Here is a 56,475-nt window from a genome sequence, read left to right as displayed (position 1 = left end):
CGGGGCAGCTCGTGTTCGCGTTCGGCGGCAGCGCGATCGGGCGTTTCGTGAAGTCGCCGGCGTGGCTTGCGGCAAGCCATGTGGTCGCCGCGCTGGTCGTGCTCGCTTATGGTGTCGCGGGGCTCGTGCGCGTGTAACGGCGAGAGGCGGCCGACGTCGCACATGGCGGCCAATCCGATAGCATTCCTGATATTTTGTGTGCGGCGGCGACCGTACGGTTTCCATCACGCAACACGCATCGCTTCGCACGAAACACCGCCCGCCGTTTCGTAGTCGGGTTCCGCATCACGCAGGCGCGTTCTATACTCCCTCGCGCAGTCTCCGACAGCCGTTCTCACCCAACATCCCGAAACAAGGAACGCCGATGCTGACTCGCTCCATCCTTTCCGCCGCCGCCTTCTCGCTCGCGGCCTGTGCGACCGCGCCGTCGATCGCGCAGGACAACCAGGGCAACAGCGCGGGCAACGCTGCATTCGCCGAGACCGGTGCACAGGGCCGCCCGGTCAAGGTCATGATCATCACGATGTTCGGGCCGGAGGGCCAGGCGTGGCTCGATCGTATCGGCCCGTGGCGCGACATCGCCGTGCCGGGCCTGTCGCCTGACTACCCGAACGTCCACTGCAACAAGCAGGACGTGTGCGTGGTCACGACCGGCATGGGCTATGCGAACGCGTCGGCGACGATCATGGCGCTCACGTTCTCGCAGCGCTTCGACCTGCGCCGCACGTATTTCCTGATCTCGGGCATCGCGGGCGTCGACCCCGCGCAAGGCACGGTCGGTTCCGCCGCATGGTCGAAATACCTGGTGGATTTCAGCCTGCAGTGGGAGCTCGATGCGCGCGAGATTCCGGCCGGCTGGAATACGGGGTTTCTCGGCATCAACACGAAGAGTCCGAACGACAAGCCGCCGCTCGACTACCGCACCGAAGTGTTCCAGCTCAACCCGCAGCTGACCGATGCCGCGTATGCGCTGTCGCGCAACGTCGTGCTCGCCGACAGCGCGCAGGCCCAGGCCGCGCGCGCGAAGTTCACGTATGCGCCGGCGAACCGGCCGCCGACGGTGATCCAGTGCGATACGTCATCGGGCAACACGTGGTTCTCGGGCACGCTGATCGGCGAGCGCGCGCGCCAGTGGACGAAGATCCTGACCGACGGCAAGGGCACCTACTGCATGACCGCGCAGGAAGACAACGCGACGTATGAAGCGCTCAAGCGCGCGGCGAGCGTGAAGCGGGTCGACCTGTCGCGCGTCGCGGTGCTGCGCACGGGGTCCGACTTCGACCGGCCGTATGCGGGGCAGACGAGCGCGGACAACCTGCTGAACTACGCGGACCAGGGCGGCTTCGGCCCGGCGACCGAGAACCTGTACCGTGCGGGCAATCCGCTCGTCCAGGATATCGTCACGCACTGGGGCGAGTGGCGTGACGGCGTGCCGCGCCGTTGACGGCGGTACGACGGCATCAGTGAGACGTCGACGTGGCGGTCAGTGCGACGACTGCGGCGCCGAACGGAACGGCGTCCAGACCGGCGTGGTGTCGTCCCAATGATCGAGCGGCGAAGGAAGTTGATCGTTCATCACAGGCTCCTGCAACTAACTAACTGACTGACTCATCGCGTGTTCGACAGCGATGTCACGACGCCGCGCACCGGACCATCCGCTGCGCGGCGTTGCACGTTTACCGGCCCCCACCTGCGAGCTGGTTGCTTTCCGGCATCGAGCGATACGGGCCTTGCGCGAGTTCGAGCCCTTGCGGATACGAATTCGCCTTGCGCAGCCAGGCCAGCGTGCCGTCGCGGCGTGCCTGCGCGACTTCCGCGCTGACTTCGGCGCGGGTGCGCGGACCGTTGTTGTGTTGCGTGTACCACGACGCGTTGCCGTAGTCGCCGGCTTGCGGGGTGTTCGTATCGGCGAAGGCCGGTGCGGACACGGCGAGTGCGAGGGCGACGGCGGAGAGAAGGTGACGGCGGTTCATGACGTAACTCCTGTGTTGGTCGGAGTTGGCGCGTGAGCGCTGGCTCCGGTCCCGTCAAACGGGGCTGTTCGATGCGCAACGAGGTGCGCGACAGGGTTTACTCTAGGTGTCTGTTCCGTCGCGATAAATGCGGCTGACGCGAATTGAATAGTCGCGATCGAGGAACAATCGCGATCCATTACGTCGGCAGGGCTATTCGAAACTTGCGCACAGCCGCCTGCGGCGGGCCTGGCGGCGATGCGGCGATGCGGCGCGGCGCGCGACGCCGCGCACGGACGATTGCCGCGCGTGGCGCAAAGGTGTGGTGCGGATTCAGGAAAGACGTCGTGCGCGGCGCGAGAGGTGGCACGCCGGTGACGCCGGCGCGGCACGAAGGCGGCACAGCGCGCGGGCCGGACAGCCCGCGCGCCGCGGTTCAGATGTTTACGCGACCCACTCGTTGATGACCGGCGTGTCGAGCACCGGCGCGCGCTCGGCTTCCTCGAACGTGCGCTTGCTGCACGTCGCGTCGAGGCTGCCCTTGCCGCTCAGCAGCGGGCAGCGGTCGAACACTTCGGCGACCCAGTCGACGAACACACGCACCTTCGGCGACAGGTGCCGGCTGTGCGGATACACGACCGAGATCGGCATCGGCAGCGGCTTCAGGCCGGGCAGCACTTCCTTGAGCCGGCCGTCGCGCAGGTGCGGCAGCACCATGAACAGCGGCGGCTGGATCAGCCCGAAGCCTTCGAGCCCGCACGTCACGTACGCGTCGGCGTCGTTGACCGACACGATCGCGTTCATCTTGACCTCGACTTCCTTGCCGTCGGTCAGGAACGTCCAGTCGATCGTACGGCCCGTGCGGCTCGAGAAGTAATTGACGGCCTTGTGATCGCTCAGGTCCTCGATCGTCTGCGGTTCGCCGTACTTCTCCAGATACGCGGGTGCCGCGACCGAAACGCATTCGAACAGGCCGACGCGACGCGCGACGAGCGACGAGTCCTGCAGCGCACCGACGCGGATCACGCAGTCGACGCCTTCCTGCAGCAGGTCGACTGGCCGGTCGGACAGGCCGAGCTGCAGATCGATGTCCGGATAGCGCGTATGGAATTCGCACAGTGACGGGATCACGAGCAGCCGCCCGATCGAGCCCGGCATGTCGATACGCAACTTTCCGTGCGGCTTGCGGTTGTTCGCCTGGAAGCTTGCTTCGGTTTCCTCGACATCGGCGAGGATCCGCACGCACCGTTCGTAGTACGCGGCGCCGTCCGGCGTGAGCGACAGCCGGCGCGTGGTCCGGTGCATCAGGCGCACGCCGAGGAATGCTTCGAGATTCTGGATGATCGTCGTGACGGACGCCCGCGGCAGGCTGAGCGTTTCTGCTGCCTTGGTGAAGCTGCTTGTATCGACGACGCGAGTAAACACCTGCATGGCCTGAAGCCGGTCCATCACAACCTCCGCAATCTAATGAGCCACCGGAACAACAAGGCTGCGCTACCTCGTGGGTAAACGCAGCCTGGGATTGTTCGGGGGTGTTGAATTGTGTTGCCGGATTATAGGCATTTATCCCAATGTCTGCCGGACCCAGAATTCGTTCCATCTCGAAATGGATCCTGCATCGTCATGGACGCTTCTGAATTCAGCAAATTCCTGAAAGCCGCATTGCCCGCCGAAGCCAGAGCCGGCGCGGCACTGACGGTCGCGGAGGTGGAAATCCCCGGCTACGCGCAGGACATCGTGCTGCGCCTCTATCGGCGCGCGGACAAGACCGGACTGCCGGTAGTGCTTTACTTCCACGGCGGCGGTTTCGTGCGCGGCTCGCTCGACGACGCCGACTTCGCCGCGCGCTTTTTAGCAGAACGCTTACCAGCTCTCGTAGTGTCGGTCGATTATTCGCTCGCGCCGGCCTTTCCCTTTCCGGCCGCGCCGGAGGATGCGTATCGCGCCGCCGTGTGGGCCGCGACGCGCGCCCGCGCGTTCGGCGGCAATCCGAAGAAGATCGGCGTCGCGGGCCACGACGCGGGCGGCCAGCTCGCGAACTGTCTCGCGTTCATCGCGCGCGATCGCGGCGAAGTGTCGATCGCCGCGCAGGCGCTGTTCGGGCCGATGCTCGACCCGAGCATGACGCGCATCGGCGACGCCGAACGCCTGTCATCCGACATCACCGCGCGCGAATGCGCGGCCTGTTATCGCGCCTATCTGCCGCAGGCGGCGCAGCGCATGCACCCGTATGCGGCGCCGCTCGAATCGGTGCGCCTCGCGGGCCTGCCGCCGACGCTCGTCGTCACCGCGCAGAACGACGTGCTGCACGTCGAAGCGGAGAAATATGCGGGCTGCCTGATTTCATCGGGCGTGCTCACGCAGGTGATCCGCTACCCGGACGTCACGCACGCGGCGCTCGCGACGCACGAAGCCGCGCTCGAGGAAGCCGTGCGCTTCTTCCAGTGCCGCTTCCAGGCGCGCCAGCCGAACCGTTCCGAATAACCAGACCAATCCACGCTTACTGGAGATCCACATGGCCATCCTACGCACCTCCCGTTCCCGAATCGCCACCGCGGCGATCGTGACGCTCGCCGTCGTCGGCCTCGGCACGTTCGGCGCGATGCGCGTGAGCGCGAACGCGCCCGAAAAGGCGGCGGCGCCGCTGCCCGAAGTCGACGTCGCGACCGTCGTGCCGCAGACCGTCACCGACTGGCAAAGCTATTCGGGCCGCCTCGAGGCGGTCGAGAAAGTCGACGTGCGCCCGCAGGTGGCGGGCACGATCGTCGCGGTGAACTTCAAGGACGGCGCGCTCGTGAAGAAAGGCGACGTGCTGTTCGTGATCGATCCGCGTCCGTACCAGGCGGAAGTCGACCGTGCCGCGGCACAGCTCGCCGGCGCGCAGGCACGCAACGGCTACGCGCAGAGCGACTGGCAGCGCGCGCAGCGCCTGATCGGCGACAACGCGATCGCCAAGCGCGACTACGACGAGAAGCAGAACGCCGCGCGCGAAGCGAGCGCGAACCTGAAGGCGGCCGAAGCCGCGCTGGAAACGGCGCGCATCAACCTCGGCTATACGCGGATCACGGCGCCGGTCTCGGGCCGCGTGTCGCGCGCGGAAATCACGCTCGGCAACGTCGTGTCGGCCGGTGCGTCGGCCGCCCCGCTGACGACGCTGGTGTCGGTGTCGCCGATCTACGCATCGTTCGACGCGGACGAGCAGACCTACCTGCAATACATCAACGGCGCGCGCAACGGCCGCAAGGTGCCGGTCGAGCTCGGTCTCGCGAACGAAACCGGCTACTCGCGCAGCGGCGAGATCGATTCGGTCGACAACCGGCTCGACACGTCGTCCGGGACGATCCGCGTGCGCGCACGCTTCGACAATGCCGACGGTGCGCTCGTCCCCGGCCTCTACGCGCGCGTGAAGGTGGGCGGCAGCGCGCCGCACCAGGCACTGCTCGTGGACGACGCGGCGATCAACACGGACCAGGACAAGAAGTTCGTGTTCGTCGTCGACCAGCAGGGCCGCGTGTCGTATCGCGAAGTGCAGCAGGGGATGCAGCACGGCAACCGGCGCGTCATCGTGAGCGGACTTTCCGCCGGCGACCGCGTGGTCGTGAACGGCACGCAGCGTGTCCGACCCGGCGAGCAGGTGAAGCCGCACATGGTCCCGATGACGGGCGGCGATGCGCCGTCCGCGCCGCTCGCGAGCACCGCGAAGCCGGCCGCACCGGCGAAGGCGGATTCGTAAGCGGCCCGCCGCTTCGCTTCCGCGTTCAACCAGACAGAGCAACCCATGAACATTTCCAAATTCTTTATCGACCGGCCGATCTTTGCAGGAGTCCTATCGGTGATCATCCTGCTCGGCGGGGTGATCGCGATGTTCCTGCTGCCGATTTCGGAGTATCCGGAAGTCGTGCCGCCTTCCGTGATCGTGAAGGCGCAATACCCGGGCGCGAACCCGAAAGTGATCGCCGAGACGGTCGCGTCGCCGCTGGAAGAGCAGATCAACGGCGTCGAGGACATGCTCTACATGCAGTCGCAGGCGAACAGCGACGGCAACATGACGATCACCGTCACGTTCAAGCTCGGCACCGATCCGGACAAGGCCACGCAGCTCGTGCAGAACCGCGTGAACCAGGCGCTGCCGCGTCTGCCGGAAGACGTGCAGCGGCTCGGCATCACCACGGTGAAGAGCTCGCCGACGCTGACGATGGTGGTCCACCTGATCTCGCCGGACAACCGCTACGACATGACCTACCTGCGCAACTACGCGCTGATCAACGTGAAGGATCGCCTGTCGCGGATCCAGGGCGTCGGCCAGGTGCAGCTGTGGGGTTCGGGCGACTACGCGATGCGCGTGTGGCTCGATCCGCAGAAGGTCGCGCAGCGCGGACTGTCCGCGGAGGACGTCGTGCAGTCGATCCGCGAGCAGAACGTGCAGGTCGCGGCCGGCGTGATCGGCGCGTCGCCGTCGTTGCCGGGAACGCCGCTGCAGCTGTCGGTGAACGCGCGCGGCCGTCTGCAGACGGAAGACGAGTTCGGCGACATCGTCGTGAAGACGACGCCGGACGGCGGCGTCACGCACCTGCGGGACATCGCGCGAATCGAGCTCGACGCGTCCGAGTACGGGCTGCGCTCGCTGCTCGACAACAAGCCGGCCGTCGCGATGGCGATCAACCAGTCGCCGGGCGCGAACTCGCTGCAGATTTCCGACGAAGTGCGCAAGACGATGGCCGAGCTGAAGCAGGACATGCCGGCCGGCATTGACTACAAGATCGTCTATGACCCGACGCAGTTCGTGCGCTCGTCGATCAAGGCCGTCGTGCATACGCTGCTCGAAGCGATCGCGCTGGTCGTGATCGTCGTGATCGTGTTCCTGCAGACCTGGCGCGCGTCGCTGATTCCGCTGATCGCGGTGCCGGTGTCGATCATCGGCACGTTCTCGCTGCTGCTCGGCTTCGGCTATTCGATCAACGCGTTGTCGTTGTTCGGGATGGTGCTCGCGATCGGTATCGTGGTCGACGATGCGATCGTGGTGGTTGAGAACGTCGAGCGCAACATCGAAAGCGGAATGAACGCGCGGCAGGCGACCTACAAGGCGATGCAGGAAGTGAGCGGGCCGATCATCGCGATCGCGCTGACGCTTGTCGCCGTGTTCGTGCCGCTCGCGTTCATGTCGGGCCTGACCGGCCAGTTCTACAAGCAGTTCGCAATGACGATCGCGATCTCGACGGTGATCTCGGCGTTCAACTCGCTGACGCTGTCGCCGGCGCTGTCCGCGATCCTGCTGAAGGGGCATGGCGACAAGGAGGACTGGCTCACGCGCGTGATGAACCGCGTGCTCGGCGGTTTCTTCAAGCGCTTCAACAAGGTGTTCCATCGCGGCGCGGAGAACTACGGCCGCGGCGTGCGCGGCGTGCTGTCGCGCAAGACGCTGATGCTCGGCGTGTACCTCGTGCTGGTGGGTGCGACCGTGCTGGTGTCGAAGATCGTGCCGGGCGGTTTCGTGCCCGCGCAGGACAAGGAATACCTGATTGCGTTCGCGCAGCTGCCGAACGGCGCGTCGCTCGACCGCACCGAGAAGGTGATCCGCGACATGGGCTCGATCGCGCTGAAGCAGCCGGGCGTCGAGAGCGCGGTCGCGTTCCCGGGGCTGTCGGTGAACGGCTTCACGAACAGCTCGAGCGCGGGCATCGTGTTCGTCACGCTGAAGCCGTTTGCGGAACGGCACGGCAAGGCGTTGTCGGCCGGCGCGATCGCGGGTGCGCTGAACCAGCAATACAGCGCGATGAAAGACTCGTTCGTCGCGGTGTTCCCGCCGCCGCCGGTGCTCGGCCTCGGTACGCTCGGCGGGTTCAAGATGCAGATCGAGGATCGTGGGGCAGTTGGCTACGCGAAGCTGTCGGACGCGACCAACGACTTCATCAAGCGCGCGCAGCAGGCGCCGGAACTGGGCCCGTTGTTTACGAGCTACCAGATCAACGTGCCGCAGCTCAACGTCGATCTCGATCGCGTGAAGGCGAAGCAGCTCGGCGTGCCGGTCACCGACGTGTTCAACACGATGCAGGTGTATCTCGGCTCGCTGTATGTGAACGACTTCAACCGCTTCGGGCGCGTGTACCAGGTGCGCGTGCAGGCCGACGCGCCGTTCCGTCAGCGCGCGGACGACATCCTGCAGCTGAAGACGCGCAACGACAAGGGTGAGATGGTGCCGCTGTCGTCGCTCGTCACGGTGACGCCGACGTTCGGCCCGGAAATGGTCGTGCGCTACAACGGCTACACGGCGGCCGACATCAACGGTGGCCCGGCGCCGGGCTTCTCGTCGGGTCAGGCTCAGGCCGCGGTCGAGCGCATCGCGCATGAAACGCTGCCGCGCGGCGTGCGGTTCGAGTGGACCGACCTCACGTACCAGCAGATTCTTGCGGGCGATTCGGCGATGTGGGTGTTCCCGATCAGCGTGCTGCTCGTGTTCCTGGTGCTCGCCGCGCTGTATGAAAGCCTGACGCTGCCGCTCGCGGTGATCCTGATCGTGCCGATGAGCATTCTGTCGGCGCTCACAGGCGTGTGGCTCACGCAGGGCGACAACAACATCTTCACGCAGATCGGCTTGATGGTGCTGGTGGGGCTGTCGGCGAAGAACGCGATCCTGATCGTCGAATTCGCACGCGAACTGGAGCATGACGGCAGGACGCCGCTCGAGGCCGCGATCGAGGCGAGCCGGCTGCGGCTGCGCCCGATCCTGATGACGTCGATCGCATTCATCATGGGCGTCGTGCCGCTCGTCACGTCGACGGGTGCCGGCTCGGAGATGCGGCATGCGATGGGTATCGCGGTGTTCTTCGGGATGCTCGGCGTCACGCTGTTCGGGCTGATGCTGACGCCGGTGTTCTACGTGGTGCTGCGCACGCTCGCGGGCGGCAAGATCCACGTCGCCGGCAAGGACTCGGCCGGCTATGGCGTGTCGCCGTCGGGCGCGTCGGCTTCGGATGCTTGAGGACAACAAGATGGACAACATGTACAACTCGAATGGCCTGATGCGCTTCGCGAAGGTGGCGGCCGCGAGCACCCTGCTCGCGACGCTGCTCGCCGCATGCGCGGTAGGCCCGGACTACAAGCGCCCGGACGTGTCGACGCCCGCGGCGTTCAAGGAAGCGCCGACGCTCGCGGCCGGCGAACAGGCCGGCACGTGGAAGACCGCCGAACCGGCGGACGGCGAGCATCGCGGCGAATGGTGGAAGGTGTTCGGCGATCCGGTGCTCGACTCGCTCGAGTCGCAGGCGCTCGCCGCGAACCAGAACCTGAAGGCCGCGGCGGCGCGCGTCGAGGAAGCGCGTGCGGCGACCCGCACCGCGCGCTCGCAGTGGTTCCCGCAGGTCGGCGCCGGGTTCGGGCCGACGCGCGAGGGGCTGTCGTCGGCGTCGCAGCTCCAGCCGCAGGGCACGGGCCCGACCAACGCGACGCTGTGGCGCGCACAGGGCACGGTGTCCTACGAGGCCGACCTGTTCGGCCGCGTGAGCCGCAACGTCGAGGCGTCGCGCGCCGACCAGGCGCAGAGCGAAGCGCTGTTCCGCTCGGTGCAGCTCGCGCTGCAGGCGGACGTCGCGCAGAACTACTTCGAACTGCGCCAGCTCGACTCGGACCAGGATCTGTACCGCCGCACGGTCGAGCTGCGCGACCAGGCGCTGAAGCTCGTGCAGCGTCGCTTCAACGAGGGCGACATCAGCGAGCTCGACGTGTCGCGCGCGAAGAACGAACTGGCGACCGCGCAGGCCGATGCGGTCGGTGTCGCGCGCCGGCGCGCGGCGTCCGAGCATGCGCTCGCGATCCTGCTCGGCAAGGCGCCCGCGGACTTCGCGTTCAAGGAAACGCCGATCGTGCCGGTCGCGGTGAAGGTCCCGGCGGGACTGCCGTCCGCGCTGCTCGAACGGCGCCCGGACGTGTCGGCGGCCGAGCGCGCGATGGCGGCGGCGAACGCGCGGATCGGCCTGGCGAAGTCGGCGTATTTCCCGAAGCTGGATATCACGGGCGCGTTCGGGTATGAGGCGTCGACGCTCGGCAACCTGTTCTTGTGGTCGAGCCGCACGTTCCTGCTCGGGCCGTTCGCCGGTACCGCGCTGACGCTGCCGCTGTTCGACGGCGGGCGGCGTGCGGCCGGCGTGCAGCAGGCGCGCGCGCAATACGACGAGCAGGTCGCGAACTACCGGCAGCAGGTGCTCGTCGCGTTCCGCGAGGTCGAGGACAACCTCGCCGATCTGCGTCTGCTCGACGACCAGATTCGCGCGCAGGATGCGGCCGTCAACGCGTCGCGCCGTGCGGCGACGCTGTCGCGTACGCAGTATCAGGAAGGCGAAGTCGCCTATCTCGACGTGATCGACAGCGAGCGGTCGGTGCTGCAGTCGCAATTGCAGGCGAACCAGTTGACCGGTGCGCAGGCCGTGTCGACCGTCAACCTGATTCGCGCGCTGGGTGGCGGGTGGGGGAATGCACCGGCGCCGACGGCGGTGGGCGATGCGGCGACGGGTAAGGCAGAGGTGGCTGCGCGCTGAGCTTGAACGGCGAGCGATTCATCGCTCGTCAGCCGCGAATCGAAGAACCCCGGCATGCAGGCCCAGGCCTGCGTGACCGGGGTTTTTTCATGGTGCGCGGGGTTTATATCGCAACTAACGGTCAGGTTCCTCCAGCGCCTGCGGACGGGGCGTGCGGCGGTGTCCCGCCGCACGCCCCGATCAGGCTGCGTGGCCTTCAGCCCGCAACGCCCGCACCAGTTCGGCGGCCGCCTTGCCAAGCCCCGTGTGCTTCGGCCGCCGCAGATACACGGGCAGCAGCAGCCCGTTGCGGATATTCGCGAACACGAGCGGCGCAAGCTCGCCGGCGTCGACGTATCGGCCGATCGTCGATTCGGGCAGGTTGGCCCAGCCGTGGCCGGCCTTGACCAACGCGATCGCGGTCGCCATGTCGGTCACTTTCCACGTGCGATTGCCGATCACCGGCCGCACGTCGGTGAGCGGCCGTTCCGGATCGGCGATCACGATCTGCCGGAACCCCGACAACCGCTCGATCGTCTCGGGATGCGCGGCTTCTGCAATCGCCGGATGTCCCGGTGCCGCGACGGCAATCAGCGTCTCGGTCCACAGCGCGTGGATCTGTTCCTGCGGATGAAGATCGAGCCCGCCGTACGCGACGCACAGATCGACGGCGCCGCGATGCAGTGCGTCGACGATCGCGTCCTGCGGCGCAGTGACGATGCTGATCGCGAGCGCCGGATACTTCGCGGCGACGGCGGTCAGTGCGCGCGCAACGGGTGCGCCGTCGAGCTCCGCCGCGAGCCCGAGCCGCAGCGTGTCCTCGACGCCTTCCGACAGATGCTGCGCATGTGCGCGCAGCGCCTGCAGCCGTTCGGCGATCGACCGCGCATCGGGCAGCAGCGCGGCCATCGCGGCGGTCGGCGTCGGCTCGCGCGTGCCGCGATCGAACAGCACGAGGTCCAGCTCGGCCTCGAGATTCGCGATCGCCATGCTGACGGCCGACGGCGTGCGACCGAGCGCACGCGCGGCTGCCGAGAACGAGCCCTTGTCGATGACGGTCAGCAGCATGTCGATGTGGTCGCTGGTCAGCACGTGCGGCCTCCTGTCAGAAAAATTGAAAGGACCTGACTTTTGCGGGCGAAGTGCCCGCTGTAGTCTCGCCACCTTGTTCGATACGAAGGTGATGGGTGATGCAAGGATGGAAGAGACGCATAGTCTACGTCGTGATGTTCGAGGTGCTCGGCATCCTCGTCGCGTCGTCGGTACTCGGCATGCTGAGCGGCGCGAGCGCGACGACGAGCGGCCTGCTCGGCGTGATGATCTCGACGACGGGCGTCACCGTCAATTTCGTCTACAACTTCGGCTTCGAGGCGTGGGAGCGGCGGCGTGCGGAAACCACGCGCACCGTCGGGCGGCGCGTCGTGCATGCGATCGGATTCCAGGTCGCGCTCGTGACGTTCCTGATTCCGCTGATCGCGTGGTGGCTCGACGTGTCGCTGCTGCAGGCGTTCCTGTACGACGCGGTGCTGATCGTGTTCTTCCCGATCTTCACGTTCGCGTACAACTGGTCGTTCGACAGCGTGTTCGGATTGCCGGATGCGGTGACGCGCAAGGCCGAGCCGGTCGCGTAACGCATGGGAACGCGACGCGATGCGGGGCAGCCTGCATCGTTTCGCGTCGAAAGAGAAGGGGAGTAGCGGGCGGAACGAATGCCGCCCGATCGCGTTAGGCGGCGACGAACTCGTGCACGAAACGGTTGAACACCGCGGGGCTTGCCGCGTTCATCCCGTGCGACGCACCGGCGACGGTCTGCCGTTGCGCATCGCCGATCCACTGCGACAGCGTGTCGACGTTGTTGCGGAACATCTTCGGGCTGCGCTGGCCATCGATCAGCAGCGTGCGGCACGCGATATCCGACGCCGCGTGCTGCGAATACGCAGGCAGCGGATCGCGCAGCTGCTTCGGCAGCGTGCTCGCGTTGTCGATCGCCATCGTGCGAAAGCGCGACGTGCTCTTCTTCCATGCGCCCGGCAGGCTCACCGAGTCGACGAACATCTCGAGGCCGGCTTCCACTTCACCTTGACCGATCAGGTTCACGGCCTTCGCGCGCAGCGCGATCGCGGCGGCCGGCAGCGCGGCTTCGCGCACGCCCGGCTGTTGCAGCGGACCGCCCGGATCGGCGAGCGTGAGCGACTCGACGAGGTGCGGATGCTGGCGCGCGACGTTGAACGCGACGCTGCCGCCACGCGAATGGCCGACGAGATGCACGGGGCCGAGATCGAGTGCGTCGATGAATTCGGCGAGCTCGTCGACGTGGTTCTGCCAGCTGAACTCGTCCTGGATGCCCGCTTCGACGGCCGGCCAGTAGTGGCTCAGGCTCGGTGCGATGCAGCGGTAGTGTGCCGACAGCGAGGCGAGCTGCGGATCCCAGTAGCGGTAGTCGCACAACGATCCGTGCACGAACACCATCGGCGCGGCGCTGCCCCGCTCGACATACGGCAGGCTGATGCCTGACGAAAGCGTCGCAAATTGCAGGTCGGGGTTCGCGAGCACCGAAGGCTCGATTCGCATGTTCATGGCTGAAAGACTCAAAGGTGCGTCAACACGACGCAACTATGCATCACGGCGACCTGCAAGGAAAACGCATAATTTTCATCGTGACGATCAATTTTATTGATGGCTCGGCTGAAAACCCTTGTCGCAGCGTGGGGAGGTGTCGAGGCTTTCAATCATCTGACGATTCGTTTCGCCGCCGAACGCGCGTGCGAAAGCCTGCGCACACGCGCATCCAAGGGGGAGGGGGAAAAGGGGAAAGGCCGCCGAACGCGGCCCCCACATCACCGCACCGCCAGCGCAGGCGCGGTCTGAAGCTCGACGGGCAGATCGTTATCGGCGGCGAACTGCATCGCGAAGTCGAACGCATCGGCACAGACGGTGCGCAATTCGTCCGACACGAACAGGCATTTGGCGCCGCCGTCGACGACCGGCATCGCGAGCCGCGACAGCGCGCACGGATAGCCGGGCCGCCGCTCGCCGACGAACAGCGTGATGACGCCCGCGAGCCGTTCGGGCCAGTCGCTCGGGCGGAAGGTTTTCTGCGCGCGGGTGATGCCGCGGATCAGGTGGCCGTCGATGCGGCCGCGTTCGGTGATGTCGATGCGATCCATGCCGTTATGCGTATCCTCGTTCGCGTCATTCGCCGCCGTCGGCCGCCGCGTCGCCGCGCGCGGGAATCCGCAGGTTGCGCAGCTTGTGATAAAGCGTCTTCTTCGGCATGCCGAGTGCAACGCTTGCGTCCGCGACGTTGCCGTTGTGACGCCGCAGCATGTCCTCGATCAGCATCCGCTCGAAATACGCGAGCTGCTCCGCGAGCGTGCCGCCCGCCGTGGGCGCGCTGCCGGACGACAGCAGGCTGTCGCCGGTCAGGCCGAGCACGAAGCGGTCGGCCACGTTCTGCAGTTCGCGCACGTTGCCGGGCCACGCATGCGTCATCAGTTCGGACACCTGCGCAGCCGTGACGACGGGCGCCGGCTGCCCGAAGCGACGCGCGGCCGCGAGCACGAAATGCTCGAACAGCAGCGGCACGTCCTCGCGCCGTTCGCGCAGCGGCGGCAGCTCGATCTGCGCGACGTTGAGCCGATACAGCAAGTCCGCGCGGAAGCGTCCGTCGGCCGCGAGCTCGGCGAGATCGGCCTTCGACGCGGCGACGACGCGGCAGTCGACCGGAATCAGCTCGTTCGCGCCGAGCCGTTCGACCACGCGCTCTTGCAGCACGCGCAGCATCTTGATCTGCAGCGGAATCGGCATCGTCTCGATCTCGTCGAGGAACAGCGTGCCGCCGTGCGCCCATTCGATCTTGCCGATGCGCTTCTTGATCGCGCCGGTGAATGCGCCGGCCTCATGGCCGAACAGCTCGCTCTCGAAGATCTGTTCGGGCAGGCCACCGCAGTTCAGCGCGACGAAGTGCGCGTCGCGCCGGCTGCCGAAGTCGTGCAGGCTGCGTGCGATCAGTTCCTTGCCGGTGCCTGTCTCGCCGGTGATCAGCACCGACACCGACGTATCGGCGAGGCGCAGGATCTTCTTGCGCACGTCGGCCATCGCGGGCGACTTGCCGAGCACGAACGCCTCGATGCCCTGCCAGTTGTTGAGCGCCGCGCGCAGCCCCTGCACCTCCAGCGTGAGCCGGCGCTTCTCGACCGCGCGCGCGACGCGGCCGGCGATCACGTCCGACGAGAACGGCTTCTCGATGAAGTCGTACGCGCCGTCGTGCATCGCGCCGACGGCCGTCGAAATGTCGGCGTGGCCGCTGATCAGCACGACTGGGATCTGCGCATCGACGGCCATCACGCGTTCGAGCAGCTGCAGCCCGTCGATGCCCGGCATCCGCACGTCCGACACGATCACGATGGGCGCGCCGGGCGCGACGTGCGCGAGCGCGTCGGCGGCCGACGCGAAGGCATCGACCGGAAACCCGGCGAGCGCGACGGCCTGCTCGACGCCGATCCGGACGTTTTCATCGTCCTCGACGACCAGCACGCGAATCTCATCTTCCATGCTCTGTCCTTTGTTGCGGCGTCGCCGCCGCGAATTCGATGGTGAACTGCGCGCCGCCCGCGTCGCGGTTCGTCGCGGCGATCTTCGCGCCGAACGCCTCGACGATGCGCGACGTGATCGCGAGGCCGAGTCCGAGGCCCTGGCCGCGCGGCTTGGTGGTGACGAACGGCTCGAACAGGTGCGGCAGCACGTCGGGCGCGATGCCGGCACCGCTGTCGGCGATGGTGAAGCGCACGCGGCCGGCTTCGTCCTCGTCGTCAGCATCGTCCACTTTGGCGGCTTCGATGACGATCCGCCGCACGGGCGCATCGTGCACCGCATCGAGCGCGTTGCCGAGCAGGTTCACGATCACCTGCTGCAACTGGCTCGATTCGGCGGACACCGTCGTGCCGGGCGCGATGTTCACGTCGAGCTGCACGCCTTCGTCGCGGATCCGCGCATCGTAGATGAACCGCGCATGCGCGACGGCCTCGGTCAGCGACACGGCGACGCGCTCGACGTCGGGCTTGCGCGCGAAGGTCTTCAGCTCGCCGGTGAGCACCGCCATGCTGTCGACCAGCTTGCCGATCCGTTCGAGATTGGCATATGCCGGCGCCGGCTGGCCGCGCTCGAAGAACGTGCGCGCGTTGTCGCACAGCGTGCGGATCGCCACGAGCGGCTGGTTCAGCTCGTGCGTGAGGCCGGCGGCCATCTGCCCGAGCACCGCGAGCTTGCCCGCGTGCACGACTTCCTGCTGCGAATCGCGCAGTCGTTGCTCGGTGCGTTCGCGTTCGACGATCTCGCGCTGCATCCGCTCGTTCGCGGCCGTCAGCGCGGCGGTGCGTTGCGCGACGGTCAGCTCGAGCCGGTCGTTCGCGCGGCGCAGCGCGTCCTGCGCGTTCAGCCGCGCGATGATCGCCCGGCGGCGCTGGATCGCGTAGCCGACCAGCAGCGCGGCGATCAGGAACGCGCCGGTGACGAACACGAACGCGGTCTCCTGCTGGCGCCGCGCGCTCGCGATGTCCAGCAGCACCATCAGCGAATCGCCGGCCTGCGGGGCGGGGCGCGACATCACGAGATAGCGCGTGTTGCGGCCGGCGTGACGCGGATCGGGAAACGTGCCGAACCACGCGGCGGCGCTGCGGTCGCCGATGTGGCGGTACGGCAGCACGTCGACCGTGCGGCCCGCGTATTGCCGCGACGCCTGGATGTCGCGCTGCTGCTGCGCGGTGATCGGGCGCAGCGCGGTGAATTTCCACGCCGGCTCGGTCGAGATCACGACCACGCCGTTGCCGTCGACCACCAGCGCCGCGACGCCCGGCGCGCGCCATGCGGATTCGAGCGTGTCGACGCTGATCTTCACGGCCGCCGCGCCGATCGGCGCGCCGTCGTCGCGCACCGCGCTCGCGAAGTAGACGCCCGGCACGCCGGTATTGGTGCCGATCCCGAAGAAGCGGCCGCTGCCGTGCGCGAGGGCGTCCTTGAAGTACGGCCGGTACGACACGTTCGTACCGACGAAGCTGATCGTCTCGTTCCAGTTGCTGGCGGCGATCACTTCGCCGCGCAGGTCGATCACGTCGACGGCGCCGCTGCCCGCGTCGCGGTTCACGGCTTCGAGGTACGTGTTCACCGTGTGGGCGAGCGCGGGCCGGTCTTGCGGCGCGGCCTTCAGCAGCGCGCGCACGCCGTCCTGGCGGGCGACCAGGCCGGGCAGGATCTCGAAGCGGCCGAGTTCGCTCTTCAGGCTCGACGCATACAGGTCGAGCCGGTGCGCGCCGGTTTCCTCCAGCGCGTCGATCGCGCGTTCCCACGCGAAATCGACGGCCGCGCCCGCCACGCCGACATACAGCACGGCGGCCGACGCCCACCCCCACCACGGGATTCCCTTGAAGCTCTTCTGCACGTTCGCCCTCATCGAAGCCTGCAACCGGTCACTCGCGACCGGCCGTCCGCGACCGGCCCTCCGCAACCGGCCGTCCGCAACCGGCCCTCCGCAATGACGCGCGCCGCGCGCCGGCAGGGCCGGCGGCGGCGCGTGCGAAGCAGCCTGCGCGACGGTGCGCGCGGCCGTGCATTATCCGAAGTGCGCGACCAGGATCAGCGTCACCGTGACGACGATTGCGCCGCCGATGCGCGTCGCGATCTGCGCGAACGGCATCAACTGCATCCGGTTCGCGGCGGTCAGGATCGCGACGTCGCCGGTGCCGCCTTGTCCACTGTGGCAGGCGTTCACGATTGCGGTGTCGATAGGGTACATCTTCAGCAGGCGGCCGACCACGAAACCGGTGCCCATCAGCGTCGCGACGGTCGACACGATCGTGACGACGTTGACGATCGTGAAGGCGGCGGTCAGCTTGTCCCACGGCGTCATCGCGACGCCGATCGCGAACAGCAGCGGATACGTGACGGCGGTCGAGAAGAACTTGTAGACGACGAACGCGCCTTCCTGCAGCGGCGGCGACACCGCGCGCGCGAGCTTCACCAGTACCGCGAGGAACAGCATCGCGACCGGCGCGGGCAGGCCGAACAGCTTGTGCGCCATCAGGCCCACGAGATACAGCGTGATCGCCGTGATGCCGGCGCCGGCGATGTGCGTGACGTCGACATGACCGCGGATCTCTTCGTTTTCCGGCGCCATGTCGCCGCTTTCGCCGACCTGCAGACGACCGTTGCCGGTCAGGTGCGGCAGGCGCTTGCCGAGCATGTCGAGCGCGCCCGACAGGATGATTGCCGTCAGGCTGCCGAGCATCACCGGCGGCAGCACCATCGCGAACATCTCGCCCTGCGGCAGGTGCATCAGTTCCGAATAGCCGATCGACAGCGGAATCGCGCCTTCGCCGACACCGCCCGCCATGATCGGCACGACGATGTACAGCAGCGTGTGGCGCGCGCCGAGGCCGAGCGCGGTGCCGACCGCCGTGCCGACGATCGCGGCCGCGACCGAACCGGCGGCGAGCGGGATGAAGATCTTCACGAAGCCCTGGATCAGCACGCGCCGGTCCATGCTCAGGATGCTGCCGACGATGATCGACGCGATGAACAGGTACAGGAAGTTCGTCGACTTCGTGAACTCGACCGTCAGGTTCAGCACCGGCTTCGGCAGCACGTGATAGTAGGTGAGCGCCGACGGCACGAAGGTCGCGAAGATCGCGGCCGCGCCGATGTTGCGCAAGAGCGGCAGGCGCTTGCCGAGTTCCGCGCACGTGAAGCCGAAGAACGCGAGCACGGCAATCGCCATCGAGATCTCGCCCGGAACCTTGCCGGTGACCGCGAAACCGACGATCAGCGCGAACAGGATCACGTACACCGGCAGCGGGATGATGCCGATGCGGATTTCCATCAGCTTCCACCAGCCTTCCGGCCAGAAGCGTGCGCGCGTGGCGGCGCCGGCTTCGGCAATCGGTTCCGGGTGGGACGGGGTATGGATAGAGGTCTGCAAGACGTGTCTCCTGATTGTTGGAATGCCTGCAATGCTTCGCGGCATCGTGTGCCGTCTATTACGCAACCCCCGTGCCAGAAATCCGGCCTGCCTGAATATTTTTAATGCATTGATTCATAAGGGATTTGTTTCGTCTGCGGAAAGGGTGGCCGCCCCAGGTCGGCCGAGATTTCGGAATTCGTCCGGCGGGGAGGCCGAGATTTCGGCCAGTCGGCCGGCCGGGCGCCAGGCCGACCGCGATCGCGCGCCATATCGCCGCGCGCGATTTTCTTCGCACAATCGCTTCGTAGACCGCCTTCCTGCCGCTCTCTATCATCGGCTGATCCTTTTCCGATGCGACGACTGTCCGGACAACGCCAGCGCGTTCGCCGCGGCGTCGCTCATCCGTCGATACCGTCTTTGGACAGGAGAGTGGTTCCCATGCCGCATGTCGTTTTTTCCGCTCGCTCGTGCGCCGTCCGCGTCGCACGGCTCATCCTGCCGGCCCGCCTGACGGCGGCCGCGCTGTTCGCGGCGTGGCTCGCCGTCGCGCTGCCGGGCGGCGCGCGCGCCGACACCGCGCCGCTGAAGGTCGGCATCTCGACGAGCCCGCAGATCGAAGCGCTGAAGATCGCCGCTAAGGAGGCGAAGGAGCAGGGCCTCGACGTGCGGATCGTCGAGTTCACCGACTGGAATACGCCGAACGCGGCGCTCGCGAACAAGGACATCGACGTCAACTACTTCCAGCACATCCCGTTTCTCGAGAACGCGAAGAAGCAGGGCGGCTACAACTTCGTGTCGATCGCGCCGGGCACGATCATGAAGATCGGCCTCTATTCGAAGAAGGTGAAAAGCTTTGCCGAGCTGAAGGACGGCGCGCGCGTCGCGATCGCGAACGATCCGGTCAACGGCGGGCGCGGGTTGTTGCTGCTGCAGCGCGCGGGCCTCATCACGCTGAAGCCGGGCGCCGACTACCGGGCGACGACGCACGACATCGTGTCCAACCCGAAGCACCTGAAGATCATCGCGCTCGAGGCGTCGCAGCTCGCGCGCTCGCTCGACGACGTCGACCTCGCGCAGGGCTACCCGAGCTTCATCAAGCTCGCCGGCACGACCGATCCGAACAGCGCGCTGCTGTTCGACGGCACCGAGAACAAGAACTTCGCGATCCAGTGGGTCGTGCGGCCCGAGAGCGTGAACGATCCGCGCATCCGCAAGTTCATCGCGATCTACCAGCACTCGCCGGCGGTGCGCCGTGCGCTCGACAACGCGTTCGGCTCGCTTTACGCGATCGCGTGGTGACGGAGGGAACATGACGACGCCGAACCGCAAGAAGATCCTGCTCAACGCGTTCAACATGAACTGCGTCGGGCACATCAACCACGGGCTGTGGACGCATCCGCGCGACCGCTCCGCGCACTACACCGATCTCGACTACTGGGCCGATCTCGCGAGGACGCTCGAGCGCGGCAAGTTCGACGGCATCTTTCTCGCGGACATCGTCGGCGTGTACGACGTGTTCGGCGGCGGCCCGGACGCCGCGCTGCGCGAATCGGTGCAGGTGCCCGTCAACGATCCGCTGCTGCTCGTGCCCGCGATGGCGCAGGTCACGCGGCATCTCGGCTTCGGCGTGACCGCGAACCTGACCTACGAGCCGCCGTACCTGTTCGCGCGCCGGATGTCGACGCTCGACCATCTGACGAAGGGGCGCATCGGCTGGAACATCGTGACCGGCTATCTCGACAGCGCCGCGCGCGGAATGGGCCTCGCGCAGCAGATCGGCCACGACGACCGCTACGAACGCGCGGACGACTACATGGACGTCGTCTACAAGCTGTGGGAACAAAGCTGGGACGACGACGCGGTGATCCGCGACGCGCAGGCGCGCGTGTTCGCGCAGCCGGGCAAGGTGCGGCGCGTCAAGCACGACGGGCCGTTCTATTCGGTCGACGCGATCCACCTGAGCGAGCCGTCGCTGCAGCGCACGCCGGTGCTGTACCAGGCCGGTTCGTCCGCGCGCGGCGTCGAGTTCGCGGGGCGGCACGCGGAGTGCGTGTTCGTGAACGGGCAGAGCAAGGCCGCCGCGCGCGCAGCGGCGCTCGATATTCGCGCGGCCGCCGCCCGGCAGGGCCGCGACCCGGCATCGATCAGGATTTTCGCCGGCGTGAGCGTCGTGACCGCCGAGACCGAACTTCTCGCACGCGAGAAGTTCGACGAATACCGGCGTTACGCGAGCCCGGAAGCCGGCCTCGCGCATTTCGCGAGTTCGACCGGCATCGACTTTGCGAAGTACGGGCTCGACGAGCCGATTTCGTACGTGAAGACCGATTCGATCCAGTCGGCCGTCGACGCGATCTCGCGCAAGAGCACGACCGGCACGTGGACCGTGCGCCGGATGCTCGAACAGATGTCGCTCGGCGGGCGCTACGCGCCGATCGTCGGTTCGCCGTCGCAGGTCGCGGACGAACTGCAGTCGTGGATCGACGAGACGGGCATCGACGGTTTCAACCTGACGCGTACCGTGATGCCCGAGTCGTTCGAGGATTTCGTCGACTGGGTCGTGCCTGAGCTACAGAACCGCGGCATCTACAAGGAAGACTACGATCCCGCGCCGACGCTGCGCGAGAAGCTGTTCGGCGCCGGTGCGCGGCTGCCCGCGTGGCATACGGGCGCGCAGCACCGGCCCGCCGCCGTGCCGGCATCGGAACCCGCGCATCCCGCGCATGCATGAACGTGACGGAGCGAAGCGATGACGCAACTGTTCGATACGCTGGGTTTCCTCGAGACATCGGCCGTGCGGGCCGGGGCAGCGGCACGCGACGCGCATGGCGCGCATCAGGAAGCGGCCAGGCGGGCTGAGGTCGCTGCCGTGTCGCTCGTCCACGTCGGCAAGGTGTTCGCGACGCCGCGCGGCCACGCCGCCGCGCTGCGCGACGTGACGCTCGACGTGCGGCGCGGCGAAGTGTTCGGGATCATCGGCCGCAGCGGCGCCGGCAAGTCGACGCTGCTGCGGCTCGTGAACGGCCTCGAACGTCCGAGTTCGGGCAGCGTGCGCGTGCAGGGCGTCGACGTCGGCACGCTCGACGAGGACGGTCTCGTCGCGTTGCGCCGCCGCACCGGGATGGTGTTCCAGCATTTCAACCTGCTGTCGGCGAAGACGGTGTTCGAGAACGTCGCGCTGCCGCTGAAGATCGCCGGCGTGCCGCAGGCCGAGCGCACGCGCAAGGTCGATGCATTGCTCGATCTCGTCGGGCTCGCCGCGAAGCGCGACGCGTATCCGGCGAGCCTGTCAGGCGGCCAGAAGCAGCGCGTCGGCATCGCGCGGGCGCTGGTGCACGATCCGGAGGTGCTGCTGTGCGACGAGGCGACGTCGGCGCTCGATCCCGAGACGACGCAGTCGATCCTCGCGCTGCTCGCCGACATCAATCGCCGCCTCGGGCTGACGATCGTGCTGATCACGCACGAGATGGAAGTGATCCGCGCGGTGTGCGACACGGTCGCGGTGATCGAGCAGGGCGAGGTCGTCGAAACGGGCCCGGTATGGCGCGTGTTCGGCGATCCGCGCCACGGCGCGACGCGCGCGCTGCTCAGCACGCTCGTGCATGACCTGCCGGCCGAACTGGCCGCGCGCGTGCAGCCGTTGCCCGAGCAGGCTGCGCTGCCGGACGGCGCGCAGGTCGTGCTCGACGTCCGTTATACGGGCGAAAGCGGCGGCGAGCCGGACGTCGGCGCGCTCGCGGCGGCGCTCGGCGGCTCGGTGCGTTTCCTGCATGGCGGGATCGAGCGGATCCAGGGGCATGCGCAGGGGCGCCTCGTGATCGCCGCGTCGCCCGGGCAGTCGCTTGCACACGGCGGCGCGGTCGCCGCGTTGCTGGAGCGCGCGCGCCGCCATGCGAACCATGCAGAGGTGCTCGGCTATGTTTGAACTCTGGTGGCCCGAACTGCTCGACGCGATCCGCGACACGCTGTCGATGGTCGCCGCGTCGGCCGCCGTCGCCGCGCTGATCGGCATCCCGCTCGCGGTGATCCTCGTGACGACCGCGCCCGGCGGCATCTACGAGCGGCGCGGCGTGAACGCCGTGCTCGGCGCGCTCGTCAACGTGTTCCGCTCGACGCCGTTCATCATCCTGCTCGTCGCGCTGCTGCCGTTCACGCGCGTGCTGATCGGCACGACGATCGGCGTCTGGGCGGCGGTCGTGCCCTTGTCGATCGCCGCGATTCCATTCTTCGCGCGAATTGCCGAAGTGAGCCTGCGCGAAGTCGATCGCGGGCTGATCGAGGCCGCGCTCGCGATGGGCGCGAAACGCCGCCACATCGTGTGGCACGTGCTGCTGCCCGAGGCGCTGCCCGGCATGCTCGGCGGCTTCACCATCACCGTCGTCGCGCTGATCGGCTCGACCGCGATGGCGGGCGCCGTCGGCGCGGGCGGGCTCGGCGACCTCGCGATCCGCTACGGTTACCAGCGTTTCGACACCACCGTGATGGCGACCGTGATCGTGATCCTGATCGCACTCGTATCGGCCGTGCAGATCACGGGCGACCGCCTGGTCCGACACGTGACCCGGCGTACCTGAGCGGCGCCACGAGCGCGGCTCATTTCATTTTTCCAGACCCTGAGAGAACGATACCCATGACCTTGCCCATCGGCGCACCGCGCGAATGGAACGGACAATTCGAGGAAGCGCTGTTCCTGGACGTCGCGCGACGCCATCGTCCCGGCTTTCCCGACAAGCTCGCGACGCCGCCGCGCGAGCCGCGCAGCGAAGACGAGCTGGCCGCCGTCGCCGACTACTACACGAAGATGGCGTCGCACGACCTGTTCATCGTGCAGGTCGTCGCGAAGGCGATCGACACGCTGTTCCGCGACAATCCGCATTTCCAGCTGATCCTGTCGCGCCAGCTCGGCGACGACGGCGCGCACGCGGTGATCGGCCGCGAGCGCGTGACCGAACTGACGGGTCGCGATCCGCTGCCGGAAGTCGAGCGGCTCGTCGCCGCGCACTGGGCGCGCATCGGCGATATCGCAGTGCGCGACGTCGCGGGCTTCCTTGCGTTCGAATGGCATTACGAGCTGCACATCCTCGCGAAGCTGTGGATCCAGCGCAAGACCGGCGGCATCGCGGATGGCGCGATGCGCGAGCACGGCGAAAACCGGATTCGCCCGGACGAGGAGTGGCATCGCGTGCAGATCGTCCAGTGGTGGTTCGACACGTTGAAGGCGCTGCCGGCCGCCGAGCGCGATGCGCTGATCGACCGCGTGATCGCGGCCGACGAGGAAACGCAGGCGCGGCTCGACGGGTATCTGCATGACGAGTACGCGCATACCGCGCATGTGTTCGGTGCGGATATCGCCGAATACCGCGCGATCTACGACGACTGGCGGCGCGAGATCCTGTCGCGGCTGACCGGCCGCCGGCTCGGCGCGCTGGTGCCGCTGTCCGGCGAAGTCGTGGCGCACGAACCCCTTGCACGGGAAGCGGTCGCATGAACGATCTCCGCGGCCCGGCGACGTTTGCGCCGGATCCCGATGCACGCGCGATCGACGCCGATGCGCTGGCGCGCGCGATCGACTCGCTACGTGCGACGGCGGCCGCGCGCGACCGCGCGGGCGGTCATGCGGCCGACGAGAAGCGGTGGCTCGCCGACGCCGGCCTGCTGACGCTCGCGGTGCCGCGCGAATTCGGCGGACAGGAAGCCGCTTGGCCGGCGATCTACGACACGATCCGGCAGATTGCGCGCGTCGACAGCGCGCTCGCGCATCTGGTCGGGTTCCAGATCCTGCAGATCGTGAGCGTCGACGTGTGGGGCAGCGCGGCACAGCGGGAGCGCTATCTGCGCGGCACGGTCGAGCATCGCTGGTGGTGGGGCAATGCGGTCAACCCGCTCGACACGCGGCTGGTGGCGATCGCGACGCCGGACGGCGGCTACCGGCTCGACGGCGTGAAGGGCTTCTGCTCGGGTACGCGCGGCTCGCAGCGGATGACCGTGTCCGCGCACGATCCGGAAACGGGCCGCACCGTGTTCGGCGTGGTGCCGACCGATCGCGACGGGATCACGGTCAACGAGGACTGGGATCCGATCGGCCAGCGTCAGACCGACAGCGGCAGCGTGCGCTTCGACGGCGTGACGCTCGCGGCGGACGACGTCTTGCACCGGTCCGAAACGCCGCCGACGCCGCGCGCGACGCTGCGCACGCTGGTGTCGCAGCTGGTGCTGACGAACCTGTTCGTCGGGCTTGCCGAAGGCGCGCTCGCCGAGGCGCGCGACTACGTGCTGAAGCATGGCCGGCCGTGGATACATTCGGGCGTCGCGCAGGCGAGCGACGATCCTTATACGCTGCAGCGCTTCGGCGACATGCGCGTGCGGGCGGTGGCGGCGGCATCGCTGGCCGACCGCGCGGCGCTCGAGTTGCAGCGCGCATGGGCGCGACGCGACGCGCTGACGGCCGACCAGCGTGCCGAAGTGGCGCTCGCCGTGTCGGAGGCGAAGATCGTCGCGCAGCGCGCGGCGCTCGACAACGGCGAGGCGCTGTTCGATGCGTGCGGCGCACGCGCGACGGCCGCGTCGCTCGGCCTCGACCGCTTCTGGCGCAACGCGCGCACGCATACGCTGCACGATCCGCTCGACTATCGGCTGCGCGACGTCGGCCGGTTTGCGCTGACGGGAGCGTTGCCGCAGGCGTCGCTTTATACGTGACGGCGGTCAGCCATCGCGTCACTGCACCGGCAACTTCTCCGCCAGTGCCCGCATCGCATCCACCGTCTCCGGATTCGCCGGAAAAAAAGCCTCGATCGCGAGCTCCGACAGCGTGACGTCGACCGGCGTGCCGAACACCGTCGTCGTGCTGAAGAACGTCAGCTCGCCGGCCGCCGTGCGCAGCCGCAGCGGCACCGCGATGTCCGCGTAGTCGGTGCGTGCATGCGTGTCGTCGCGCTGGCCGGCCGGCGCCGGATAGGCGGCCAGTTCGTCGCGCAGCGCATGCAGCGCGCGGTCGCCGCTCGCGTCGATCTGCCGTTGCAGCCGGTGCAGGATATGCGCGCGCCATTCGTGCCAGTTGACGATCTGCGACGCGAGGCCGTCCGGATGCAGGCTCAGGCGCAGCACGTTGACGGGCGGCTGCAGCAGCGCCGGATCGGCCTGCGCGACCAGCGCGCCGAGCATCCGGTTCGCGGCGAGCAGCGTCCAGTGGCGATCCACCGCGAGTGCCGGGTAGGGCTCGTGGCCGCGCAGCACGGCCTCGACCGCGTGGCGCGCCGCATCGAGCTGCGGATCGGAGAACGGCCGCTCGCGAAACAGCGGCGCATAGCCGGCCGCGACGAGCAGCGCATTGCGCTCGCGCAGCGGCACGTCGAGGCGCTCCGCGAGATGCAGCACCATGTCGCGGCTCGGCTGCGCGCGGCCCGATTCGACGAAGCTCAGGTGTCGCGCGGACACCTCCGCCTCGAGCGCGAGCGCCATCTGGCTCAGGCGCCGGCGTTGACGCCAGGTGCGCAGCAGCGGGCCGATGCCGGACGCGTGGCCGGCGGACGGGGGGAGCGAATGGAGGGCGGCGGTCGAGTTCATGGTGAAGATGATAGGCAATCCGGCACGCGCCGGGCATTACCCGACAGGTAAGCATTCCCGACCGGCGTGCGTCGCCGCTTCCGCCGGCTGCGGCCCGAGGCTCTCTTCCGCCCCCGCATTTCGTTCCCTGACGCGCCGCGACGCTGCGTTACCATAGCCTCCGTGCCACCGGAGAGGCGGCGCCGGACCCGCGACCACAACGCTCGGGCCGGACGCCGTGCACATTCACAACAAGGCAGTCCAGGGGAATCCAACAATGAAAAAACTCGCTGTCCGCGTTGCCTGCGTGGCGATGCTCGCATTCGCCGCGACCAGCGGCCACGCGCAAACCGAAGCCGCGCAGGTCGAAATGAGGGCTGCCGCCGCGGCCGCCAACAAGGCCGTCGTCAGCGGGCCGGCCGATATCGACGTCAAGCACGAAGCCGTGCTGAAGCTGAAGGCGGGCGAATCGTTCGTGCCGGCCGCCGAAGCCGGCCGCTACCTGCGCTCGATGGGCAACTCGGTCGACGAATCGAAGCTGGTCGGCCTCGTGCTGCCCGAGGGTTCGGACGCCGACTGGCTTTCTGTCGTGTCGTTCGAGCCGAGCGGCTATATCCGCGACGACGACGCGAAGGACTGGAAACCCGACGAATTGCTGAAGAGCCTGCAGGCCGGCACCGAGAAAGACAACCCGGGGCGCAAGGAGCGCGGGTTGCCCGAAAACGAGGTGGTCGGCTGGGCGCGGGCGCCCGCATACGACGCGGCCACGCACCGGCTCGTGTGGTCCGCGATCCTCCGCCACAAGGGCGCGCCCGCGAACGCGGAGAACGAAGGCGTGAACTATCGGACGCTCGTGCTCGGCCGCGACGGCTACCTGTCGCTGACGATGGTGTCGAGGCTCGCCGATCTGCCGACGTACAAGGCCTCGGCCGACGACCTGCTCGCGAACATCCGCTTCAACGACGGCAAGCGCTATGCCGATTTCAACAAGTCGACCGACCACGTCGCCGAGTACGGTCTCGCGGCGTTGATCGTCGGCGTCGGCGCGAAGAAGCTCGGCCTGCTCGCGCTGATCGGCGCGTTCGCGCTGAAGTTCTTCAAGATCGGCGCAATCGCGCTGCTGGCGGGCGGTGCGGCGCTGAAGCGCTTCTTCGGCCGCAAGCCGAAGGCAGCCGCGGTACCGGTCATCGCCGATGCGTCCGGCGCGCCGGAGATGGAGCGCAAGGAATGACGAAGCTGCTGCTGCTGATCTTCGGCGGCCTGAAGCTCGGCAAGGTGCTCATGTCGGCGGGCACCATGCTGGCGTCGATCGCGGTCTACGCGCTGTTCTACGGCTGGCGCTTCGCGGCCGGCTTCGTCGCGCTGCTGTTCGTGCACGAGGCCGGCCACTACGTGGCCGCGCAGCGGCGCGGGCTCGACGTCGGGCTGCCGACGTTCATTCCGTTCGTCGGCGCGTGGATCCAGTTGAAGGAGATGCCGCACGATGCCGAAACCGAGGCGTACGTCGGGCTGGCCGGGCCGTTCGTCGGCACGCTCGGCGCGCTGGCCTGCTACGCGGCCGCGCGCCACTACGACAGCAACCTGCTGCTCGCGCTGTCGTACACGGGCTTCTTCCTGAACCTGTTCAACATGATTCCGCTGTCGCCGTTCGACGGCGGGCGCATCACCGCGGTGCTGTCGCCGCGTATCTGGTTCGCGGGCGTGCCCGTGCTGATCGCGCTGTTCGTGTATCGGCCGAGCCCGCTGTTGATCGTGATGGCGATCCTCGCGCTGCCGCAGCTGAAGCGCGCGTGGCGCTACGATCCCGCCGCGCCGGAGAACCGCGCGTACTACGCGACGTCGATCGAGACGAAGGCGACCTACGCGCTCTGCTACATCGGCCTGCTCGCGTTTCTCGCGCTGATGACGTCCGGCGTGCACGACATGCTGCGCGTCGCGCATTCGGCGGCCTGATGCAAAAACGGCGGCCGTTCGCACGCGGCCGCCGTCATCTTCCTTTCATGCCCGCCGAAGCTCACGCGTCGCGATGACGCAGCTCGACGCGCTTGATGTCCTTCACGATCACCAGATAGCTGAACACCGTGACGAGCGCGTTCAGCCCGACGAACACGAGCGCGCCGTTGAACGAGCCGCTCGCGCCGACCAGGTAGCCGATCGCGATCGGCGCGACGATGCCGGCCGTGTTGCCGAACATGTTGAACAGGCTGCCCGACAGGCCGATCGCCTCCTTCGGCGCGGTATCCGCGACGACGGCCCAGCCGAGCGACCCGATTCCCTTGCCGAAGAACGACACCGCCATCAGCACGATCACCAGCACTTCGCTGTCGACGTAGTTGCAGCCGATGATGACCATCGACAGCAGCATCCCGCTGACGATCGGGATCTTGCGCGCGAGCGTCAGCGACACGCCGCGACGGATCAGCAGGTCCGACAGCATCCCGCCGAGCACACCGCCGAGGAACCCGCAGATCGCCGGCAGCGACGTCATGAAGCCGGCCTTCAGCAGCGACATGCCGCGCGCCTGCACGAGGTAGATCGGGAACCACGTGAGGAAGAAGTAGGTGAGCACGTTCACGCAGTACTGGCCGAGATAGACGCCGAGCAGCATCCGGTTCGACAGCAGCTGGCGCACGTAGTACCAGCCCGCGACGCGGCTGCCTTCAGACGCCGAGGACGCCGCGCCGCTACCGCGCGCCGCGTTCGGCCGCGCCGTCGCGCGCACGAGGCCGCCGCCCTGCTCGATATGCTCGAGTTCCGCGCGGTTCACCGCCGGATGGTCGACCGGGTCCTTCATCACGCGTAGCCACAGGAAGGCGAGCGCGATGCCGGCGAGGCCGAGCCACAGGTACACGTGGTGCCAGCCGTACGCATGCGTGAGCCACGCCATCAGCGGCGAGAACACTACCGCCGCGAAATACTGCGCGGCGTTGAAGATGGCCGACGCCGTACCGCGCTCGGCGGTCGGGAACCAGCTTGCGACGACCTTCGCGTTCGCGGGAAACGCGGGTGCCTCGGCGATGCCGACCGCGAAGCGCATCACGAACAGCGCGGTCACTGCGAAGGCGGCGCTGCCGCCGAGGCCGATCGTGCTTTGCAGCAGCGTGAACGCCGACCACAGGAAGATGCTCGCCGCATACACGCGGCGCGCGCCGAAGCGGTCGAGCAGCCAGCCGCTCGGCAACTGCGCGAGCACGTACGCCCAGCTGAACGCCGAGAAGATGTAGCCCATCGTCACCGGATCGATGCCGAAGGCCTTGCGGATCGGCGTGCCGGTGATCGACAGCGTCGCGCGGTCCGCATAATTGAGCGTCGTGACGACGAACAGCATCGCCAGGATCCAGTAGCGCACGGCGGTCCGGCGCGCGCTGCCGGCGAGATCGATCGGAAGATCGCGAGGGGTGGTCTGATTGTTGGGCACGTTAAGGTACGTCGTCGTATGACATGACCGGCAGTTTATGAGCAACGTCGCCATGCAGAAACCTCGGGTTTTCCCTTTGCGGGGTGACGCGAAAGGGTCAGAAATTCGTGCTTGAGCCGGATGGATAAGGATTTGACGCACGGGACCGCGCTGCCGATGCGCGGCGCAAATATCGAAATGTCGTCGGCAGACATCATATCTGTTGAGCTACAATAACCGAATCATTCCCGAACCACGGAGCACACCCCATGCAATTGACTGGAGAGATGCTGATCGGCGCCGAAGCGGTGGCCGGCTCGGCCGGTACCTTGCACGCGTTCGACCCGTCGAAGGGCGCGCCGATCGATGCGCCGGCCTTCGGCGTCGCGACGCAGGCCGACGTCGAGCGCGCGTGCGAACTCGCGCGCGACGCCTTCGACGCGTACCGCGCACAGCCGCTCGCGGCCCGCGCGGCGTTTCTCGAAGCGATCGCCGACGAAATCGTCGCGCTCGGCGACGCGCTGATTGAACGCGCGCACGCCGAAACGGGCCTGCCCGTCGCACGGCTGCAGGGCGAGCGCGGCCGCACCGTCGGCCAGCTCCGCTTGTTCGCGCGCGTCGTGCGCGACGGGCGTTTCCTCGCCGCGTCGATCGATCCCGCGCAGCCCGAGCGCACGCCGCTGCCGCGTTCGGACCTGCGGCTGCAGAAGGTCGGGCTCGGGCCCGTCGTCGTGTTCGGCGCGAGCAACTTCCCGCTCGCGTTCTCCGTGGCCGGCGGCGATACCGCGTCGGCACTGGCGGCCGGCTGTCCGGTAATCGTGAAGGCCCATGAGGCGCACCTCGGCACGTCCGAGCTGGTCGGTCGCGCGATCCGCGCGGCGGTGGCGAAATGCGGGATGCCGGCCGGCGTGTTCTCGCTGCTGGTCGGCCCGGGCCGCGTGACCGGCGCGGCGCTCGTCAGTCATCCGGCGATCCAGGCCGTCGGCTTCACCGGGTCGCGGCAGGGCGGCATGGCGCTCGTGCAGCTCGCGAACGCGCGTCCGCAGCCGATTCCCGTCTATGCGGAAATGAGCAGCATCAATCCGGTCGTGCTGTTCCCGGCCGCGCTGGCCGCGCGCGGCGACGCGATCGCGACCGGCTTCGTCGATTCGCTGACGCTCGGGGTCGGCCAGTTCTGTACGAACCCGGGCCTTGTGCTGGCGATCGACGGTCCCGATCTCGACCGCTTCGAGTCGGTCGCCGCGCAGGCGCTCGCGAAGAAGCCGGCCGGCGTGATGCTGACGCGCGGCATCGCGGACGCGTATCGCAACGGTCGCGGCAAGCTGGCCGAATTGCCGGGCGTGCGTGAAATCGGCGCGGGCGAGACGGCGCAGACCGAATGCCAGGCGGGCGGCGCGCTGTACGAAGTCGCCGCGCAGGCGTTCCTGGCGGAGCCGGCATTCAGCCACGAGGTGTTCGGGCCGGCATCGCTGATCGTGCGCTGCCGCGATCTCGACGAAGTCGCGCACGTGCTCGACGCGCTGGAGGGCCAGCTGACCGCCACGCTGCAGATGGACGCCGACGACAAGCCGCTCGCGCGCCGCCTGCTGCCGATCCTCGAACGCAAGGCGGGGCGTCTGCTCGTCAACGGCTATCCGACCGGCGTCGAGGTGTGCGACGCGATGGTGCACGGCGGGCCGTTCCCGGCGACGTCGAATCCGGCCGTCACGTCGGTCGGCGCGACCGCGATCGAGCGTTTCCTGCGGCCCGTGTGCTACCAGGACTTCCCGGACGATCTGCTGCCCGAGGGGCTGCAGGAAAGCAATCCGCTCGCGATTCCGCGGTTGCGGGACGGCAAGGCGGAGTGAGGGTGCTGAACGTGACCGACTGAAGGCCGCGTCCCGGGAGGGGCGCGATTCGGTACGTTGATGGATGGCGGCGGACGGTGCCCACGGGCGCGTCCGCCGTTTTCATTTATGGCGGGGTTTCGTGCCGCGGGGTTGCGCGATCTGAAGTGTCGACAAGAATCATGCGGGCTCTGACGGCCGGCGTGGAACGGATTCAAGATCTGGCTCGGTGCCGACGAGGCGGGCACGTCGTCGTGCGCTTTCGCGCGCGATCAAAGCGCGCAGCGCTTCTCTCACCAGCGCCGATTTTTCGGTGACGCCGGTTAATTGCTGCGCTTTGGCGAGCAGTGCGTCGTCGAGGGATAAGGTGGTGCGCATGTACGGCTCGCGAGTAAGTCGACGTGTCAATTGTCGCATCAGATGATGTGTTGCCGCGGCGAGCCGGCCCCCACCTTCCGCGTCGCCTGAATTTCTCCTACAGTAGCGGGGCTGCGGGCCGTCCGGCCCGCTGGCGAGCCTGAGAGACCGACACAAGACCAACAAGGAACCATCCGATGAACATCAGCAAGCGCGGCGACCACCTGTTCGCCGCCGGACTGTGGAAGGCGATCGGCGACGTCGCGCATTCCGTGCGCAGCCGCATCGGCCAGTACAGCGAAGGGCGCGTGCTCGCGAATGCGCTGCTGGAATTCCAGCGCGACCTGGGCGGCAGCGAATTCGACGTGACCATCAACCAGGGGCGGCCCGTGACCGGCTCCGATGCGCATTCGCTCATGTTCGGCCTTGCCGTGCGCCGTTTCAGGCAGGACATGGAAGCACTGGTGTTCGCGCTCGAGCAGCGCCGCGGCATCGACGAACGCGACCAGAACCTGCGTACCGACGCGCTGATGCAGGCCAACAGCGCGCTGCTGACCGCGAAGCAGTCGGCGACGATCACGGTCGGCCGGTTCTTCGATGCGGTCGTCGACCGCGACGTGCTGGGGCAGATTCTCGGCGGCGAGTCGAACGCACGCGTGCGTTCGGACGCGCAGGGACAGATCGAGACGACCCGGATCAAGCTCGGCAACGTGCGTCACCGGATCATCGGCGTCATCGCGCAGATGTTACGGCACGCGTTCGCGGCGGGTGCAGCGGTTGCTGCCGCTGCAAACGACCGCGGCCGGCAAGAGCCGGCCGCGACGCAACACTGACGACAAGCCGGCCGCGGTGCCGCTGAGCGCACCGCGCCGGCCTTACCCGCTTACTGCGGGCCCATCTTCTTGATCAGCACGTCCAGTTCGGCGACTTCGGCGTCGTTGAGGTCGACGAGCGGCGCGCGCACCGGGCCCGCGTCGTGGCCGACGAGCTTCGCGCCCGCCTTCACGATGCTGACCGCGTAGCCCGCGCGACGGTTGCGGATCTGCAGGTACGGCAGGAAGAACTCGTCGATCAGGCGGCCGACCGTTGCGTGGTCGTCCTTCGCGATCGCTTCGTAGAATTCCATCGCCGTCTTCGGGATGAAGTTGAACACGGCCGACGAGTACACCGGCACGCCGAGCGCCTTGTACGCGGCTGCGTAGACTTCGGCCGTCGGCAGGCCGCCGAGGTACGCGAAGCGGTCGCCGAGACGGCGGCGGATCGTCACCATGCTCTCGATTTCGCCGACGCCGTCCTTGAAGCCGATCAGGTTCGGGCAACGATCGGCGAGGCGCTCGAGCATGTCGGCGTTCAGCTTCGAATTCGCGCGGTTGTACACCACGACGCCGATCTTCAGCGCGCGGCACACCTGCTCGACGTGTTCGGCGATGCCTTCCTGGCTGGCTTCGGTCAGGTAGTGCGGCATCAGCAGCACGCCGCTCGCGCCGAGGCGCTCGGCTTCCTGCGCATATTCGATCGCGACGCGCGTCGCGCCGCCGGCGCCGGCCAGGATCGGCACCTTGCCCTTGCAGGTTTCCGTCGCGACGCGAATCACGTCCGAATACTCGCGCTGCGTGAGCGAGAAGAATTCACCGGTGCCGCCGGCCGCGAACAGCGCGGTCGCGCCGTACGGCGCCAGCCATTCCAGGCGCTCCGCATAGGTGGTCGGGCGGAAGCTGCCGTCTGCGTCGAAGTCCGTCAGCGGAAACGACAGCAGGCCGTGGGAGATGATTTGTTTGAGTTCTTGCGGTGAAGTCATGGTTGGGTCGTCCGTCTAGCGCGAGTGCTGGTTTGTCGGGCACGGCATCCGAGCCGTATTGGCGATGTCGTTGTATGTCATCGTACAACGAGGGAAGAGGTGACGCAAGCGGTTTGCTGGCGGGCCGGGGTTAGGGTCTTTCCGAATAAGGGTTTACGCAACATCCCAGGTCGGCGCTGAATGTCGTATGATGACTAACGATTTGACCGGTAGCCTCCCAGGAATTCCGATGATTGCTTCCCCTCTCTACATCCGCGTGCACCCGGACGACAACGTCGCGATCGTCGTCAACGACGGCGGCCTGCCCGAGGGCGCGACGTTCGCCGACGGCCTGACGCTGCGCGAAGGCGTGCCGCAAGGGCACAAGGTCGCGCTGGCCGACCTCGCGGCCGGCGACCCGATCGTCCGCTACAACGTCGTGATCGGCTACGCGCTCACGCAGCTGCGCCGCGGCAGCTGGGTCAACGAGCGCACGATGCGCATGCCCGAGCCGCCGGGGCTCGACAACCTGCCGCTCGCCACGCGTGCCGCGCCGCCGCTGGCGCCGCTCGAAGGCTATACGTTCGAGGGCTTCCGCAATGCCGACGGCTCGGTCGGCACGCGCAACATCCTCGCGATCACGACGACCGTGCAGTGCGTGTCCGGCGTCGTCGAGCATGCGGTGAAGCGGATCAAGGAAGAACTGCTGCCGCGTTACCCGAACGTCGACGACGTGGTCGGGCTCGAGCACACGTACGGCTGCGGCGTCGCGATCGATGCACCCGATGCCGACATTCCGATCCGCACGCTGCGCAACATCAGCCTGAACCCGAACTTCGGCGGCGAGGTGATGACGGTGAGCCTCGGCTGCGAGAAGCTGCAGCCCGAGCGCCTGCTGCCGCCCGGCGCGATTCCGGTGACGGCCGACGGCGCGACCGACAACGGCGGCGTGGTGTGCCTGCAGGACGCCGCGCACGTCGGCTTCAACTCGATGATCGATTCGATCATGAAGATGGCCGAATCGCACTTGGAGCGGCTGAACCGCCGTCGCCGCGAAACCTGTCCGGCGTCGGATCTCATCGTCGGCGTGCAGTGCGGCGGCAGCGACGCGTTCTCGGGGCTGACCGCGAACCCGGCGGTCGGTTTTGCGGCCGACCTGCTGGTGCGTGCCGGCGCGACGATCATGTTCTCGGAAGTGACCGAAGTGCGCGACGGCGTCGCGCAACTCACGTCGCGCGCCGCGAACGAGGACGTCGCCCGCGAGATCATCCGCGAGATGGACTGGTACGACCGTTACCTGGAGCGCGGCCGCGTCGACCGCAGTGCGAACACGACACCCGGTAACAAGAAGGGCGGCCTGTCGAACATCGTCGAGAAGGCGATGGGCTCGATCGTGAAGTCGGGCAGCGCGCCGATCGCCGGCGTCGTGCGCCCCGGCGATCGTGCTCGGCAAAAGGGGCTGCTGTACGCGGCGACGCCCGCGAGCGACTTCATCTGCGGCACGCTGCAGCTCGCGGCGGGGATGAACCTGCACATTTTCACGACCGGCCGCGGCACGCCGTACGGCCTGGCGCAGGTGCCGGTGATCAAGGTCGCGACGCGCAGCGATCTCGCGCGCCGCTGGCACGACCTGATGGATCTCGACGCGGGGCAGATCGCGACCGGCGCGGCGTCGATCGAGGACGTGGGCTGGGAGCTGTTCCGGCTGATGCTCGATGTCGCGAGCGGCAAGCGCCGCACGTGGGCCGAGCAATGGAAGCTCGCGAATGCGCTGACGCTGTTCAATCCGGCGCCGGTGACCTGAAGCACGGTTGCGACGGCCGACGATGCGGGCGCCCGTTTTCATTGCGGCGGCGGGCGCGCTACGCGTCGTCGTTCGGCAGGTCGAACAAGGTATGCGCGTACTCGACGCGGCCGAAATGATGTTTCCACAGCCGCACGCCGAGTTCGCCGCTGCGATCGAGCGACGAACCGGCCGTGAGATCCGCGAGCAGCGTCGGATGCAGGCCCGCATCGAACAGCGCGAAGCCGGCCGCGAGCACGCACGTGTCGGTCTGGATGCCGCAGACGAGCACGCGTTCCGGCGCGAGCGCGCGCAAGTGCTCGACGACTTCGACGGGCAGCCCGTAGCCGTGCTTGACGAATACGCGATCGGCGGCGATCAGGCTGTCGTCGTCGCGGGACGGGCGCCAGCCGAGCTGCCGCTCGAACGGCACGCGCGCTTCGTCGTGACGCTCGACCGTCGCGACGGTCGGCAGGCGTCCGACAAGCGCGCGCACGCGGGTGACGAGCCATTCGGGCGGCGCGAACGTCGGCTGGATGTCGACGATCAGGAGGGCTTGCTGCATGGCGGATGACGTCCGGAGTACCAGGCAGGCCGATTCTAGCGCGTGCGTCGGCGGTGCGATTTCCTTACTTCGAACGTAATCGACCGCCCGCGCGGGGCCGGCGACGATAGCGGCACGCGAACCCGACAGGTTCGCGGCGCTGTCTTCCCTTCATCCAGACCAGGAGCCTCGCATGAACACCGCCCAAACCGTCCAGTCCGCTCACGCCGACCTGATCGACCGTTATTTCGATGCATGGAACGAACCCGACGCCGCGCGCCGGCGCGCGCTGATCGGTGCGACCTACGCGAGCGACGCGGCCTATCGCGATCCGCTGATGGCCGGCGACGGCCACGCGGGCATCGACACGATGATCGCGGCGGTGCAGGAACGCTTCCCCGCATTCCGTTTCCGCCGCACGACCGACGTCGACGGGTTCGGCCAGCACCTGCGCTTCTCGTGGGCGCTCGTGTCGCCCGACGGCGCGGCGATCGTGAAGGGTTCGGATTTCGGCACCGTCGACGCATCGGGCCGCCTGAAGTCGGTCACGGGTTTCATCGACGAAATGCCGGCCGCGGCGTCGTGACGCGAACCGCGCATGCCCGGCGGCGTCCGGGATCGGGTAACGTTATGCGGTTCGTTCCTGATCCCGGAGACTAGCCGACATGCTGAAGAATCTCGATCCGCTGCTGCACGCCGACATCCTGCACGCACTGCGCGCGATGGGCCACGGAGATGAAGTGGCGATCTGCGATGCGAATTTCCCGGCGGAATCCGTCGCCGAGCACACGGTGGTCGGCCGCGCGCTGCGCATCGACGGCGCCGATTCGGCGCGCGTCGCGCGCGCGGTGCTGTCCGTGCTGCCGCTCGACACGTTCGTCGACACGCCCGCGTGGCGGATGGAAGTCGTCGGCGATCCGGCCGCGGTGCCGCCCGTGCAGCGCGAGGTGCAGGCCGAGATCGATCGCGCGGAAGGGCGCGCGGTGCCGCTCGCGGGCATCGATCGTTTCGCGTTTTACGAGCGCGCGCAGCAGGCCTACGCGGTGATCGTCACCGGCGAGCTGCGCGGCTACGGCTGCTTTCTGTTCAAGAAAGGCGTGCTGTTGAGCGATGCGGCTTAGGGCCACATCCCTTTATTTGCGGCACAGGCCGATCGCCGTTTTTCGCGGCGCCGCCGTGCCTGCGCCGCCGCAGCAGTGTAAAGATTTGCTACAACCTTTTTCTTGGACACCGCGGAAAGACCCTCTATGCTGGCCCATTTGCCGCGGGCCCCGCAGGGCCACGCGGCCCCGAACCGCATGGGTGTGCCCCGTGCGGACGGCCGAATTGCATACGAGGAGAGAGGCATGGCGCGTTCCGTCGATTCCGGCGTCATTTTTTTCGCGCGCCTGGCGCTGGCGGCGTTGTTCTTGTGGGGCGGCGTGATGAAGCTGCTCGGCTACAGCGATTTCATCGGCTATCTGCACGCGCTGAACGTGCCCTATCCGCAGGTGATGGGCCCGATCGTCGTCACGATCGAAGCGCTCGGCGGCCTGCTGCTGATCGTCGGCTACAAGGTGAGGCCGCTCGCGTTGCTGCTGGCGTTCTATACGATCGCGACCGCGATGGTCGGGCACAATTTCTGGGACGCGACCGACGCAGCGGTCCAGCACGACATGGTGATCCACTTCTGGAAGAACGTCGCGATCGCCGGCGGCTTCCTGCTGCTGTTCGTGACCGGCGCCGGCGGCGCGAGCATCGACGCGCTGCGCCGGCCGAGTTCGTCGTATGGCGCGCTGCGCTGAGTCGAGCTGAAGCGGGCAACGCGCGCACGTCGTCGCACTAAAGCAAAACAGAAGGGCCGAATCCCGCACGCCGCGGGATTCGGCCCTTCGTTCATGCAGCCGGCGCGTGCGCGCCGACGTTCAGCGTGCGTCGTTCAGATCCGGCGCATCCTTCGAGAACTGCACGGCGATCGCGCCGAGCACGCAGATCGCCGCGACGTACACGACCGGCGCGAGCGGATTCGACTTCATCATCAGCGACACGATCACCGGCGTGAGGCCGCCGAAGATCGCATACGCGACGTTGTACGAGAACGAGATGCCCGAGAAGCGCACGACGGCCGGGAAGCTGCGGACCATCACGAACGGCACCGCGCCGATCGTGCCGACCGCGAAGCCGGCGATCCCGTAGTACAGCGGCAGCGTCGACGCGTCGGCCGCGACCTGCACGAACAGCAGGTAGTAGCACGCGGCCAGCACCAAGCCGCCGATGCCGAGCACGCGCTTCGCGCCGATCCAGCCCGCGAGCGAGCCGGCGGTGACGCAGCCGGCCGTCAGGCACAGCGTCGCGACGCTGTTCGCGAACAGCGTGGTCGCGGGCGTCAGGTGGAACTGCTTCTGCAGCAGCGCGGGCGTCATCAGGATCACGACGACGATCGCCGCCGACAGCATCCACGTGAGCAGCATCGACACGATTACCGCGCGGCCGTGGTCGCGCAGCACGGCCTTCAGCGGAATCTCGGCCGCGAGCGCCTTCTTCGCCTTCATCTCGGCGAACACCGGCGTCTCGTGCAGCCAGCGGCGCAGGTACACGGAGAACAGGCCGAACACGCCGCCGAGCAGGAACGGAATGCGCCACGCGAACGCGGTGACTTCGGCGCCCGAGTAACGGCTGTTGATGCCGGCGGCGACCAGCGAGCCGAGCAGGATGCCGGCCGTGAGGCCCGCGGTCAGCGTGCCGCACGCATAGCCGATGTGGCGCGACGGCACGTGCTCCGACACGAACACCCATGCGCCCGGCACTTCGCCGCCGACCGCTGCGCCTTGCAGCACGCGGAACAGCAGCAGCAACACCGGCGCGAGGATGCCGACCGAGTCGAAGGTCGGCAGCAGGCCCATCAGCAGCGTCGGCACCGACATCATCAGCACGCTCAGCGTAAACATCCGCTTGCGGCCGAACAGGTCGCCGAAGTGCGCCATGATCACGCCGCCGAGCGGGCGCGCGAGATAACCGGCCGCGAAGATGCCGAACGTCTGCAACTGGCGCAGCCAGTCGGGAATGTCGTGCGGGAAGAACAGCTGCCCGATCGCCGGCGCGAAGAACACGAAGATGATGAAGTCGTAGAACTCGAGGGCGCCGCCGAGTGCGGCAAGGCCAAGGGTTTTGTAGTCGCTGCGCGTGAGCGCGCGTTCGGCGGCGCGAGGCACGCCGCTCAATTCGGAAGCTTGCATGGTCAGGACGATCGGTTTTCGAATGTTGTTGTCGGTGCTGCGTCTCCAGGGCCCGCTATCGGCATGGACTGACAAGGCGCGGCTTGCATCGTCGAAGCGTGCCGGGTGCCGGATGGGGCACGAAACACGCGCCGTCGCACCGGGATGGGGCGCGACGCAGACGAAGCGTCAAAGCGGGTGGGGGGATTCTACAGGAGCGCGAAATTCGCGAGCGCGGGGGCGCGCCGAGGAAAGTTTCGGACTTCGTCGAGCCGAAACGCGTGCGGCGCGGCAGGCGGGGTGAACCGCTTGCCGCGCCGCGCGGGGCAGGCGCCCCGCGATCAGTTGCCGGCGATCGTGTCGACCGGCTTGAACGCGCCGTGCTCGACCTTGTAGATCGTCACCGGCGCATCCTTCAGGTCGCCCTTCGCGTCGTACGCGATGCTCGGCGCCGACACACCCTTGACCGACACCTTGCCGAGATACGGCGTGTAGACCTTCGGGTCGGTCGAGTTCGCGTCCTTCATCGCGGTGAGCAGCGCGATCGTGCCGTCGTACGCGTAGGGCGAGTAGGTGATCACGTCTTCATTGAAGCGTGCCTTGTAGCGTGATGCGTAGCCGGCGAAGCCCGGCATCTTTTCCTTCGGCAGCCCGCCCATGTAGACGATCGCGCCTTCGGCCGCTTCGCCGCCGACCTTCAGGAACGTCGGCGAGCGCGACATCTCGCCGGTCACGAATGCCGACTTCATGCCGAGCTGGCGCATCTTGCGGATCATCGGCGAAGACTGCGCATCGCCCCCGCCGTAGAAGATCGCGTCGGGGTTGATGCCCTTCAGATTGGTCAGGATCGCGGAGAAGTCGAGCGCCTTGTCGTTCGTGAAGTCACGCTTGACGATCGTGCCGCCCGCGGCCTGCACGGCCTTCGCGAATTCGTCGGCGATGCCCTGGCCGTAGGCCGTGCGGTCGTCGATGATCGCGATGCGCTTGAAGTGCATCGACTTCACCGCATAGGTGCCGACGATGCGGCCGGCCTGCGCGTCGCTCGTCAGCAGCCGGTAGGTCGTCTTGTAGCCGCGCGCCGTGTATTGCGGCGACGTCGCCATCGAGATCTGGGGCAGCCCCGCGCGATCGTACAGGTCGGACGCCGGAATGCTCGTGCCCGAGTTGAAGTGGCCGATGACCCCGCGGACATTGTCGTCGATCAGCCGCTGCGCGACGGTCGTGCCGGTGCGCGGGTCGGCCTGGTCGTCCTGCGAGTCGAGCTGGAACGTGACGGGCTTGCCGCCGATGGTCGGATGCGTTGCGTTGAAATCGGCGATCGCGAGTTGCACGCCCTTCTGCATGTCCGCGCCGTAGTTCGACTGCGGCCCCGTCAGCGGTGCGGCGAAACCGATCTTGACGACGTCGGCGGCGATGGCGTGTGCGCCCGACAGTGCGCAGGCAGCAGCCAGCGCGACGTGCGATACCTTCAGCTTCACTTTCACTTCCCCTTGATGGCGTGGTTGGGCCGCCGCCGGCCAGCGGGCCGGTGCGGTAAACCGGGCGAGACGGATCGGTTGGCACGCCGATGCGAGGGCGGTGCGGCTCGCCGTGCGCCGCGCGGGTTGTGCCGGAATCGGCGTGCGCGGTGGCGGCGGGATGTCGTCTCGTAACCGTTGAGCGAAGTCTAGGTAGCGAAAATGCGCGCGTCTTGCGCGTTCGATGCGCAGCCGGCGACGATTTCGGCATATCGTCGATAACCCTGATATATGCCGAAATCGTCATGCGTAGTGCGCAAACGCGCCAAGACGCGACACGCCGGCATTTCTAGGATGGCGGGTTCGGGCGTGCGTCGTCGCGGCGCCGGCGGAGTGCGCTGCATGTCGCCGCCCGCGCCGACCGACGCGCGGCGACATGCAGCGGGCAGACGCGAAATCGTCGCTGCCGGACACGCGAGCGGCGCGGTGGTTGTGCACACAACCGCACGGCGCACTACGGGCCAACGTATGCGATCGCTGAATCACCGCCGATCGGCGGCGCATTGCGCGTCTCACCGTTCGCCGAGCCGCCCCGCTCGCTTGCCCGCGATCGCCATGACGCGTTCGAGAGGGCACTCCTATAATCGACGCCATCAGCCACTCCCTTCGCAGATGCCGGGATGACGACCTTCCTTGCCGCACCACCCATGAGCCTGTCCGATACGTTGCGCTACCAGCCCGACAACGCCGATCTCGGCGCGATGCTCGCGCACTTCCGCCTGCTCGAGCCGGTGTTCGACGCGCTGCCCGACGTCGCGTTCTTCGTGAAGGACGCGAACGGCCGCTACGCGCTCGTCAACCGCACGCTGGCCATGCGCTGCGGCTACAAGGACAAGCGCGACCTGCTCGGCAAGACGACCGACGAAGTGTTTCCGCGCCGCTTCGGCCGCACCTATTTCGAGCAGGACATGGCGACGATCAACGCCGGCCAGCAACTGATGGACCAGCTCGAGCTGCATCTGTATCCGGGCCGTCAGCCGGGCTGGTGCCTGACCTGCAAGGAGCCGCTGCGCGACGCGGCCGGCAAGGTGGTCGGCCTCGCCGGCATCTCGCGCGACCTGAAGGCGCAAGAGGGCTCGCATCCGGCCTACAGCAAGCTCGCCGACGTGGTCCAGCACATCCAGGATCACTACGTGCAGCCGCTGAACCTCAAGCAGCTCGCGCAGATGGCCGGGATGTCGGTCGCGCAGCTCGAACGCTACTTCCACAAGGTGTTTCACCTGACGCCGCGCCAGGTGCTGCTGAAGACGCGGCTCGACGCGGCCACGGCGCTGCTCGTCACGCACGACAAGGTGACCGACGTGGCGGCGCTATGCGGCTATACGGATCACAGCGCGTTCACGCGCCAGTTCAAGGCGACCGTCGGCATGACGCCGACGGAATACCGGCTGATGCTGCAGGATCGGGCAGGGTGAAGTGACGCGCCGGCCGGGCCGGCGGTTCGGGATGATCGGGGTGAGGCGGGAACGGGGAGTGGGAAAGGGTCGGCTCAGCGGTAGCCGAGCCCTTTCAGGACGGCCGTGCCGTCTTCGGTCAGCCGGAAGCTCGGTGCCGTGTCGGCGTCGAGCTTGATCATCTCGACGAGGCCGGCTTCCTGCAGTGCGGGCAATTCGGCTTTGGCATTCGCGCCGATCGGCGCGTGCAGCAGCACGAGCAGCGTCGCGATTTCGTGATGGCTGAGCAAACGGCGCAGCATCGTCTTTTTCGCAGGGGGGGCGGCCGGGCGGCCCGCGGGTGCATCTACGGCGCTCATCGCTGTCCTCCTTTTCGGGATATCCATCGGGTACTGGTTGCGGATGGTGCCGAGAAAGACTTAAGCGATTCTTAAAATTGCGGCGACCGCGCGGATGTTGCGGCGCGGCAAGCATTACCGGATGTAACTCGCGCCGGCCGGTCGTGCCGGATGCGCAAGCGTCAACCTTGCCGGGCGGGGCGCCACGGCGACATTCACCACGATGGTGCGTGCGCCGCGGCTGGCGCCGGGGAGCCCGTGGTTCTCCCACGTGCTCCGACCCGGAACGAACTTCCCGTTGCTTCCTTATTTCCTGCGCTGGGCCTGCGCGGCGAGCCGCACGGCCGCGTTTGTCGCCCCGTAGCCGTCGTAGCCGCCGCGCCGCTCGACGATCTCGAGCGAGAACCGGTTGTCGACCAGTTCCGTATACGCATGCAGGAATTCGCCGCCGTTTTCGTCGCGGTCGTACAGCAGATGGTGGGCGCTCAGCGTGTCGATCAGCTCGTCCGGCAGCGCGTAGCGCGCGGCGAGATCGTCGTAGTAATTCGGCGGGATCCGCAGGAACGGCACGCCGTCGGCTGCAAACGCGGCGACCGCCTTCACGATGTCGTCGGTCCGGAACGCGACGTGATTCAGCCCCGTGCCGTGATAGCGGTCCAGCGATTCGGCGACGGCCGTATGGCGGTCGACCGACGCATTCAGCGCGATCCGCACCGAGCCGTCCGCGCTGCGCACTGCACGGCTGCGCATCAGGCCATACGGATCGGGCACGAGCCAGCTGCGCTCGGCCTCGAAGCCGAATGCGGTCTTGAAGAACAGGATCCATGTATCGAGCGCGTCGGCCGGCAACGCGAGGCAGACGTGGTCGATGCCCGTCAGCGGGCCGACCTCGGTGGGGCCGTCGATGTCGGTCAGCACGAAATCCGATTCATACAGCGTCGGCGCGTTCGGCGTCTCGTCGACGAAGTATTCGAGGCTGCCGTCCGGCGCCTGCACGCTCGGCAGCACGCGCTCGTTCGGGCCGACGCGCCCGGAAAACGGCGCGTAGCCGAAGCCGGCCGCGCGTTCGAACGCCACCTTCGCATCGTCGACGCGAAACGCCGACGCACAGAGCGACAACCCGTGCTGCTGGAAGAACGCATCGGCGAACGAGTCGCGCTCGGCGTTCAGCACGATCGAGGCGGCGCCGTGCTGGAACAGCGTCACGTCCTTTGAGCGATGGCGGCCCGCGAGCCGGAACCGCATCCGGCCGAGCCATGCGCCGACGGTGGCCGCCGCCTGCGCGTCGACCGCGAATTCGATGAACTGGAACCCGACGTGCGCGGGCGGCGCCGGCGGCGCGAACAGCGGCTGGTCGGCGGCCGGCGCGGGGCCGTCCTGCGCGGGCCGAGCGCGCGTCAGTTCTTCCGAGTAGAGCAGCGGGCGGTGGCCGTCGGCGGCCGTGATCGCGGTCGGCGCGGCGCGGAAGCCGTCGTTGAAGATCTCGAGCGACAGCGGCCCTGTATAGCCGGACTCGATCACGCGAGCCGTGAAGCGGGCGAGGTCGAAGTCGCCCTGGCCGGGGAACGAGCGGAAGTGGCGACTCCATTCGAGCACGTCCATCGCGAGCTTCGGCGCATCGGCGATCTGCACGAACGCGATCCGGTCGCCGGGGATATCGGCGATCGCATCCGGCGAATCGTCGAGCGACAGCGTATGGAAGCTGTCGAGCGCGAGGCCGAGGTGCGGGCTGTTCACCGCATTCACGAGCTGCCAGGCATGGCCGTACCGCTTCACGACGCGACCCCACGCGAGCGCCTCGTACGCGGCGACCACGCCGGCCTGCCGCGCGGCTTCGGCGAGCGCGCCGAGCTGGTCGACCAGCAACGCGTCGTCCGCGATCGTGTCGGGCGACACGTTGCTGCACACCAGGATGCGGTCGGTGCCGAGCGCGTGCATCACGTCGAACTTGCGCCGGATGCGGTCGAGATTGCGGGCGAGCTGGGCCGGGCTCACGCCCTCGAAGTCACGAAACGGCTGGAACAGCACGATGTCGAGGCCGAGATCGGCGGCCATGCGCCGCACGTCGGCGGGCGATCCGTCGAAGTAGACGAGGTCGTTCTCGAAGATTTCGACACCGTCGAAGCCGGCGGCCTGGACGGCGGCGAGCTTCTCGGCGAGTGTGCCGGACAGTGACACGGTGGCGATCGAGCGCTGCATGGGCGAATCCTGCGGATGAGCGGGGTGGGGCGTCGACCGATCGGACCCGAATGAACCAGTCGTTGAATTCACGGCGAACGCCATATCCCGAATTTACTAGGGAAGTGAGACGAATTATACAAACTAACTAGATGGTACAAATAAGCGAAAACCCGAAAAGACAGCGCGTGCATGCCGGCGCACACTAGCACCAACTTCCTGACACCCGGGCGCATCCGGCAGGGTTCCGCCCCCTTTTTTTAAGAGCAGAAATCGTCATGAGCAAGCACAAGGTGCTGGTACTGAACGGCCCGAACCTGAATCTGCTGGGGACCCGCGAGCCCCACATCTACGGCGCGGAAACCCTCGCCGACCTCGAGCAGCGTTGCCGCACGGCGGCCGACGGGCTCGGGCTGGAGATCGACTTCCGCCAGTCGAACGCCGAGCACCAACTGATCGACTGGCTGCATGCCGCGCGTCACGACACGCACGGCATCGTGATCAACCCGGCTGCCTATACGCACACGTCGGTCGCGCTGGCCGATGCGCTTTCCGCGATCGCGAAGCCGGTGATCGAGGTGCATATCTCCAACGTGCATCGCCGCGAGGCGTTCCGACACCACTCGTATGTGTCGGCGGTGGCCGAGGCCGTGATTTGCGGCTGCGGCACCGAAGGCTACGTATTCGCGCTGCAGCGCCTGTCGACCCTTTTTGCCCAGGGAGCCGCACGATGAGCCGCCCGTCTTTTCTGATCGGCCTGATCGGCCAGGGCATCGCCGGTTCGCTGTCGCCCGCGATGCATGAGGAAGAAGGATTCCGCCAGGGATTCGGCTACGTGTACCGGCGCATCGATCTCGACGCGCTCGGCCTGACCGTCGACGCGCTGCCGCAACTGCTCGAGGCCGCGCAGCGGATGGGCTTCAACGGGCTGAACATCACGCACCCGTGCAAGCAACGCGTGATCGAGCACCTCGACGCGCTGTCGGACGACGCGCGCGCGCTCGGCGCGGTGAACACCGTGCTGTTCAAGGACGGCAAGCGGATCGGCCACAACACCGACTGGTCGGGTTTCGCGAAGTCGTTCCGCCGCGGGCTTCCCGACGCGTCGCTCGAGCGCGTCGTCCAGCTCGGTGCGGGTGGCGCGGGCGCGGCCGTCGCGCATGCGGCGCTGCAGATGGGCGCGGCCGAATTGACGATTTTCGACGTCGACGGCACGCGTGCCACCACGCTCGCGGGCGAACTGCAGCAGCGCTTTCCGGCTGCCCGGGTCACGCCGGGCAGCGATCTCGCGGCCGCGATGCGCGCCGCGACAGGCCTGATCCATGCAACGCCGACCGGCATGGCCAAGCATCCGGGCCTGCCGCTGCCGGCCGAACTGCTCCACGCGGGGATGTGGGTGGCCGACATCGTGTATTTCCCACTCGAAACCGAACTGATCCGCGCGGCGCGCGCGGCCGGCTGCGCGACGCTGCCGGGCGGCGGGATGGCCGTGTACCAGGCCGTCGATGCGTTCGAGATCTTCACCGGACGTACGCCGGACGACGAGCGGATGTTCGAACACTTTCAGTCGCTCGTCGCGCGCTGATCCTTCGATCCAAAAGAGAACCCAGGAGACAACCATGCAGCACACCACCCACACGAACGCCGCGCCGGCGCAGGCGGCCGGCACGGTCCGGCGGACCTCGGCGCGCTACAAGATTCTCGCGCTGCTCGCGATCGGCACGATGATCAACTATCTTGACCGTACCGTGCTGGGGGTGGCTGCGCCGCAGCTCACCAAGGAGCTCGGCATCAACGCGGCGGTGATGGGCATCATGTTCTCCGCGTTCTCGTGGACGTACGTCGCGATGCAGGTGCCCGGCGGCCTGTTCCTCGACCGCTTCGGCAGCAAGGTCACCTATTACTGGTCGATGACGCTGTGGTCGCTGTGCACGTTCCTGCAAGGCTTCGTGCCGGGCATCGCGACGCTGCTCGCATGCCGGCTCGGCCTCGGCGTGACGGAGGCGCCGTGCTTCCCGACCAACAGCCGCGTCGTCGCGACATGGTTCCCGCAGAACGAGCGCGCGATGGCGACCGGTACCTATACCGTCGGCGAATACATCGGCCTCGCGTTCTTCAGCCCGGTGCTGTTCGCGCTGATGGGTGCGTTCGGCTGGCGCTCGCTGTTCTGGGTCGTGGGCGCGGTCGGCATTGCGTTCGGCCTCGTCTGGTGGAAGTTCTACCATGAGCCGCGCAACCATCCGGGCGCGAACTCGGAGGAACTCGCGTACATCGAAGCGGGCGGCGGCCTCGTGCACGGCGTGCGCAAGACCGACGACAAGAGCGGCAAGGCCGCGCAGCCGAAGTTCAGCTGGTCGATGGTCGGCAAGCTGGTGAAGAAGCGCCAGCTCGCGGGCATCTGCCTCGGCCAGTTCGCCGGCAACTCGACGCTCGTGTTCTTCCTGACCTGGTTCCCGACCTATCTGGCAACCGAGCGCCACATGGGCTGGCTGAAGATCGGCTTCTTCGCGGTGATGCCGTTCATCGCCGCGTCGGTCGGCGTGATGTTCGGCGGGATCTTCTCCGACTGGCTGCTGCGTCGCGGCAAGTCGGCGAACCTCGCGCGCAAGCTGCCGATCATCGCGGGCCTGCTGCTCGCGTCGACGATCATTCTCGCGAACTACGTGCAGAGCAACGAAGCCGTGATCGCGATCATGTCGGTCGCCTTCTTCGCGCAGGGGATGGCCGCGCTCGGCTGGACGCTCGTGTCCGACATCGCGCCGGACGGCCTGCTCGGCGTGACGGGCGGCATCTTCAACTTCGCGGCGAACCTCGCGGGGATCGTCACGCCGCTCGTCGTCGGCTTCATCGTCGCGTCGACGGGATCGTTCGTCGGGGCGCTGGTGTTCATCGGCGTGATCGCGCTGATCGGTGCGCTGTCCTACATCTTCGTCGTCGGCGACATCAAGCGGATCGAATTGTAAGTACCAGCCCCACGCACGCTCGGTGCATTCGCCCGGCGACCTTGGGTCGCCGGGCGTTTTTATTTCTGCCGCCGGATTGCGGGCCGGCTTACGCATTTGCGCTCACGCGCGCTGCATGGCAATCCCGAGCGATTCGAGCGCCTGCGCGATCGCCGCGACCGCGCGCCGGATGTCGCCGGCATTGATCGCGCCGATGCAGCCGACACGGAACGTCTCCAGTTGCGTCAGCTTGCCCGGATACAGGATGAAGCCCGCGTCGCGCACCGCGTCGTAAAAGCGGCGGAAATCGTAGGCCGGGTGGTCGGGCGCATGGAACGTGACGATCACGGGCGCCTGCACGCTGGCATCGAGGAACGTCGCGAAGCCGAGCGCGCGCATCGATTCGACCAGCGTCCGGCAGTTTTCCGCATAGCGCGCGCCACGCGCGGGCTGGCCGCCTTCGGCGAGATACTGGTCGAGCGCGGCGCGCAGCGCGGCGATCACATGGGTCGGCGGCGTGAAGCGCCACTGGCCCGTCTTGCGCAGGTACGCGTGCTGATCCTGGAGGTCGAGCGCGAGCGACGGCGAGTTGCCTTCGCATGCATCGAGCGCGCCGCGCCGCACGATCGCGAACCCCATCCCCGGCACGCCTTCCAGGCATTTGCCGCTCGCCGACACCAGTGCGTCGATCCCGCTGTCCGCCAGCGCGATCGGTAGCGCGCCGAACGAACTCATCGCGTCGACGATCAGCCGCTTGCCGTGCCGCCGGCACATGGCCGCGATCGCGTCGAGCGGATTCAGGATGCCGGCGCTCGTTTCCAGGTGCACCAGCGCGACATGCGTGATGCGCGGCTCGCGCGCAAACGCGGCTTCCACCGCCGCCGGGTCGATCGCTGCGTCCTCGCCGAACGGCAACGCGATCGCTTCGATGCCGAGCCTGCCGAGGATCTTCAGGATGCGTGCGCAATATGCGCCGTTGTCGGGCACCAGCACGACGCCGTCGCGCGGCACCAGCGTGCCGAGCGCGGCCTCGACCGAAAAGGTGCCGCTGCCTTGCATCGGCACGCATACGTACTCGTCGCCGCCGCGCGCGATCGCGACGAGGTCCGCGCAGACGCTGGCCGTCAACTGATTGAATGCAGCGTCCCATGAGCCCCAGTCATGTTGCATTGCGTGGCGTGTTGTGGCGGACGTGGTAAGCGGGCCGGGCGTGAGCAGAATCGGATCAGGCATGGTTTTCTCCAGCAAAGGTCGGACGAAACGCGGGGGGCGGCATTTCTGAATGACTTGCATGATATTGGCGAAATGTGTCATTTTGTGGAAATTGTGGCGCGCGTCACGGCTTTGTCATCGAACGCTGTGATCCTTCGGTTGCCGCGCGAAACCACCTGCAGCGCGGCAGCGAGGCCGGCCGGTTGTCGGTCTGCCCGACTGAAACGAGCCGGATCGTGCCCCGGCCGCCTGGTGTTCCGCCTACGGAGAAGTGAGATGACACTGCAGAATTCTTCGCGCGCCGCTGCCGGCGCGTTCCGCAAGCTCGCGCTGGCTGCCGGCGTCGCCGGCCTGATGGGCGTCGCATTGCCCGCGCATGCGGCGAACGCGGTCGTGCTGTATACGGCGGACGGTCTCGAGAACCTCTATCGCGATGTGCTGCCGGCCTTCGAGAAGAAGGAAGGCGTCAAGGTCAACATCGTGACGGCGGGCAGCGGCGAGGTCGTCAACCGCGCGAACATCGAGAAGAACTCGCCGAAGGCGGACGTGATCGTCACGCTGCCGCCGTTCATCCAGCAAGCCGGCCAGATGGGCCTGCTGCAGCCGTACCAGAGCGTGAACTACAAGAACGTGCCGGCGATCGCGAAGGCGGAAGACGGTACGTGGGCGACGTTCGTGAACAACTACTTCTCGTTCGCGATCAACCCGGACGTCGTGAAGAGCCAGCCGAAGACGTTCGCCGACCTGCTGTCGCCGAGCTATGCCGGCAAGGTTGCGTACTCGAACCCGGCGACCGCCGGCGACGGGATGGCCGTGCTGATCCTGACGACCTCGCTGATGGGCGAGGACAAGGCGTTCGACTACCTCGCGAAGCTGTCGCAGAGCGTGAAGTTCCACACCAAGGGCACCGGCTACCTGAACGTGCTGCTGTCGCGCAACGAGATCAGCGTCGCGAACGGCGACCTGCAGATGGACCTCGACGACGCCGAACACGGCGCGCTGTCCGTCAAGCCGATCTTCCTGGCCGCGAAGGATGGCGACCAGCCGACCACGTTCCAGCTGCCGTACGGCATCGGTCTGATCAAGAGCGGCCCGAACCAGGACGTCGGCAAGAAGCTGATCGACTACCTGATGTCGACGGAAGTGCAGTCGAAGGTGCCGGACATGTACGGCATCCCGGGCCGCACCGACGTTCCGCTGGCCGGCAAGAACGGCGAGGCGGTCAAGAAGGCGATCGCGGGCGTGAAGCTGATCCCGGTCGACTGGACCCAGGTGATGGCGAAGAAGCCGGTGTGGATCGAGCGCTGGAAGAAGGACGTGATCGGCAGCTCGGGCAAGCAGCTCGACGTCGTCAAGCCGAAGTGATCGGCATACGCCGCCTGTATTAGTGAGCAAGAGGATGAACCCGGTGGAAACCACCCTGACCCATCCCGGCGCATTCGGCGCCGCCGAACCGCAAGCGACGCTGCGGTCCGGCGCGCCGGGCGGCGTGCGGATCGAGCACCTGAGCGTGCGCTACGGCGCACGCACGGTGCTGGAAGATCTGTCGCTGTCGATCGGCGCCGGTGAATTTCTGACCGTGCTCGGCAAGAGCGGCTGCGGCAAGACCACGCTGCTGCGCTTCATCGCCGGGTTCGTGAAGGCCGACGGCCTGACCGGCACGCTGACCGTGGCCGGACGCGACCTGACCTATGCGCCGCCGCACAAGCGCAATCTCGGTCTGCTGTTCCAGAATTACGCGCTGTTCCCGCACCTGTCGGTGTTCGAGAACGTCGCCTTCGGGCTGCGCGCCCGTGGCATGGCCTCGTCGGAAGTGACGCGCCGCGTCGCCGACGCGCTGAAGCTCGTGCAGCTCGGCGATGCGGGCCATCATCTGCCCGCGCAACTGTCGGGCGGGATGCAGCAGCGCGTCGCACTGGCGCGTGCGCTCGTGATCGAACCGGACGTGCTGCTGCTCGACGAGCCGCTGTCGGCGCTCGACGCCAACCTGCGCGCATCGGTGCGCAGCGAACTGAAGGCGCTGCACGAGCGCCTGCCGAACCTGACCGTCGTCTGCGTGACGCACGACCGCGACGACGCACTGGTGCTGTCCGACCGCGCTCTGCTGATGCGCGACGGCCACATCGCGCAGCTCGGCACGCCGCAGCAGCTGTACGACACGCCGCAGGACGGCTACGTCGCGCGCTATCTCGGCCCCGCCAACCTGCTGCCGCCGCACGTGATCTTCCCGCTCGGCGATCCGCGCCACGACGTGCGCGGCAAGGTCGCCTGCGTGCGCCCCGAGCGCCTGACCGTGATGCCGCCCGCGGCGGGCGGACTGCACGGCACGGTGTCGTCCGTCGAATGGCAGGGAGCGGACCTGTCGATCGCGGTCGTGATCGACGCGGCGCCCGACGAGCCCGTGCGCGTCACGATGCAACGCGGCCGCGGCGCGGCTCCCGAGCGCGGTGCGCGCGTTTCCCTGCATTGCGAGGCAGACGATGTCGTCCTTATCGAGCCCTGAAGCCGGCCTGCCGCCGCAGGCGCTCGCGTCGGCCGCCGCGCATGCCGCCGCCGCGCGGCGCCGCAAGCGCATGGGCGACCTGCATCTCGCTGCGCTCGCGCTCGTCGTGCTGGGCCCGCTCGTCATCTATCCGCTGGTGCGGCTCGTGCTGCTGAGCGTGTCCGGCGATCACGGGCTGAGCTTCGCCGCGTACCGGACGTTCTTCGGCAATCCCGATACGCGCAACGTGCTGCTGACGAGCGTCGGCGTGCTGTTCGCGAGCGCCGGCACCGCATCGGTGCTCGGCGTGCTGCTGGCCGCGCTGCTGTTCTTCAGGCCGTTCCCGGGCGCATCGCTCGTCACGCGCTTCCTGGAACTGTACGTCGCGTTCCCGTCGTTCCTCGTCGCGTTCACGCTGATTTTCCTGTACGGCTCGCAAGGCTCGATCAGCATCGCGCTGCAGCAGCTGTTCCATCTCGAGAACCCGCCGCTCGACTTCCTGTTCGGCATCGGCGGCGTGATTCTCGCGCAGACCGTGTTCTATACGCCGTTCGTCGTGCGGCCGACGCTCGCGTCGTTCGCGACGCTCGACCTGCGCCTGATCGAAGCGGCGCGCAGTCTCGGCGCGTCCGGCTGGATGCTCGCGCGCCGCGTCGTGCTGCCGATCGCGTGGCCGGGCATCGCCGCCGGCACCGTGCTGTGTTTCCTGCTGACGCTGAACGAGTTCGGGATTCTGCTCGTGCTCGGCAGCGCGCGGCTCGTGACGCTGCCGGTCGCGATCTACAGCAGCGCGACCGTCGACCTCGACCTGCCGACCGCATCGGCCGGCGCGGTCGTGATGCTCGCGCTGTCGCTGGCGCTCTATGCGGTTTATCGCCGGGTGAACCGGCGTGCGACGGGAGGAAACGATGTCCGCTGAATTCCGTATCGGGCCAGCCGTGCCGCGCCACCAGATCGGCTGGGGCGACACGCTGCTCAAGCATGCGTCGCGCGCCGCGCTCGCGCTGGCCGCGTTCGCCTGCTTCTGGCTGTTCGTGCTGCCGGTTGTCGTCGTCGCGCTGTCGAGCGTGTCGACGCAGTGGTCGGGCACGATTTTGCCGGCCGGCTATAGCCTGCGCTGGTTCGAGCGGCTCGGGTCGCCGGAATACGACGCGCTGCTGACGAGCCTCGAAATCGGCTTCGGTGTGTCGGCGCTCGGCACGATCCTCGGGCTGTGGCTCGCGCTCGCACTCGAAGGGCGCGACCGGCGCGGCCTCGGCGCGCTCGTCGACGCGCTCGTGATGGTGCCGAACGGCGTGCCGAGCGTCGTACTCGGGCTCGCGGTGCTGATCGCGTATCACCAGAAGCCGCTCGACTTGTCGAGCTCCGCAGCGATCGTCGTGCTCGTGCAGCTCGCGCTGATTCTGCCGTTCTGCTATCGCTGCGCGGCCGCCGCGCTGCGGCCGGAACTGACCGTCCTGCGCGAAGCGGCGGCGAGCCTCGGCGCGCCGCCCGCGATGGTGCTGCGCCGCGTGCTGCTGCCGCAGCTCGTGCCGGCGCTGCGTGCGAGTCTCGCGCTCGGCTTCGCGCTGTCGCTCGGCGAACTCGGCGCGACGCTGACCGTCTACCCGCCGGGTTTCGCGACCGTGCCGATCGTCGTGATCGGCCAGGTGGAGCGGGGTTACTACCTGCCGGCATCGGCGCTGTCGCTGTTGATGCTCGGGGCGTCGCTCGCGGCGCTGCTGCTGATCGCCGCGCGCGTGCCGCGCGGCACGCGGGCGGCATCATGAACGCCGCGTTCGCGTTGCGGCTGCCCGGCGAGCAAGCGGCCGCGGGCAAGGTGTCGACGGATCTCGCGGGACGTTCCATCGACGTAAATGGCCGGCGCTACCGGCTGCCGGTCGAACCGACTGTCGTGGTCTGCGTCGACGGCTGCGAGTACGCCTATCTCGAGCGTGCGGTGGAGGCGGGCGTTGCGCCGTTCATCGGCCGGATGATCGCGGCAGGCACCGCGTGGCGCGCCGACTGCGTGGTGCCGACCTTCACCAACCCGAACAACCTGTCGATCGTTTGCGGCGTGCCGCCCTCGGTCCACGGGATCTGCGGCAACTATTTCTGGGATCCGGCCGCCGACGGCGGTCGCGGCGCCGAAGTGATGATGAACGACCCGGCCTACCTGCGGGCCGGCACGTTGCTCGCGGCGGCGTCCGACGCCGGCGCGCGGGTGGCCGTCGTCACGGCGAAGGACAAGCTGCGCCGGTTGCTCGGCTGGCAGATGAACGGCATCTGTTTTTCCGCGGAGAAGGCCGCGCAGGCGAATCTCGCGGAAAACGGGATCGTCGACGTGCTCGACTGGGTCGGCCTGCCGTCGCCCGACGTATACAGCGCGGCGCTGTCCGAATTCGTGTTCGCGGCCGGCGTGCGGCTCGCGCAGACGCGCCAGGTCGACCTGATGTACCTGTCGACCACCGACTACGTGCAGCACAAGTGCGAGCCGGGCAGTGCCGGCGCGAACGCGTTCTACGCAATGATGGACGGCTATCTCGCGCAGCTCGATGCGCTCGGCTGGGCGATCGGGCTCACGGCCGACCACGGGATGAACGCGAAGCACGATCCGGCAACCGGCCGCCCGAACGTGATCTATCTGCAGGACGCGTTCGACGGCTGGTTCGGTGCGCGGGCCGCGCGCGTGATCCTGCCGATCACCGATCCGTACGTCGTGCACCACGGCGCGCTCGGCTCGTTCGCGACCGTATATCTGGCGCCGGATGTCGACCGCACCGATGCGATGTGGCGCGTCGGCGGGATCGACGGCGTCGAGCTCGTGCTCGACAACGCGGAAGCCGCCGCGCGCTTCGAACTGCCGGCCGACCGGATCGGCGATCTCGTCGTGATCGCGCGGCGCGACATGACGCTCGGCACGTGCGAGCGCGAACACGACCTGTCCGGCCTGACCGTGCCGCTGCGTTCGCACGGCGGCGTGTCCGAGCAGGAGGTGCCGTTGCTGTTCAACCGTCGGATCGAGCGGGACGACCCGGCACGTCGGCCGCGCAACTTCGACGTTTTCGATTTCGTGCTGAACCGGGTCGCGTCATGATGGCTCATCCCCGACAGGATCACCCCGCGTTTCGCGCCGAGGCGCTGCGCTGGTGCGGCACGCGTGCGACGCGCGACCGTGTTTTCGACGTCACCGATCCCTACACCGGCACGCGTGTCGGTACGGCGCCGCTGGCGAGCGTCGACGACGTGCGCGCCGCGTTCGACTACGCGATGGCGTACCGGCCCGCGCTCACGCGTTACGAGCGTTCGCAGATTCTCGAACGCGCGGCCGCGCTGCTGCGCGAGCGTACCGAGGCGGCATCCGACCTGATCACGCTCGAATCGGGATTGTCGAAACAGGATTCCCGCTACGAGATCGGCCGCGTCGCCGACGTGCTGAAGTTCGCGTCGGTCGAGGCGTTGCGCGACGACGCGCAGAGCTTCTCGTGTGACCTGACACCCCACGGCAAGGCGCGACGCGTGTTCTCGCAGCGGCAGCCGCTCGACGGCGTGATCGTCGCGATCACGCCGTTCAATCACCCGATGAATCAGGTCGCGCACAAGATCGCGCCGGCGATCGCGACCAATAACCGCGTGATCGTGAAGCCGTCGGAGAAGGTGCCGCTGTCGGCGTTCTATCTGGCGGACCTGCTCTACGAGGCCGGCTTGCCCGAGCCGATGCTGCAGGTGCTGACGGGCGAACCGCGCGAGATCGCGGACGAACTCGTCACGCATCCGCATGCATCGCTGATTACCTTCACGGGCGGCGTGTCGATCGGCAAGGCGATCGCCGCGCGGGCCGGCTACCGGCGCATCGTGCTGGAGCTGGGCGGCAACGATCCGCTGATCGTGCTCGACGATGCCGATCTGGAACGTGCGGCATTGCTGGCCGTGCTCGGTTCGTACCGGAATTCGGGGCAGCGCTGCACGGCCGTGAAGCGGATCCTGGTGCAGCGCTCGATCGCGCCGGCGTTCACCGAGTTGCTCGTGGAGAAGACGCGCGCATGGAATTACGGCGATCCGTTCGATCCCGCGAACGAAATGGGCACGGTGATCGACGACGCGGCGGCGCGGCTGTTCGAGGCGCGGGTCGGCGAGGCGCTCGCGCAGGGTGCGCGCCTGCTGACCGGCAACGTGCGGCGCGGTGCGCTGTATTCGCCGACGGTGCTCGACAACGTCGATCCGTCGATGACGATCGTGCGCGAGGAGACCTTCGGCCCCGTATCGCCCGTCATTACGTTCGACACGATCGACGATGCGATCCGGATCAGCAACGGCACGGCATTCGGGTTGTCGTCGGGGGTCTGCACGGACAGTACGGCCGCGGTCGTGCGGTTCGTGAACGAGCTGAACGTCGGGACGGTGAATGTCTGGGAAGTGCCCGGATACCGGATCGAGCTGTCGCCGTTCGGCGGCGTCAAGGATTCGGGGCTTGGCTATAAGGAAGGCGTTCAGGAAGCGATGAAGAGCTTCACGAACCTGAAGACGTTTTCGCTGCCTTGGGAGTAAGCGGATGGCACTGACGGTGGAAGAGATCCACGGGCTGTATCGCGAGCATGGCCATGTCGCTTATAGCGGCGAACCGGTCACGCAGCTGGAGCATGCGTTGCAAAGCGGCTTGCTGGCGGAGGAGGCGGGCGCCGACGACGCGCTGGTCGCGGCGGCATTCCTGCACGACCTCGGGCATCTGCTGAATCGTCAGGGCGAGACGCCGAGCGCACGCGGAATCGACGATCTTCATCAGTATTACGTGCTGCCGTTCCTGCGGCCGCTGTTCAACGACGCGGTGCTGGAGCCGATCCGGCTGCACGTCGACGCGAAGCGTTGCCTGTGCCGGACGGATGCCGGCTACTTCGAGAGCCTGTCGCCGGATTCGGTGCGCAGTCTTGCACTGCAGGGCGGCATCTTCAGTGAAGAGGAGACGGCGGCGTTCCTGCAACGCCCGTTCGCGGAGGATGCGCTGCGTCTGCGCCGCTGGGACGATATGGCGAAGGAAGAGGGCAAGGTGACGCCGAACCTCGATCACTATATGGAGATAGTGGCGCGCCAGGTGCGTGTGGCCTGACGGCCCGGTTGCGTCCATATAAGGCCCCGCACGCGGCAGCGTGCGGGGCCTTATATTTTTTTCGAGAAACCCCTTGCGCAGTTCGAGGGGGCTGCCTACAATCACGCCTCTTTCGCGCTAACGGAAACGCGGCGCGGGAGGGAAGGGAAGCGGTGCTGTCGAGGGTAGGCTGTAGGAGCCCCGGCGCACACGAAGTTGAACCCCCGCCGTCGCAACGAAGCAGTTCAAAAAGTTGTTGACGAGCGAAGAAAGACGGTTCATAATCTCGCTTCTCTGCTGCTGAAAACGCAGCGCTGCTGAGAAACAGAAGGTTTCTCGCAGAAATGCTCTTTAAAAATTAACAGCCGATAAGTGTGGGCGCTTGATGGAAGCGAGCTGATCTTCGGATCAGATAGCGAAAGTATCAAGAGTCTCACACTAAAGTAAGTCAGGTTTATGAAGTGATTCATATTCCTGTCAGCTTTGAGTGAGCGACCGGTTCTTAACCGAACCGAAA

The 56,475-nt window shown here is 67.5% G+C and carries 49 protein-coding genes and 1 pseudogene (1 of these 50 only partly in view); 32 read left to right on the top strand and 18 right to left on the bottom strand.

The annotated features are described in order from the left end of the window. Both F3J14_RS00255 and F3J14_RS00250 read left to right on the top strand, forming a co-directional pair. Positions 1-137: the final stretch of a LysE family transporter gene (locus F3J14_RS00255; protein WP_166721246.1), read on the top strand. Its footprint begins 454 nt before the window's first position; the window shows 137 of its 591 coding nt (coding positions 455-591); its start codon lies off the left edge, out of view; it ends in the stop codon at positions 135-137. 227 nt (positions 138-364) lie between these two features. Next, the gene (locus F3J14_RS00250; RefSeq protein ID WP_166721245.1) at positions 365-1,444 is read left to right on the top strand and encodes a purine nucleoside permease; all 1,080 of its coding nucleotides are present in this window, start codon (positions 365-367) and stop codon (positions 1,442-1,444) included. A 232-nt stretch (positions 1,445-1,676) separates the two neighbouring features. Here the strand turns inward: F3J14_RS00250 and F3J14_RS00245 are convergent, their stop codons facing one another. Beyond that, positions 1,677-1,973 carry a DUF4148 domain-containing protein gene (locus F3J14_RS00245; RefSeq protein ID WP_166721244.1) on the bottom strand — a complete coding sequence of 99 codons (297 nt, stop codon included), beginning with the start codon at positions 1,971-1,973 and terminating at the stop codon, positions 1,677-1,679. A gap of 423 nt (positions 1,974-2,396) precedes the next feature. Further along, positions 2,397-3,401, bottom strand: coding sequence for a putative multidrug efflux transcriptional regulator CeoR (gene ceoR, locus F3J14_RS00240; protein WP_166721243.1), 1,005 nt, complete (start codon positions 3,399-3,401; stop codon positions 2,397-2,399). A 174-nt stretch (positions 3,402-3,575) separates the two neighbouring features. Here ceoR and F3J14_RS00235 point away from each other — a divergent pair, with 174 nt between their 5' ends. The 4 genes from F3J14_RS00235 to opcM are packed head-to-tail and all read left to right on the top strand — an operon-like array spanning position 3,576 to position 10,483. Then, positions 3,576-4,436, top strand: a complete 861-nt coding sequence (locus F3J14_RS00235; protein ID WP_166721242.1) for an alpha/beta hydrolase — start codon at positions 3,576-3,578, stop codon at positions 4,434-4,436. A 31-nt stretch (positions 4,437-4,467) separates the two neighbouring features. Further along, positions 4,468-5,685: a multidrug efflux RND transporter periplasmic adaptor subunit CeoA gene (ceoA, locus tag F3J14_RS00230; protein WP_166721241.1), complete on the top strand. Its 1,218-nt coding sequence runs from the start codon at positions 4,468-4,470 to the stop codon at positions 5,683-5,685. A 45-nt stretch (positions 5,686-5,730) separates the two neighbouring features. Beyond that, positions 5,731-8,931 carry a multidrug efflux RND transporter permease subunit CeoB gene (gene ceoB, locus F3J14_RS00225; protein ID WP_166721240.1) on the top strand — a complete coding sequence of 1,067 codons (3,201 nt, stop codon included), beginning with the start codon at positions 5,731-5,733 and terminating at the stop codon, positions 8,929-8,931. Between the two features lie 10 nt (positions 8,932-8,941). Next, the gene (gene opcM, locus F3J14_RS00220) at positions 8,942-10,483 is read left to right on the top strand and encodes a multidrug efflux transporter outer membrane subunit OpcM (protein WP_166721239.1); all 1,542 of its coding nucleotides are present in this window, start codon (positions 8,942-8,944) and stop codon (positions 10,481-10,483) included. A gap of 180 nt (positions 10,484-10,663) precedes the next feature. On the opposite strand, the gene F3J14_RS00215 is transcribed toward opcM, so the two are convergent. Then, positions 10,664-11,554 carry a LysR family transcriptional regulator gene (locus tag F3J14_RS00215; protein ID WP_166721238.1) on the bottom strand — a complete coding sequence of 297 codons (891 nt, stop codon included), beginning with the start codon at positions 11,552-11,554 and terminating at the stop codon, positions 10,664-10,666. Positions 11,555-11,652: 98 nt separating this feature from the next. Here F3J14_RS00215 and F3J14_RS00210 point away from each other — a divergent pair, with 98 nt between their 5' ends. Then, complete coding sequence (locus tag F3J14_RS00210; RefSeq protein WP_166721237.1) at positions 11,653-12,093, top strand: PACE efflux transporter; 441 nt, start codon at positions 11,653-11,655, stop codon at positions 12,091-12,093. Between the two features lie 94 nt (positions 12,094-12,187). Here F3J14_RS00210 and F3J14_RS00205 read toward each other — a convergent pair whose 3' ends face one another. From F3J14_RS00205 to F3J14_RS00185, 5 genes are all read right to left on the bottom strand, one after another. Next, positions 12,188-13,039, bottom strand: coding sequence for an alpha/beta hydrolase (locus tag F3J14_RS00205; protein ID WP_166721236.1), 852 nt, complete (start codon positions 13,037-13,039; stop codon positions 12,188-12,190). Between the two features lie 260 nt (positions 13,040-13,299). Continuing rightward, on the bottom strand, positions 13,300-13,629 hold the full coding sequence (locus F3J14_RS00200; protein WP_166721235.1) for a DUF3579 domain-containing protein: 330 nt from the start codon (positions 13,627-13,629) through the stop codon (positions 13,300-13,302). A 25-nt stretch (positions 13,630-13,654) separates the two neighbouring features. Beyond that, the gene (locus tag F3J14_RS00195) at positions 13,655-15,016 is read right to left on the bottom strand and encodes a sigma-54 dependent transcriptional regulator (protein WP_166721234.1); all 1,362 of its coding nucleotides are present in this window, start codon (positions 15,014-15,016) and stop codon (positions 13,655-13,657) included. Next, positions 15,006-16,910 carry an ATP-binding protein gene (locus F3J14_RS00190; RefSeq protein WP_166721233.1) on the bottom strand — a complete coding sequence of 635 codons (1,905 nt, stop codon included), beginning with the start codon at positions 16,908-16,910 and terminating at the stop codon, positions 15,006-15,008. Before F3J14_RS00190 ends, F3J14_RS00195 begins: the two co-directional genes overlap by 11 nt. 159 nt (positions 16,911-17,069) lie before the next feature. Further along, positions 17,070-18,434: a 2-hydroxycarboxylate transporter family protein gene (locus F3J14_RS00185; RefSeq protein ID WP_166721232.1), complete on the bottom strand. Its 1,365-nt coding sequence runs from the start codon at positions 18,432-18,434 to the stop codon at positions 17,070-17,072. Positions 18,435-18,854: 420 nt separating this feature from the next. Between F3J14_RS00185 and F3J14_RS00180 the strand changes: the two genes are divergently transcribed. Genes F3J14_RS00180 through F3J14_RS00155 form a run of 6 tightly spaced genes read left to right on the top strand, consistent with a single transcriptional unit; the run spans position 18,855 to position 25,109 of the window. Continuing rightward, on the top strand, positions 18,855-19,715 hold the full coding sequence (locus F3J14_RS00180; RefSeq protein WP_166721231.1) for a MetQ/NlpA family ABC transporter substrate-binding protein: 861 nt from the start codon (positions 18,855-18,857) through the stop codon (positions 19,713-19,715). Positions 19,716-19,725: 10 nt separating this feature from the next. Then, the gene (locus F3J14_RS00175; protein ID WP_166721230.1) at positions 19,726-21,144 is read left to right on the top strand and encodes an LLM class flavin-dependent oxidoreductase; all 1,419 of its coding nucleotides are present in this window, start codon (positions 19,726-19,728) and stop codon (positions 21,142-21,144) included. A gap of 18 nt (positions 21,145-21,162) precedes the next feature. Further along, positions 21,163-22,338, top strand: a complete 1,176-nt coding sequence (locus F3J14_RS00170; RefSeq protein WP_166721229.1) for an ATP-binding cassette domain-containing protein — start codon at positions 21,163-21,165, stop codon at positions 22,336-22,338. Next, entirely contained in the window at positions 22,331-22,987 is a 657-nt protein-coding gene (locus F3J14_RS00165) for a methionine ABC transporter permease (protein ID WP_006752338.1), read from the top strand. The genes F3J14_RS00170 and F3J14_RS00165 overlap by 8 nt, the downstream gene beginning before the upstream one ends. 56 nt (positions 22,988-23,043) lie before the next feature. After that, positions 23,044-23,901 carry a hypothetical protein gene (locus F3J14_RS00160; RefSeq protein ID WP_166721228.1) on the top strand — a complete coding sequence of 286 codons (858 nt, stop codon included), beginning with the start codon at positions 23,044-23,046 and terminating at the stop codon, positions 23,899-23,901. After that, positions 23,898-25,109 (top strand): acyl-CoA dehydrogenase family protein, encoded by a 1,212-nt coding sequence (locus F3J14_RS00155; protein ID WP_166721227.1) that lies wholly within the window; start codon positions 23,898-23,900, stop codon positions 25,107-25,109. The genes F3J14_RS00160 and F3J14_RS00155 overlap by 4 nt, the downstream gene beginning before the upstream one ends. Before the next feature lie 18 nt (positions 25,110-25,127). On the opposite strand, the gene F3J14_RS00150 is transcribed toward F3J14_RS00155, so the two are convergent. After that, positions 25,128-25,976 (bottom strand): helix-turn-helix transcriptional regulator, encoded by an 849-nt coding sequence (locus F3J14_RS00150; protein WP_166721226.1) that lies wholly within the window; start codon positions 25,974-25,976, stop codon positions 25,128-25,130. A gap of 256 nt (positions 25,977-26,232) precedes the next feature. Between F3J14_RS00150 and F3J14_RS00145 the strand changes: the two genes are divergently transcribed. Both F3J14_RS00145 and F3J14_RS00140 read left to right on the top strand, forming a co-directional pair. Then, positions 26,233-27,186, top strand: coding sequence for a DUF2167 domain-containing protein (locus F3J14_RS00145; RefSeq protein ID WP_166721225.1), 954 nt, complete (start codon positions 26,233-26,235; stop codon positions 27,184-27,186). After that, positions 27,183-27,908: a site-2 protease family protein gene (locus F3J14_RS00140; RefSeq protein ID WP_166721224.1), complete on the top strand. Its 726-nt coding sequence runs from the start codon at positions 27,183-27,185 to the stop codon at positions 27,906-27,908. Before F3J14_RS00145 ends, F3J14_RS00140 begins: the two co-directional genes overlap by 4 nt. Before the next feature lie 61 nt (positions 27,909-27,969). On the opposite strand, the gene F3J14_RS00135 is transcribed toward F3J14_RS00140, so the two are convergent. Continuing rightward, a complete protein-coding gene (locus tag F3J14_RS00135; RefSeq protein ID WP_247682082.1) occupies positions 27,970-29,427 on the bottom strand; it encodes an MFS transporter in 1,458 nt (485 codons plus the stop codon). Positions 29,428-29,621: 194 nt separating this feature from the next. Here F3J14_RS00135 and F3J14_RS00130 point away from each other — a divergent pair, with 194 nt between their 5' ends. Beyond that, positions 29,622-31,199 carry an aldehyde dehydrogenase (NADP(+)) gene (locus F3J14_RS00130; protein ID WP_166721223.1) on the top strand — a complete coding sequence of 526 codons (1,578 nt, stop codon included), beginning with the start codon at positions 29,622-29,624 and terminating at the stop codon, positions 31,197-31,199. Between the two features lie 159 nt (positions 31,200-31,358). Here the strand turns inward: F3J14_RS00130 and F3J14_RS00125 are convergent, their stop codons facing one another. After that, positions 31,359-31,556, bottom strand: coding sequence for a type II toxin-antitoxin system VapB family antitoxin (locus tag F3J14_RS00125; RefSeq protein WP_166721222.1), 198 nt, complete (start codon positions 31,554-31,556; stop codon positions 31,359-31,361). A gap of 176 nt (positions 31,557-31,732) precedes the next feature. On the opposite strand from F3J14_RS00125, the pseudogene F3J14_RS00120 reads away from it, so the two are divergent. After that, positions 31,733-32,281, top strand: a pseudogene (locus F3J14_RS00120) (hypothetical protein); the annotation flags it as partial. A 137-nt stretch (positions 32,282-32,418) separates the two neighbouring features. Here F3J14_RS00120 and kdgD read toward each other — a convergent pair. Beyond that, positions 32,419-33,333, bottom strand: a complete 915-nt coding sequence (gene kdgD / locus F3J14_RS00115) for a 5-dehydro-4-deoxyglucarate dehydratase (RefSeq protein ID WP_006752326.1) — start codon at positions 33,331-33,333, stop codon at positions 32,419-32,421. A 229-nt stretch (positions 33,334-33,562) separates the two neighbouring features. On the opposite strand from kdgD, the gene garD reads away from it, so the two are divergent. Beyond that, a complete protein-coding gene (garD, locus tag F3J14_RS00110; RefSeq protein ID WP_166721221.1) occupies positions 33,563-35,116 on the top strand; it encodes a galactarate dehydratase in 1,554 nt (517 codons plus the stop codon). Positions 35,117-35,174: 58 nt separating this feature from the next. Here garD and F3J14_RS00105 read toward each other — a convergent pair whose 3' ends face one another. Beyond that, positions 35,175-35,660: an isochorismatase family protein gene (locus F3J14_RS00105; protein ID WP_166721220.1), complete on the bottom strand. Its 486-nt coding sequence runs from the start codon at positions 35,658-35,660 to the stop codon at positions 35,175-35,177. A 172-nt stretch (positions 35,661-35,832) separates the two neighbouring features. Here F3J14_RS00105 and F3J14_RS00100 point away from each other — a divergent pair, with 172 nt between their 5' ends. From F3J14_RS00100 to F3J14_RS00090, 3 genes are all read left to right on the top strand, one after another. Continuing rightward, a complete protein-coding gene (locus F3J14_RS00100; protein WP_166721219.1) occupies positions 35,833-36,225 on the top strand; it encodes a nuclear transport factor 2 family protein in 393 nt (130 codons plus the stop codon). 79 nt (positions 36,226-36,304) lie between these two features. After that, a complete protein-coding gene (locus F3J14_RS00095; protein WP_006752322.1) occupies positions 36,305-36,760 on the top strand; it encodes an RbsD/FucU family protein in 456 nt (151 codons plus the stop codon). Between the two features lie 225 nt (positions 36,761-36,985). Continuing rightward, positions 36,986-37,423 (top strand): DoxX family protein, encoded by a 438-nt coding sequence (locus F3J14_RS00090; RefSeq protein WP_166721218.1) that lies wholly within the window; start codon positions 36,986-36,988, stop codon positions 37,421-37,423. A gap of 120 nt (positions 37,424-37,543) precedes the next feature. Here F3J14_RS00090 and F3J14_RS00085 read toward each other — a convergent pair whose 3' ends face one another. Beyond that, positions 37,544-38,854, bottom strand: coding sequence for an MFS transporter (locus F3J14_RS00085; protein WP_166721217.1), 1,311 nt, complete (start codon positions 38,852-38,854; stop codon positions 37,544-37,546). 320 nt (positions 38,855-39,174) lie between these two features. After that, a complete protein-coding gene (locus F3J14_RS00080; protein WP_166721216.1) occupies positions 39,175-40,311 on the bottom strand; it encodes a branched-chain amino acid ABC transporter substrate-binding protein in 1,137 nt (378 codons plus the stop codon). 659 nt (positions 40,312-40,970) lie between these two features. Here F3J14_RS00080 and F3J14_RS00075 point away from each other — a divergent pair. Next, the gene (locus F3J14_RS00075; protein ID WP_166721215.1) at positions 40,971-41,765 is read left to right on the top strand and encodes an AraC family transcriptional regulator; all 795 of its coding nucleotides are present in this window, start codon (positions 40,971-40,973) and stop codon (positions 41,763-41,765) included. Positions 41,766-41,839: 74 nt separating this feature from the next. Here the strand turns inward: F3J14_RS00075 and F3J14_RS00070 are convergent, their stop codons facing one another. Further along, positions 41,840-42,103, bottom strand: a complete 264-nt coding sequence (locus F3J14_RS00070) for a hypothetical protein (RefSeq protein WP_166721214.1) — start codon at positions 42,101-42,103, stop codon at positions 41,840-41,842. 285 nt (positions 42,104-42,388) lie between these two features. Continuing rightward, positions 42,389-44,281 (bottom strand): sugar phosphate isomerase/epimerase and 4-hydroxyphenylpyruvate domain-containing protein, encoded by a 1,893-nt coding sequence (locus F3J14_RS00065; protein WP_166721213.1) that lies wholly within the window; start codon positions 44,279-44,281, stop codon positions 42,389-42,391. 257 nt (positions 44,282-44,538) lie between these two features. Between F3J14_RS00065 and aroQ the strand changes: the two genes are divergently transcribed. From aroQ to F3J14_RS00050, 3 genes are read left to right on the top strand one after another with little or no spacing between them, the layout of a single operon-like run. Next, entirely contained in the window at positions 44,539-44,994 is a 456-nt protein-coding gene (aroQ, locus tag F3J14_RS00060) for a type II 3-dehydroquinate dehydratase (RefSeq protein WP_006756352.1), read from the top strand. Further along, on the top strand, positions 44,991-45,845 hold the full coding sequence (locus F3J14_RS00055; RefSeq protein ID WP_166721212.1) for a shikimate dehydrogenase: 855 nt from the start codon (positions 44,991-44,993) through the stop codon (positions 45,843-45,845). The genes aroQ and F3J14_RS00055 overlap by 4 nt, the downstream gene beginning before the upstream one ends. 34 nt (positions 45,846-45,879) lie before the next feature. After that, positions 45,880-47,223, top strand: coding sequence for an MFS transporter (locus F3J14_RS00050; RefSeq protein ID WP_166721211.1), 1,344 nt, complete (start codon positions 45,880-45,882; stop codon positions 47,221-47,223). 102 nt (positions 47,224-47,325) lie between these two features. Here F3J14_RS00050 and F3J14_RS00045 read toward each other — a convergent pair whose 3' ends face one another. After that, positions 47,326-48,435, bottom strand: coding sequence for a 2-aminoethylphosphonate--pyruvate transaminase (locus tag F3J14_RS00045; RefSeq protein WP_166721210.1), 1,110 nt, complete (start codon positions 48,433-48,435; stop codon positions 47,326-47,328). A gap of 255 nt (positions 48,436-48,690) precedes the next feature. Here F3J14_RS00045 and phnS point away from each other — a divergent pair, with 255 nt between their 5' ends. The 7 genes from phnS to F3J14_RS00010 are packed head-to-tail and all read left to right on the top strand — an operon-like array spanning position 48,691 to position 55,979. Continuing rightward, the gene (gene phnS, locus F3J14_RS00040) at positions 48,691-49,779 is read left to right on the top strand and encodes a 2-aminoethylphosphonate ABC transporter substrate-binding protein (protein WP_166721209.1); all 1,089 of its coding nucleotides are present in this window, start codon (positions 48,691-48,693) and stop codon (positions 49,777-49,779) included. Between the two features lie 34 nt (positions 49,780-49,813). After that, on the top strand, positions 49,814-50,917 hold the full coding sequence (gene phnT, locus F3J14_RS00035; protein ID WP_166721208.1) for a 2-aminoethylphosphonate ABC transport system ATP-binding subunit PhnT: 1,104 nt from the start codon (positions 49,814-49,816) through the stop codon (positions 50,915-50,917). Further along, positions 50,895-51,815 carry a 2-aminoethylphosphonate ABC transporter permease subunit gene (phnU, locus tag F3J14_RS00030; protein WP_166721207.1) on the top strand — a complete coding sequence of 307 codons (921 nt, stop codon included), beginning with the start codon at positions 50,895-50,897 and terminating at the stop codon, positions 51,813-51,815. The genes phnT and phnU overlap by 23 nt, the downstream gene beginning before the upstream one ends. Continuing rightward, positions 51,805-52,665, top strand: a complete 861-nt coding sequence (gene phnV / locus F3J14_RS00025) for a 2-aminoethylphosphonate ABC transport system, membrane component PhnV (RefSeq protein WP_006754424.1) — start codon at positions 51,805-51,807, stop codon at positions 52,663-52,665. The genes phnU and phnV overlap by 11 nt, the downstream gene beginning before the upstream one ends. Further along, positions 52,662-53,972: a phosphonoacetate hydrolase gene (gene phnA / locus F3J14_RS00020; RefSeq protein WP_166721206.1), complete on the top strand. Its 1,311-nt coding sequence runs from the start codon at positions 52,662-52,664 to the stop codon at positions 53,970-53,972. The genes phnV and phnA overlap by 4 nt, the downstream gene beginning before the upstream one ends. After that, positions 53,969-55,423, top strand: a complete 1,455-nt coding sequence (gene phnY, locus F3J14_RS00015; protein WP_166721205.1) for a phosphonoacetaldehyde dehydrogenase — start codon at positions 53,969-53,971, stop codon at positions 55,421-55,423. Before phnA ends, phnY begins: the two co-directional genes overlap by 4 nt. A gap of 4 nt (positions 55,424-55,427) precedes the next feature. Then, positions 55,428-55,979 carry a phosphonate degradation HD-domain oxygenase gene (locus F3J14_RS00010; protein WP_166721204.1) on the top strand — a complete coding sequence of 184 codons (552 nt, stop codon included), beginning with the start codon at positions 55,428-55,430 and terminating at the stop codon, positions 55,977-55,979. The last annotated feature ends 496 nt before the right edge of the window (positions 55,980-56,475 follow it).

Source organism: Burkholderia sp. Tr-862, from assembly GCF_011753085.1.
Classification (GTDB): domain Bacteria; phylum Pseudomonadota; class Gammaproteobacteria; order Burkholderiales; family Burkholderiaceae; genus Burkholderia; species Burkholderia ambifaria.
Note: the sequence above shows the minus strand (reverse complement) of the source record. Positions and strands in the feature narration are given on the sequence as shown.

What these genes read in the sequence shown, in the direction of transcription:
- F3J14_RS00250 (WP_166721245.1), top strand. Translation starts at nt 365, where the DNA reads ATGCTGACTCGCTCCATCCTTTCCGCCGCCGCCTTCTCGCTCGCGGCC.
- F3J14_RS00245 (WP_166721244.1), bottom strand. Translation starts at nt 1,973, where the DNA reads ATGAACCGCCGTCACCTTCTCTCCGCCGTCGCCCTCGCACTCGCCGTG.
- ceoR (WP_166721243.1), bottom strand. Translation starts at nt 3,401, where the DNA reads ATGGACCGGCTTCAGGCCATGCAGGTGTTTACTCGCGTCGTCGATACA.
- F3J14_RS00235 (WP_166721242.1), top strand. Translation starts at nt 3,576, where the DNA reads ATGGACGCTTCTGAATTCAGCAAATTCCTGAAAGCCGCATTGCCCGCC.
- ceoA (WP_166721241.1), top strand. Translation starts at nt 4,468, where the DNA reads ATGGCCATCCTACGCACCTCCCGTTCCCGAATCGCCACCGCGGCGATC.
- ceoB (WP_166721240.1), top strand. Translation starts at nt 5,731, where the DNA reads ATGAACATTTCCAAATTCTTTATCGACCGGCCGATCTTTGCAGGAGTC.
- opcM (WP_166721239.1), top strand. Translation starts at nt 8,942, where the DNA reads ATGGACAACATGTACAACTCGAATGGCCTGATGCGCTTCGCGAAGGTG.
- F3J14_RS00210 (WP_166721237.1), top strand. Translation starts at nt 11,653, where the DNA reads ATGCAAGGATGGAAGAGACGCATAGTCTACGTCGTGATGTTCGAGGTG.
- F3J14_RS00205 (WP_166721236.1), bottom strand. Translation starts at nt 13,039, where the DNA reads ATGAACATGCGAATCGAGCCTTCGGTGCTCGCGAACCCCGACCTGCAA.
- F3J14_RS00200 (WP_166721235.1), bottom strand. Translation starts at nt 13,629, where the DNA reads ATGGATCGCATCGACATCACCGAACGCGGCCGCATCGACGGCCACCTG.
- F3J14_RS00195 (WP_166721234.1), bottom strand. Translation starts at nt 15,016, where the DNA reads ATGGAAGATGAGATTCGCGTGCTGGTCGTCGAGGACGATGAAAACGTC.
- F3J14_RS00190 (WP_166721233.1), bottom strand. Translation starts at nt 16,910, where the DNA reads ATGAGGGCGAACGTGCAGAAGAGCTTCAAGGGAATCCCGTGGTGGGGG.
- F3J14_RS00180 (WP_166721231.1), top strand. Translation starts at nt 18,855, where the DNA reads ATGCCGCATGTCGTTTTTTCCGCTCGCTCGTGCGCCGTCCGCGTCGCA.
- F3J14_RS00175 (WP_166721230.1), top strand. Translation starts at nt 19,726, where the DNA reads ATGACGACGCCGAACCGCAAGAAGATCCTGCTCAACGCGTTCAACATG.
- F3J14_RS00170 (WP_166721229.1), top strand. Translation starts at nt 21,163, where the DNA reads ATGACGCAACTGTTCGATACGCTGGGTTTCCTCGAGACATCGGCCGTG.
- F3J14_RS00165 (WP_006752338.1), top strand. Translation starts at nt 22,331, where the DNA reads ATGTTTGAACTCTGGTGGCCCGAACTGCTCGACGCGATCCGCGACACG.
- F3J14_RS00160 (WP_166721228.1), top strand. Translation starts at nt 23,044, where the DNA reads ATGACCTTGCCCATCGGCGCACCGCGCGAATGGAACGGACAATTCGAG.
- F3J14_RS00155 (WP_166721227.1), top strand. Translation starts at nt 23,898, where the DNA reads ATGAACGATCTCCGCGGCCCGGCGACGTTTGCGCCGGATCCCGATGCA.
- F3J14_RS00150 (WP_166721226.1), bottom strand. Translation starts at nt 25,976, where the DNA reads ATGAACTCGACCGCCGCCCTCCATTCGCTCCCCCCGTCCGCCGGCCAC.
- F3J14_RS00145 (WP_166721225.1), top strand. Translation starts at nt 26,233, where the DNA reads ATGAAAAAACTCGCTGTCCGCGTTGCCTGCGTGGCGATGCTCGCATTC.
- F3J14_RS00140 (WP_166721224.1), top strand. Translation starts at nt 27,183, where the DNA reads ATGACGAAGCTGCTGCTGCTGATCTTCGGCGGCCTGAAGCTCGGCAAG.
- F3J14_RS00135 (WP_247682082.1), bottom strand. Translation starts at nt 29,427, where the DNA reads ATGGCGACGTTGCTCATAAACTGCCGGTCATGTCATACGACGACGTAC.
- F3J14_RS00130 (WP_166721223.1), top strand. Translation starts at nt 29,622, where the DNA reads ATGCAATTGACTGGAGAGATGCTGATCGGCGCCGAAGCGGTGGCCGGC.
- F3J14_RS00125 (WP_166721222.1), bottom strand. Translation starts at nt 31,556, where the DNA reads ATGCGCACCACCTTATCCCTCGACGACGCACTGCTCGCCAAAGCGCAG.
- kdgD (WP_006752326.1), bottom strand. Translation starts at nt 33,333, where the DNA reads ATGACTTCACCGCAAGAACTCAAACAAATCATCTCCCACGGCCTGCTG.
- garD (WP_166721221.1), top strand. Translation starts at nt 33,563, where the DNA reads ATGATTGCTTCCCCTCTCTACATCCGCGTGCACCCGGACGACAACGTC.
- F3J14_RS00105 (WP_166721220.1), bottom strand. Translation starts at nt 35,660, where the DNA reads ATGCAGCAAGCCCTCCTGATCGTCGACATCCAGCCGACGTTCGCGCCG.
- F3J14_RS00100 (WP_166721219.1), top strand. Translation starts at nt 35,833, where the DNA reads ATGAACACCGCCCAAACCGTCCAGTCCGCTCACGCCGACCTGATCGAC.
- F3J14_RS00095 (WP_006752322.1), top strand. Translation starts at nt 36,305, where the DNA reads ATGCTGAAGAATCTCGATCCGCTGCTGCACGCCGACATCCTGCACGCA.
- F3J14_RS00090 (WP_166721218.1), top strand. Translation starts at nt 36,986, where the DNA reads ATGGCGCGTTCCGTCGATTCCGGCGTCATTTTTTTCGCGCGCCTGGCG.
- F3J14_RS00085 (WP_166721217.1), bottom strand. Translation starts at nt 38,854, where the DNA reads ATGCAAGCTTCCGAATTGAGCGGCGTGCCTCGCGCCGCCGAACGCGCG.
- F3J14_RS00075 (WP_166721215.1), top strand. Translation starts at nt 40,971, where the DNA reads ATGACGACCTTCCTTGCCGCACCACCCATGAGCCTGTCCGATACGTTG.
- F3J14_RS00070 (WP_166721214.1), bottom strand. Translation starts at nt 42,103, where the DNA reads ATGAGCGCCGTAGATGCACCCGCGGGCCGCCCGGCCGCCCCCCCTGCG.
- F3J14_RS00065 (WP_166721213.1), bottom strand. Translation starts at nt 44,281, where the DNA reads ATGCAGCGCTCGATCGCCACCGTGTCACTGTCCGGCACACTCGCCGAG.
- aroQ (WP_006756352.1), top strand. Translation starts at nt 44,539, where the DNA reads ATGAGCAAGCACAAGGTGCTGGTACTGAACGGCCCGAACCTGAATCTG.
- F3J14_RS00055 (WP_166721212.1), top strand. Translation starts at nt 44,991, where the DNA reads ATGAGCCGCCCGTCTTTTCTGATCGGCCTGATCGGCCAGGGCATCGCC.
- F3J14_RS00050 (WP_166721211.1), top strand. Translation starts at nt 45,880, where the DNA reads ATGCAGCACACCACCCACACGAACGCCGCGCCGGCGCAGGCGGCCGGC.
- F3J14_RS00045 (WP_166721210.1), bottom strand. Translation starts at nt 48,435, where the DNA reads ATGCCTGATCCGATTCTGCTCACGCCCGGCCCGCTTACCACGTCCGCC.
- phnS (WP_166721209.1), top strand. Translation starts at nt 48,691, where the DNA reads ATGACACTGCAGAATTCTTCGCGCGCCGCTGCCGGCGCGTTCCGCAAG.
- phnT (WP_166721208.1), top strand. Translation starts at nt 49,814, where the DNA reads ATGAACCCGGTGGAAACCACCCTGACCCATCCCGGCGCATTCGGCGCC.
- phnU (WP_166721207.1), top strand. Translation starts at nt 50,895, where the DNA reads ATGTCGTCCTTATCGAGCCCTGAAGCCGGCCTGCCGCCGCAGGCGCTC.
- phnV (WP_006754424.1), top strand. Translation starts at nt 51,805, where the DNA reads ATGTCCGCTGAATTCCGTATCGGGCCAGCCGTGCCGCGCCACCAGATC.
- phnA (WP_166721206.1), top strand. Translation starts at nt 52,662, where the DNA reads ATGAACGCCGCGTTCGCGTTGCGGCTGCCCGGCGAGCAAGCGGCCGCG.
- phnY (WP_166721205.1), top strand. Translation starts at nt 53,969, where the DNA reads ATGATGGCTCATCCCCGACAGGATCACCCCGCGTTTCGCGCCGAGGCG.
- F3J14_RS00010 (WP_166721204.1), top strand. Translation starts at nt 55,428, where the DNA reads ATGGCACTGACGGTGGAAGAGATCCACGGGCTGTATCGCGAGCATGGC.